The sequence below is a fragment of the Umezawaea tangerina genome, assembly GCF_003002815.1.
Classification (GTDB): domain Bacteria; phylum Actinomycetota; class Actinomycetes; order Mycobacteriales; family Pseudonocardiaceae; genus Umezawaea; species Umezawaea tangerina.
Genome location: NZ_PVTF01000010.1, coordinates 1 through 57,671, shown reverse-complemented (window position 1 = coordinate 57,671; position 57,671 = coordinate 1). Strand labels below are relative to the sequence as shown.

Below are 57,671 nucleotides of genomic sequence, written 5' to 3'. Positions count from 1 at the left end.
TCTCCTGAAAGCTCCGACCTCCTGCGCACCGGCGCCCCGAACCTGCCGTCGGGGGTGCCGTTCGGGCCTCGGCCGCGCACCCCGTGCGACTACGCTGCGTGGCGTGACGTTCAGCGGGTTCGACCCGGAGCTGCTGGGACAACTCCGCGCCAGCGGAGCGCTGCGGGAGCAGACCTACCTGCTGCAACGGGTCATCCGCTCGATCGAGCCCGCCACCCTGCTCAGCCAGCACTCCGCCACGCTGGCGGGCCTGGCCGCCGAGCTGCCCCGCACCCACTCCGCGCTGTTGAGCTACAGCGTGCTCGGCCAGCCGAAGGGCAGGCTGCTGCGGTCGCTGTGCCTCAACGCCGCCGCGGCGGTCAACCGGGCGGCGGCGGCCACCGCGCACCAGCCGTTGGTGCACCTCACGCACACGCTCGCGGAGATCGTGGACGCGTCGGGCTCCATGTACGACGACCAGGAGAGCCGGGTCGCCGCGGCCGCGTTCGCCGCCCGCCTCGACACCCTCATCGCCGAGCTGCCCAAGCTGCTGTGGGCGCTGTTCCTCGACTCCTGGCACGCCACCGCGAGCTCACCGGGCAGGTGGGCGCGGCTGGACCAGATCAGCGACGAGGTCGCCTGCCTGGTCGCCGCCACCGACCGCGACCCGGACACGTTGCAGCAGGAGCTGACCCACACCCTGGCCAAGCACGGCACCGACCCCGCCGCGATCTGGCAGACCCTGCACCCGGACCGGGTGCGCCACCACGTGGCGTGCGTCGTGCACGGCGCCGGTGAGCTGTCCGGGCTGAGCGCGCTCGACCCGACCGCGCGGCAGTGGTCGGAGGGGCAGCCGGAGAGGCTCGGCTGGGGTGCCGCGCGCGACCGGCTGCGCCAGTTCCTGGCCACCGTGCCGCGCACGTCGACCAGCTGCGTGGTGGCGGTCGACGTGGACGCGGTCGACAAGCCGAGCGCCGCCCGGCTGGCGCGGCGGCGGGTGACCGAACTGCTGGACCAGTACGTCGCGGGCCACCGGCTGCTCACCATCTCGCTGGACCCGCGGATGCTGGTGACCCGCGCGGGCACCGTGCGCAGCGACGAGCTGACCCCGCGCCGGTCCACCGTCAACCGCGCGTACCCGTTGGTGCAGCGGTGGCCGCACGGGCTGCGCGAAGGGCTGCGGATGGCGCACCTGGCCAGGACGACGGAGTCGCCGCTGACCGCGGCCGCGCTGTCGTGGGCGGCGCTGGAGGCGTTGGGGGTGAACGAGAAGGCGTCGCAGCTGGCGGGAGTGCTGGCGTTGCAGGCGATGCGGCAGCAGGTGGTGGAGGCGCACCAGCTGCTGCACCAGTCGGCCACGGCGTCGACCAAGCACGCCCGCAGCCGGGTCGGGACCACGCGGCGGCGGGTGGTGAGCCTGCGCCGGGCCATCGAGCGGTGCGCTCCCGACCACCCCGAGGTGGCGCGGCTCCGGACGGCGTTGGCCGGTGCCGTCGGCAGGCACGAGGACGCGGTCCGGCGCTCCGACGGGCTGACCTCCTCGTTGCACGAACCCCTTGCCGTGGTGGCGGAGTACGCGACCCTGGACGACCACAAGTACCTGCTCGACGTGAACCGGTGGGTCGACGTCCTGCTCCCCGAGCGCGCCGGTGACGACCCCGCGCTGCTCGACGCGCGGGTGGCCGTGCACGACCTGCTCCCCCACGCCGCCCCGCTGGCCGCCCGGCAGGTCGCCGACTGGCGGGGGCGGCTCGCGTCGGCGGGGAGCTGCGCGCGCTGGTTGGTCGCGACGCAGGAGCGGATGCGGTCGCTGCTCGACGCGCTGTACAGCGCGCGCAACCTGGCCCTGCACTCCGGGGTCTTCCAGGCCACCGGCGACGTCGTGCTCGGCCTCGGCGGGCTGATGGTCGTCGACTTCACGCTGGAGGTGCTGGGCAACTGGTACCGCAACGCCACGGGCCCGGACGCGCACGCCTCGCCGTTCGAGGTCGTGCGGGAGCTCGCCGCGCGGCAGGAGGACCTGTGCGGCAGGCTCCGCGACGCCCGCGGCGCGGCCCATCCGCTGAACGTGGAGTGGCTGACCAGTCCCAGCACCGACGGGGCCTGGGACCGCGCCTAGTCGGGCCCCGTCAGGTGTGACAGGTCCGCGAGCCTTGCGCGCCTGCCTCGCGACCTACGCGGTCAACCGGCGGACCGCGTCGACCACGGCGGCGCGGCGCCGCTCGACGTCGGGCGGGGCGACGAGGTCGTACTCGGGGTTCATCGACGACCAGGCGGTGCTGATCGACTGGACGAGGGCGAGCAGGGCGGCCGGGGTGTAGTGGGCCGGGAGCAGGCCGTCGGACTGGGCGCGGGCGAGCTCGTCCAGGCGGACCCGGTTGACCTCGACGACGGCGTCCAGGCGTGAGCTGGTGGGGCGTTCCAGCCGGTACCAGACCGCGAGGCGCTGGGCCGCGGGGTTGGCCTCGAAGTAGTCGAAGAGCCTGCCCGCGTAGCCGGGGAGGTCCGCCGCGTCGAACCGGACCCGGTCGAGGAAGTCGCCTACGTGGGTGGTGAAGACGGCGTCGAACAGCTGGTCCTTGCTGCCGTAGTAGGCGTACAGCATGGCCTTGTTGCAGCCCGCGACCTCGGCGATGCGGTTGACGCGGGCGCCCGCGATGCCCAGCTCGGCGAACTCCGCGGTGGCGGCTTCGAGCAGGCGTCGCCTGGTGCGCTCGGCGTCTCGGATCACGCTGTGAGCTTAGCAACCAAACAGTCGGTTGACAGACGCACGCAAGCGGCGTTCCCTGGAAATAACCAACCAGTCGGTTAGAAGGTGGACATGACCAGGACCTGGCTCATCACCGGCAGCTCGCGCGGGCTCGGCCGGGCGCTCGCGGTGGCGGCGCTCGAGAACGGCGACCACGTGGTCGCCACGGCTCGACGGCCGGAGCAGCTGGACGGGCTCGTGGCGCAGTACGGCGACCGCGTGCGCGCCGTCGGGCTCGACGTCACCGACGCGCGGGCGGCCGAGGCGGCGGTCGCCGTGGCCGTCGACGCGTTCGGGACGGTGGACGTGGTGGCGAACAACGCGGGGTACGCGAACTCGGCGCCGATCGAGGAGATGGCGGAGGACGACTTCCGGGCGCAGGTCGAGACGAACCTGTTCGGGGTGGTGAACGTGACGAGGGCCGCGCTCCCGGTGCTGCGCCGCAGGCGGTCGGGGCACTTCCTGCAGTTCTCCTCGATCGGCGGCCGGGTCGGCGGCACGCCGGGGATGGGCGCCTACCAGGCGGCCAAGTACGCCGTGGAGGGGTTCTCGGAGGTGCTGCACAACGAGGTGGCGCCGCTGGGGATCAAGGTCACGATCGTCGAGCCCGGCACGTTCCGGACGGACTGGGGCGGGTCGTCGATGGCGGTCTCCCCCGTCGGCGAGGACTACGAGCGGACCGTGGGGGCGTTGCACCGGTTCCGCCGGGAGGCCGACGGGAAGCAGGCGGGCGACCCGGTCCGGGCCGCGCGGGTGCTCATCGGGCTCGTCGAGCTGGACGAGCCCCCGCTGCGGCTGCTGCTGGGGTCGGACGCGCTGCGGATCGCCGAGGAGTCGTCCGTCCTGCGGGCCGCCGAAGCCACCCGGTGGGCCGCGACCAGCAGGTCGACGGACTACGCCTGAGGCGTCGGATGTGACCTGGGACATATACGTTGCCGGGTTTCCGATCTCGGCATAGTTTGGCGGTACACGAGGAAGGAGGTGGTCCGAAGTTGTGTAGCTATAGGACTTTTCGTGAGGTGTCCGTCCGCTAGGACCGCCCGTTAGGGACCCTTTCCGGCGCGGCCTGGCGAGTTCCAGGCAGGCACCCGACCCCCGGTACCCCGAGCCCCAGTCCAGCTCGGCCCGCACCTCGTGCGGGACACAGGTCCGGGGGTCGTCCCATGTCCGGGGTCGGTTCGGTCGACGAGCGCCCCCCACGACGCGCACGGCGAAGAGCCGCCGGTCCCCTGCGGACCGGCGGCTCTCGGCGTTCTGGCGGGGTCAGCTCTTGAAAGCGTCCTTGACCTTCTCGCCCGCCTGCTTGAGGGAGCCCTTGGCGCGCTCGGCCCTGCCCTCGGCCTGCCACTGCTCGTTGTCAGTGGCGTCGCCGACAGCTTCCTTGGCCCGGCCCTTGAGCTCCTCGGCCTTGTTGCTGATCTTGTCGTCGGCACCCATGACGGTCCTCTCGGTAGGCGGTAGGTCCGTGCGGTGAGTACCCGTGGCGACCGGGGCGAAACATCGGGGCGCCGGTGTACTACGGTGATCGTTAGCGGTTGAAAAGCCAGCCGCAAGCCATCGGGTGTCCTCTCCGGAGGGCACCCGTGTCAGCGACGGGCGACGGCACAGTGCCGACGTCGCGCGGTGGGCTTGCTGGCTTGCCGCTGCCCGTCTCCCGCGTCTGGCACGCATGGCTCCGTGTCCCGACGTGCGAGAGGAGCCCGACCGTGGTCGGGGAGAACGGCCAAGGTGATCCGGTGAGCGTGCGGATCGCAGGCCTCGAGGCCGAGGTCGCAGGCCTGCGCAAGGCGCTGCAGACCCGCACGGTGATCGGGCAGGCCACCGGCCTGATCGCGGCCGTCCAGGGCCTCACCCCGCAGCAGGGCTTCCAGCTGCTCGTCCGGATGTCGCAGCACCACAACGTCAAGCTGCACTCGATCGCGGTGAAGCTCGTCGACCTGGCGGGCGAGCTGGGACCGCGCCAGGCCGTCCGGTCCGTGCACCTGCCCGTCGAACCGCACGAGCGGGCCGAGGAGGTGCAGTGGCCCGGTGTCGACGTGGTCGAGGCGGCGCGGCAGCTCGTGGCCGCGCACGAGGCGGCGCACCGGGTGGACGGTGCGCCGGCCGACGTGCGAAGACAGCTGGCCGACGAGCTGACGCTGGCCGGTCAGCTGTTGGCGGAGAGGCTCGCGGACGTGGGTTGGCTCGACGACGAGCCCGCGGTCTGAACGATCGCGAACGACTCCGCGGACAGCCGGACGGTCTGCCCGGCCAGGGCGACGTCCCCGGAGGCCAGCAGCACCGAGCCACCCGCCGAGTCCAGTGACTGGGTGACCGCCGTGGCCCCCAGGTTGCACACCAGCCGCAGGTCGCCGCGCCGCATCACCAGCACGGTGCCGAGCTGCTCGACGGCGAGGTCGGCCAGTCGGGGGTCGGCCAGCTCGGGGTGGTCGCGGCGCAGGGCGATCAGCGACCGGTACAGGTCGAGCACCTCCCGGTGGGCCGGTTCGTCGCTCTCCGCCCAGTCCAGCTTCGAGCGCCGCGCGGTGGCCGGGTCCATCGGGTCCGGCACCTCCGCCTCGCCCCAGCCGTGCGCGCCGAACTCCCGGCGCCGCCCGGTGCGGACGGCGTCGGCCAGCTCCTGGTCGGGGAACGACGCGAAGAACTGCCACGGCGTGCTCGCCGCCCACTCCTCCCCCATGAAGATCATCGGGGTGTAGGGGGAGCAGAACACGATCGCCGCCCCGCAGGCGAGCAGGCCGGGCGACACCGTCGCCGACATCCGGTCGCCGGTGGCGCGGTTGCCGATCTGGTCGTGGTTCTGCAGGTAGGCCAGGAACCGGTAGCCGGGCAGCACGCGGGTGTCGACCGGACGGCCGTGCGTGCGGCCGCGGAACGACGACCACGTGCCCGCGTGGAAGAACACGTCGGTCAGCGTCCGCGCGAGCGCACCGGGTTCGGCGAAGTCCGCGTAGTAGCCGTGCGTCTCCCCGGTCAGGGCCACGTGCAGGCAGTGGTGCAGGTCGTCGGACCACTGCGCCTGCAGGCCGTACCCGCCGCCCTCGCGCGCCGTGACGAGCCGCGCGTCGTTGAGGTCGGACTCGGCGATGAGCGTGAGCGGCCGTCCGAGACCCGCCGACAGGGCGTCGACCTCCACGGCCAGCTGCTCCAGCAGGTGCGTCGCCCGCCGGTCGAGCAGGGCGTGCACGGCGTCCAGGCGCAGGCCGTCGACGTGGAAGTCGCGCAGCCAGCCCAGGGCGTTGTCGACGACGTACCGGCGCACCTCGTCGGACTCGGGCCCGTCGAGGTTGAGGCCGGGACCCCAGTCGTTGCGGCCCGCGAAGTACGGCGCGAACCGGTCGAGGTACGCGCCGGAGGGCCCGAGGTGGTTGTAGACCACGTCGAGCAGCACGCCGAGACCCCTGGCGTGGCAGGCGTCGACGAACCGCTTGAAGGCGTCCGGCCCGCCGTAGGGCTCGTGCACCGCGCCCCACAGGACGCCGTCGTAGCCCCAGCCGTCGGTGCCGTCGAAGGAGTTCACCGGCAGCACCTCGACCAGCGTGATGCCGAGGTCCACCAGGTGGTCGAGCTTGGCGATGGCCGAGTCCAGCGTGCCCTCGGGGGTGAACGTGCCGATGTGCAGCTCGTAGACCACCCCGCCCGCCAACTGCCGTCCGGTCCAGTCGCCGTCGGTCCACCGGAACGCGCCGTGGTCGTACCGGCGCGACGGGCCGTGCACCCCTTCGGGCTGCCACAGCGAGCGCGGGTCGGGCAGCGCGTCGTCGGAGTCGTCCAGCAGGAACGCGTAGTCGGTGCCGTCGACGTCGGCGGACCACCAACCACCCGTGCCCGCCGTCATGGCCTGGTCGGTGCCGTCCACGCGCACGCGGACGGCCTGCGCCTTGGGCGCCCACACGGTGAAGCTCACGAGCCCTCCCGCACGAGCAGCGCGACCGGGTACCGGCCGAGCACGTCGGCCAGCCGCGGCGTGGCGAGCTGCCCGGTGATCACGTCGGTCCACTCGCCGGGAGGCAGCGGCAGCACCGTGTCGCGCCACCCGCCCGCCGCCGCGAGGCCCACCGGGAGCCGGGTCGCCACGACCGCGAGGTCGGGGGAACGGTTGTAGGCCACCACGTGCTCGGCCGCGACGCCCTCCGCGGGCAGCGGGCGGTAGCCGTGGAACAGCTCGGGCTGGGCCTTGCGCAACCGCAGGGCCCGTTGCACCACGAGGAGCTTGGCCGCGCCGGAGTCGTCGACCTCGGGCAGCCACCAGTTCTCGATCCGGTCGAGCAGCTCGCGGCGGACCGCGTAGTCGACCGGCCGCCGGTTGTCCGGGTCCACCAGCGACAGGTCCCACAGCTCGGTGCCCTGGTACACGTCGGGCACGCCGGGAGCGGTGAGCTGCAAGAGCTTCTGCCCCAGCGCGTTCGACCAGCCCGCCAGGCGGATCCGCTCCACGAAGGACTCGATCTCGCCGCGCGTCACCGGGTCGCCGAGCACCTGCTCGGGCCAGGCCGCGACGGCCTTCTCGAACTCCTCGTCGTGGTCGACCCACGTGGTGCGGACCTTGGACTCCTTGGCCGCCTTGTCCAGGTAGTCGCGCAGCCGGTCGGGCCCGATCGGCCAGGCGCCCACGATCGTCTGCCACGCCAGCATGTTCAGCGACGGCTCGTCGATGCCGTGCCGCGCGGTCCACCCGCGCGCCAGGTCGGCGAACTCGTCGGGCAGCTCGGACAGCACGGCCAGCCTGGCCCGCACGTCCTCGGAGCGCTTGGTGTCGTGCGTGGACAACGTCGTCATGGACTCCGGCAGCGCCGAGTCCCGTTGTGCCGCGAGGGTGTGGAACTCCTCGACGGGCACGCCGAAGCGGTCCGGGGCGCCGCCGACCTCGTTGAGCGCCACGAACCTGGTGTACCGGTAGAACGCGGTGTCCTCGGTGCCCTTGGCCACGACCATGCCGGAGGTCTGCTGGATCCTCGTCGCCAGCTCGCCGTGCGGCTCGGCGCGGACCTGCTCGTCCAGCACCTCCGCGCCCTTCACGCGCGACACCGCGGTCGCCCACGACGCCTCGCCCTCGGGCAGGTAGGAGCGGTAGACGGGGAAGTTCACCATCACCCCGGCCACGGCGGCCTCGGCGGCGGCGGGCTCCGCGTCGCGCACGAGCGCCCCGATCCGGCGCACCTCGGCGCGCAGGATCGAGTCGGTCACCAGCGTGCGGCAGGTGTGCTCGACGGCCTCGAAGTCCGTGTCCTGGCCCAGTTCCGCGGCCAGCGCGGTGAACCGCTCCTCGGCCCGCGGGTCGACGAACACCCCGCAGACCTCGCGCAGCGCGTCGTACCCGGTGGTGCCCTCGACGGGCCAGCTGGTCGGCAGCGGCTCGCCGACGCCGAGGATCTTCTCGGCGACGATCCACACGCCGGAGCGCTCCTTGAGCCTGCGGAAGTAGCCGCCGGGGTCGGCCAGGCCGTCCGGGTGGTCGACCCGCAGGCCGGTCACCTGGCCGGCCGCGACCCAGCGCAGCACCTCGTCGTGCGTCGCGTCGAAGACCTCGGGGTCCTCGACGCGGACCGCCGCGAGCGTGGTGATGTCGAAGAACCGCCGGTAGTTCAGCTCCTCGTTCGCCACCCGCCAGTGCACCAGGCGGTAGTGGTCGGACACCGGGAGCCGGTGGTCGTAGTAGGTCACGACGTCGCCGTCGACGACCGGTTCGCCCTCGTCGCCCAGGATCGGTACCAGCACCGGGCCCGCGGCCCAGTCGATGTCGAAGTACTTGGCGTAGCGGGACTCCTGGCCGTTCTTCAGCACATCCCACCACCACGGGTCGGTCTCCGGGACGGCGACCGACATGTGGTTGGGCACGATGTCGAGCACGAAGCCGAGCCCGGCGGCGGAGACCTTCTCCGACAGCGCGAGCCTGCCCTCCTCACCACCCAGCTCGGGGCGGGCGCGGGTCGGGTCCACGACGTCGTAGCCGTGCGTGGAACCCGGTGCGGCGTCCAGGATCGGCGACGCGTAGAGGGCGCCGACGCCGAGCCGCGCGAGGTAGTCCACCACCTCGGCGGCGTCGGCGAAGGTGAAGCCCGGCCTCAGCTGGAGCCGGTAGGTCGACGACGGGGCGAGCGGCTCGGTCATTCGCCACCCGTCCGCTGCAGCACCACCAGCGACCGCGCGACGAGCGTCAGCTTGCCGCCCGCCGGGATGGGCTCGCCCAGTTCGGGGATCTGGACCGCGCCGGTCGCCGTGTCCACGACGACCGTCCACTGCGGACCGTAGCTCTCCTCCGGCAGGGTCGCCTCGATGTCCTCGTGGTGGGCGTTGAACGCCAGCAGGAACGAGTCGTCCACGACGCGCATGCCGCGCTGGTCGAGGTCCGGGATCCCCTCGCCGTTGAGGAACGCGATGACGCAGCGGCCGAAGTCGTCGCCCCAGTTGTGCTCGGTCATCTCCTCGCCGCCGGGCGTGAACCACGCGATGTCGCGGAGGTCGTCGCCGCTGCGGATCGGCTTGCCGGCGAAGAAGCGGCGCCTGCGCAGCACCGGGTGCTGCTTGCGGAACGCCGTGAGGGCGGAGGTGAACTCGATGAGGTCGGCGTTCTCCTCGGCGAGCGCCCAGTCGACCCAGGCGATGTCGCTGTCCTGGCAGTACACGTTGTTGTTGCCCTGCTGGGTGCGGCCGAACTCGTCGCCGTGCAGCAGCATCGGCACGCCCTGGGACAGCAGCATCGTGGCGAGCAGGTTGCGCCGCTGGCGGCCGCGCAGCGCGAGCACCTCGGGGTCGTCCGTCGGACCCTCGACGCCGCAGTTCCACGAGCGGTTGTCGTCGGCGCCGTCGCGGCCGTCCTCGCCGTTGGCCTCGTTGTGCTTGTCGTTGTAGGACACGAGGTCGTTCAGCGTGAAGCCGTCGTGCGCGGTCACGAAGTTGATCGACGCGTACGGCCTGCGACCGTCCTGCTGGTACAGGTCGGACGAGCCGGTGACGCGGGAGGCGAACTCGCCCAGCGTCGCGGGCTCGCCGCGCCAGAAGTCGCGGACGGTGTCGCGGTACTTGCCGTTCCACTCCGTCCACAGGGGCGGGAAGTTGCCGACCTGGTAGCCACCGGGGCCGACGTCCCACGGCTCCGCGATCAGCTTCACCTGGCTGACCACCGGGTCCTGCTGGACGAGGTCGAAGAACGTGGACAGCCGGTCCACGTCGTAGAACTCGCGGGCGAGGGTGGCGGCGAGGTCGAAGCGGAAGCCGTCCACGTGCATCTCGGTGACCCAGTAGCGCAGCGAGTCCATGATCAGCTGGAGCGTGTGCGGGCTGCGCACGTTCAGCGAGTTCCCGGTGCCCGTGTAGTCCATGTAGTGCTGCTTGTCGTCCTCGACCAGGCGGTAGTACGCCTCGTTGTCGATGCCGCGCATGGACAGCGTCGGGCCCAGGTGGTTGCCCTCGGCGGTGTGGTTGTAGACCACGTCGAGGATGACCTCGATGTTCGCCTCGTGCAGGGCGCGGACCATGCCCTTGAACTCCTGGACCTGGTTGGCCTGGTCCGGCATCGCCGCGTACAGGTCGTGCGGGGCGAAGAACCCGATGGTGTTGTAGCCCCAGTAGTTGCGCAGGCCCTTCTCGGCCAGTCCGTGGTCGGTGATGAACTGGTGCACGGGCATCAGCTCGATCGCCGTCACGCCGAGCTTGGTGAGGTGGTCGATGACCACCGGGTGCGCGATGCCCGCGTAGGTGCCGCGCAGGCGGTGCGGGATCTCCGGGTGGTTCATCGTCAGGCCGCGCACGTGGGCCTCGTAGATGACCGACTCGTTGTACGGAGTCTTGGGCGCTCGGTCGTTGGACCAGTCGAAGAAGGGGTTCACGACGACCGACTTCGGCACGTACGGCGCCGAGTCCTGGTCGTTGCGCTGGTCCGGCTCGCCGAACTTGTACCCGAACAGCGACTCGTCCCACTCGACGCCGTTGGAGATGGCCTTGGCGTAGGGGTCGATCAGCAGCTTGTTCGGGTTGCAGCGCGGGCCGTGCTCCGGCTCGAACGGGCCGTGCACCCGATAGCCGTAGTGCTGGCCGGGGCCGATGCCGATCAGGTAGCCGTGGTGGACGAAGCCGTCCACCTCCGGCAGCCGGACGCGGGTCTCCTTGCCCTCGTCGTCGTAGAGGCACAGCTCGACCTCGTCGGCGACCTCGGAGAAGAGGGCGAAGTTCGTGCCGACGCCGTCGTAGGTGGCGCCGAGCGGGTAGGGGGTTCCTGGCCAGGGCCGCAACTAGATCTCCTCAGCAGGCAACCCGGTCCGCCCCGGTCGAGTGGCTCGACGTGGGGAGGGCCGGGAGCGTGGCGGTCTTGGTGGGGTTCGATCTACCCGAGTCGGCTCAGGACCGCTGGGCGTGCGCGCGGACCAGTTGGCCTCGCGCGGCTACCAGGAGGAGTCGGGCCTCCTGGAGTTCGCAGTACCGCAGGTGTTCGCAGGCGGCTTCCGCGCAGGCCATCGCCTGCCCCAACGCCCCGCCGGTGCCGTGGTCGGCACCGCTCAGCGCCGTGCGCAGCGACTCCTCGGCGCGCAGCGCCCCGGACAGGGGATCGGTCAGCACGGCCGGGCGAACGGCGGCGAGCACCTGCTCGACGGCGATCTCCAGCGCCTCCGTGGTGTGCACGGCGGTGACCAGATCTCCGGGCAAAGTACCCGTCCGGGTTACAACCTCGGTGTTCACTGGGGAATGCCACCTCCAACCATTGGGCGGAACGCTCCTCGGGTGACGTCTCGACGATACTCCGCGGGCGCCTGACCCGCGGTAACGCGCGTGTTTCGGCCGGTCACCGGCCCTGTCCCCCGGTGAGCGCGGCGACGACGGCGCGCACGTGCGGATCGGCGAACAGCTGCTCCAGGGTGACCGGAAGCGGTATCCGCCAGTTGGGGTACTGGTCGACGGTACCCGGCAGGTTCGGCTGCCGTACCTCGCCCAGCGCGTCCTGGGGTGAGGTCAGGCGCAACACCGACGGCGCCTTCGCCAGGAGGGTGTGGAACGCGGCCACGAGGTCATCGGTCGGGACCCCTTCCTGGGTCATCAGCTCGATGAGCTGGTGGCGTTCCAGCTCGGCAGCGCTGTATTCCCCGTCGACGGAGCCCTCAAACAACCCCAGTTCGGCCCGGATCCGGACGTGCTCCCCCGCGAGGAAGCCCGCCACGGTCGGCAGGTCGTGGGTGGAGATGCTGGCCATGGCCGACTCGGTCCACTTCTCCGGCGGCACGAGCGGGTGGCCCGGCAGGTCGTAGTCGCGCTGGAACCACAGCACCGCGGAGCTGAGCATGCCGCGGTCGTGCAGCGTCTCGGTGACCTCGTCCTCGACCGTGCCCAGGTCCTCGCCCACGACGACCGCTCCCGCGCGGTGCGCCTCCAGCGCCAGCACGCCGAGCATCGCCTCGGGGTCGTAGCGCACGTAGGTGCCGCGGTCGGCGGACTCGCCCGGTGGGATCCACCACAGCCGCCACAGCCCGGCGACGTGGTCGACCCGGATGCCGTCGGCGTGCCGCAGCACGCTGCGCAGCATCTCCCGGAACGGCGCGTAGCCGAGCGCGGCCAGCCGGTCGGGCCGCCACGGGGGCAGGTTCCAGTTCTGGCCCTGCTGGTTGAACGCGTCCGGCGGGGCGCCCACGGTCACGTTCGGCGCGAACGTGTCGCGCAGCGCCCAGGTGTCCGCGCCGCCGGGGTGCACGCCGACCGGCAGGTCGTGGATGACGCCGACGGCCATGCCCGCCTCGTGCGCGGCCAGCCGCGCCCGGTCGAGCTGGTCGCGGCAGAGCTGCTGGAGCCAGGCGTGGAAGGCGATCCGCTCGGGGTCGGCCCGCGCGGTCGTGGGGTCGCGCAGCTCCTCGGGCCAGCTCCGCCAGTCCGGGCCGTTGCGCTCGGCGAGGGCGCAGAACGTGGCGAAGTCGCGCAGCGCGGGGTCGGCGTCCAGGTCGACCGGGTCGGGGTGGTGCGGCCAGAGCAGTTCGAGCGCGGCGGCCTTGGCGGTCCACACCGCGTCGTAGTCGATCAGCTCGGTGGCGTTGTCCGGGCGCAGCGCCGCGACCTCGGCGCGGGTGCTCCCGTCGGCGGCGGCGTACGCCGCGGTGTCGGTGACCCGCAGGTAGATGGGGTTGCAGTAGCGGCGGCTCGACGGCGAGTACGGCGAGCGCTCCACCGGGTGCGTCGGGCTGATCGCCTGGACCGGGTTGACCAGCAGCACCCCGGCGCCGAGCTCCGCGCCCGACCGGCGGGCGACGGTGGCCAGGTCGGCGTAGTCGCCCAGCCCCCACGAGTCCTCGGAGCGCATCGCGTAGAGCTGCACCATCCAGCCCCACGCCCGCGGCACGGCGGGCAGCCGGTCCGGGGCGACGACCACGGTCGTGGCGCCGACCCGGTGGTAGCCCAGCGGCAGCTCGGCGGGCAGGTCGACCTCGGTGCCGTCCTCCAGCACCGCCGTCGCCGGGTGGCCGAGGTCGAGGGTGCGGCCCTCGCGGACCACGATCGTGGGCGGCAGGGTGTCCGGGGCGTCGGCCACCGCGGCCAGCGCGGCGCGCACCGCCTCGGGGGTGGAGGCGTCCACGTCCAGCTGGGCGAGCACGGCCACCACGACGGCCGGGTCGACGTCCACCATGCGCTGGCCGGAGTCCTCGTACCGGGTCGCCACGCCGTGCGCCTCGGCCAGTGCGGCCAACTCGTCGTCCACGCGGTCAGCTTTCTCTCATCGGCGCCGCGGATGCCAGGGCGGCACGGCCTGGTCACCCGAAGGTTGCAGGGAATTCAGTGCGTCGTGTCAGGCCGGACGGGTGATCCACTGCGCGGTCACCGTCCGTCATGCCGGGCCGGTGGAGTCCCGCACGACCAGCCGCGCGGAGAGCCCGTGCACCGATGATCCGCCATCCCCGCGGATGCTGCCGAGCAACGCGGCCACCGCCCGTTCGCCCTCCTCGCGCTGCGCGCCCTCGATGGCCGTGATGCCGACGGCGCGGGTGAGGTCCCGGTCGTCCAGGCTGACCAGGCTGATGTCGGCGGGGATGGCCCGGCCGTCGCGCCGCAGCCGCATGAACACGCCGAGCGCGACCTCGCCGTTGGAGCTGACCACGGCGGTGGGCAGCCGGTCGCCGTCCAGCAGCGCGTCCGCGACCTGCTCGCCGCCGACCACCGTCGGGGACGACCACAGGGTCCACTCCGGACGGATCTCGAGGCCCTCGGCCACCAGCACCTCGTCGTAGGACTCGTCGACGCCGTCGGCCAGCACCAGCGCGATGTCGCGGTGACCGAGCCCGATCAGGTGCCCGACCGCGATCCGCAACGCGCTGCGCAGGTCGCCGTCGTCGACCCGCACCACCGGCACGTCCAGCGTCGCCAGCGCGGCCGACTCGGCCTCGGCGAGCACGATCGACAGGGCCAGCACGCCGTCCACCCGGCGGCCCAGCGGCATCTCCTCGAAGAACCCGGTCCGCGACCCTGCGTCGCCGAGCACGTAGAGCAGCACGTCGAACCCCGCCTGCCGCAGCGCGCCCTCGGCGCCCGCCAGCAGGTCGCCCCGCCCGACGTCGCCGGTCAGCACCGCGATGGCGAACCGGCGGCCGCCCGCCAGGCTGGAGGCGTCGCGGGCGATCGCGTACTTCATCCTCTTGGCGACCTCGGTGACGTACCGCCTGGTCGCCTCGGACACCCCCGGCTCGCCGCGCAGGGCACGGGACACGGTCGCGGCGGACACGCCGGCGGCGCGTGCCACGTCGGACATGCTGGTCACGTCCACCTCCCTGATCACCAAGCCTACTGAGAACCGTACGGTGGGCCTCTCCCGAACACCCTGCAGACACCCGTCGTCCCGGAAGGACCCCTGCATGAAGACCGGCGATCTCGTCCCCGACTTCACCCTCCCCGACCAGGACGGAGCCCCCCGCGCGCTGTCCGCGCTGCTGGAGGGCGGTCCGGTCGTGCTGTTCTTCTACCCGGCCGCGATGACCGGCGGGTGCACGGCGGAAAGCTGCCACTTCCGCGACCTGGCCGCGGAGTTCGCCGAGGTCGGGGCGCGGCGGGTGGGCATCAGCACCGACTCGGTCGCCCGGCAGAAGCAGTTCTCCGACCTCAACGGGTTCGACTACCCGCTGCTGTCCGACGTGGAGGGCGAGGTCGCCGAGGTGTTCGGCGTGAAGCGCCGGTTCGGCCCGCTGCCGGTCAAGCGGCACACGTTCGTCATCGGGACGGACAGCCGGGTGATCGAGGTCGTGAAGAGCGAGTTCGGCATGAACACGCACGCCGACAAGGCGCTGTCCGCGCTGCGGGAGCATGCCAAGGCGTGATCCGGGTACCCCGGCCGCATGATCGGACATGTGAGGGCCGTCGTGCTCGACTCCCGCGACCCGCGCGCGCTGGCGGAGTTCTACGTCGAACTGGTCGGCGGGAAGGTCACCGGTGAGCACGACGACTGGGTGGTGCTGACCGACGACGACGGCAGGCGGTTCGCGTTCCAGCTCTCGCCGGAGCACGAACCGCCGACCTTCCCGGACCCGAAGGCGTCGCAGCAGTTCCACCTGGACGTGGAGATCGCGCACGCCGACCTCGACGCGGCCACCCGCCGGATCGTCGAGCTCGGCGGTCGCAGGCTCGACGCCGACGGGGACGACTTCCAGGTCTTCACCGACCCGGCCGGGCACACGTTCTGCCTGGTGTGGGACTGATCAGCCGCCCTTCAGCGCGGTCGCCAGTTCCCTGGGGAAGTCCTCCTCCAGCTTGCCGCCGTTGTTGAGCGCGCGGGCGATGCCGTCGTGGAAGACGCGGCTGACCTTGGGGTAGTAGGGCGTGACGGGGCGCAGGCGCGCGTCCTCCAGGGCCTTGCGCAGCTCCTGCTTGTCCAGCCGCTTGGAACTGTCGAAGGCGGAGTTCCTGGTGGGGACGAACCCGCCGACCTCCGACAGGATCAGCTCGCTCGACGAGCTGGTCATGAACTCGATCAGCGCCTGGGTGGCCCTGGGCCTCGTCGTCCACTTCGACACGGCGAGGGTCTGGCCGCCCAGGATGCTCGGGGTCGGTGGGGCACTGGGGGTGAACTCGACCTTGCCCTCCAGGTCGTCCGCCGACACCGGCCAGTTGCGCATGTACGCCGTCTTGCCGGACTTGAAGGCGGTGATGGCGGAGGCCTCGGTCATGCTGTCGGCGCCCGCGAGCACGATGTCGGCGTCCTTGACCGCGCGGGCCAGGTCCTCGATGCCCTTGCGGTCCTCGGGCTCGAACGCGACCTCGCTCTCGTCCGCGGTCAGCACGACCCGGCCGGTCCGGCTCACCACCTCGCCGCCCGCGGCCCACATCGCCTCCACCGCGGTGGCGTTCAGCATCTCGTCGGCCAGCTGGGCCGCGTTGGCGGCCTCGACACCAGGACCGCTCGTCTTCAACGCGACCGCCAGCTGCTTCGCGGCGGCGCCGAAGTAGTCGTCCCAGGTCTTCGGCTTGGCCACACCGGGGAGGTCGGTGCGGCAGTAGATCATCCCGACGTCGCTGTTGAGCGGCAGCCCCCACAGCTTGTCGTCGAACTTCCCGGTGGCGAGCACCTTCGGGATGAAGTCGCCCAACGCCGAGTCCGGGAGGTCGGTCCGGTCCAGCGGGCGGATGTGACCGGCCATCGCGAACTGGGGCAGCCACGGGATGTCGAGCGCGTAGGCGTCCGCGTGGTGCTCGCCGTCCTGCTTGGCGTCGTTGCCCATCCGCTCGTTCTGCTTGGACGGCTCACCGGACACGTAGTCGAACTCGGCCTGGTTGGCGGGGTGCGACTGGTTCCACAGGTCCAGCAGTATGGACCTCGGGTCGTTCTTGCTCTCGCCGAACGCGGTCATGACGACCAGCGGTCCGGGTTCCAGCTCGGTGGCCGGTGGCCGCACGAACACGCCCGCGGCCACGATGGCCGCCACCACGAGCACGATCCCGGCCTGCTTCAGCGGTCTGCGCAGCGCCCGGCCGAGCTTCGCCACGAGGTCGACGAAGTCGCCGAGCTGCTCGGGCTTCGTCCAGACCATCCTGATGGCCCACGGCAGCACGTTGACGCAGATGCCGGAGATCACCGCCAGGAGCCCGCAGACCACCGCGCTGAGCACCGAGGCGGCGCTCCACCTCGGGGTCAGCTCGGCGATCAGGAGCGTCGACGCCGACGTGATCGCGACGACCACGCCGACCATCACCAGGATCACCAGGACCCGGAATCGGGGACTCCACTGTCCCCTGTTCACGTTCATCTCCCCCACCTTCCGCGACCAGGGCGGCGACCGGGGTGTCGACCCGCTGGAATGCGGAGAAGACCACGGGATCCCCCTGATCCCGGCCTCGCGGTCGCCGACCAACGTATCGGCAGTGGGACGTGCGCGGTTGACCTCGGGAGCCGGCGAACCGGCCGAATCACCCGTAAAGACCAGCGATCACCGGTCCGCGGGGCGCAGTGCCGCCAGCACGAAGTCCGCGATCTCCCCACCCAGCGCGGGCGCCGACTTCGGACCGTCCGGCCGGTACCAGGTGGGCAGCTGGTTGATCACGCCCAGCGCGATCAGCACGGTCGTCTCGGCCGGGACCCCGGAGCTGAACCGACCGCTCGCCTGCGCCTGCTCCACGACCGCGCGGAACGTCTCGTGGTAGCGCCTGCGCTCCGCGCGGAAGGTCGCCATCAGGTCCGCGTCGAGCCGGTGCATCTCGCGCATGAACACCGCCGTCTCGTCGACGCTGGACGCGGTGGTCTCGACGAGGCTGACGATGATCGCGCGGACGGTCGCCGCCGGGTCGGCGTCCAGCGCCACGATCCGGTCCAGGTCGGCCATCTGCCTGCCGATCAGCGTCCGGTAGATCTCGTAGAGCAGGTCGTCCTTGGAGTCGAAGTAGTGGTAGAGCGCCCCCTTGGTGACCTCGGCGGCCTCCACCACCTCCTGCACCGTCGTCGCGTCGAACCCCTTCGCGGCGAACAGCCGCACCGCGGCCGCCATGATCCGGTTCTCGGTCCGGCTCAGCTCGCCGACGCCACCGCGTCGCGCCACCCCGTCACGCCCCCGGTGCCAGCGCGCGGACCAGCTCGAACTGGTCGGCCCCGGTCGGGAGCAGCGCGATGATCGGCGTGTCCACACCGTTCGCCCGGTACTGCGCCACCCGCTCGCGGCACTGCGCCACGCTGCCGTGCACGACCAGGTCGTCCACCACCTCGTCCGGCACCAGCTTGTTCGCCGCCTTGCGGTCGCCCGCCGCCCACGCCTCGTGCATCGGCGCCAACGCCTCACCACGCCCGAGCCAGTCGTGGAACGCGGCGTACGCCGGAACGGTCAGGTAGGTGCTGATCAGCAGCCTGCCCAGCGCCCGCGCGGAGTCCACGTCCTCGGTCGGGCACACGAAGATGCGCGCCGCCAGCTCGGCCGTCCCCAGCTCCGCGCGCACCTTCGGCACATCGTTTACACCGAGCCAGTTGGTGATCGCGCCGTCGGCCTCCTTGGCGGCCAGGCGGAGCATGTTCGGACGCAGCGCCGCCAGCATGATCGGCACCCGCTGCTCCGGCGCCCGTTCCAACCGGAAGCCCTTCACCGCGAACGTGTCGTACTCCTCGGTCACCTTCTCCCCCGCGAGGGCCGCCTTGAGGAAGCGGAGGGTGTCGCGGGTGCGCTTGAACGGCTCGGTGAAGTCGGCGGCGTTCCACCGGTTGACGATCGCCGGTGACGACGACCCGATCCCCAACACGAACCGCCCACCCGAGACCTCCGCGGCGGTGGCCGCACTCATGGCGAGCAGAGCCGGACCGCGGGTGTAGACCGGGACGATGGCCGTCCCCAGCCGGACCTTGTCCGACCACTGCGCAGCCAGCGCCAGGGGTGTGAAGGCGTCGGAGCCAGCGGTCTCGGCGGACCAGATGTCGGTGTAGCCGAGGTCGGAGAGCTCGGCCACGAGGTCCTTGTGGTGGAGGACCGGGACACCGGTCAACGGCAGCGTGATTCCCCAACGACCCACTTGCGCCTCCTGGTGTACGCGGCCTGATGGTGCGTTGGGGGGAGCTTACCTTGGGTACCGACTGGTCGGTATGTTGAGTGTGGCCGCTCGATCCGCAGCGGCGGTCGAGTCCAGGGCTGGCTTGGGCGCCTCCGAAGCACCGGCGACGCAGCACGCGCATCGGTGATCCGCCTATCCAGGCTCTACGCCAAGTCGGGCAACCGCGGTGTTCTGCACCAATGACGAAATGGCGCTCGGCGCGGCGGACGCCTTGCGGGCGATCGACTCCCCCGCCACCAGGAACACCGCGATCATCGGCGTGGACGGCATTCCCGAAGCCCTGGGCGTTGATCGACAGCGGCACCAGCCCGCTCCGTGCCACCGTGGTCCAGGACTCGAACCGACTCGCCGAAAGCACGATCCACATGCTGACCCGCATGCGACACGGACGAGTCGCCTCCAAACGCACGGTCCTCCGGCCCGAAGTGCACTAGGCGCCCAACGGGGTGGCGACGAACTCGAAAAAGCGCAACAAAGTGACCGCTCGCACCGAGATCACGCAGACGGAGTAGTCATCCAGCGAGCAAATCGGTTCCCAGTTGGAGCGCCGGTGCAACAAGAAGGCTGGCCAAGGCCCGCTGCGCGGCATAGGCACTCGTTCCCGGACGACGACCTGCCACCTCCCACAATGTTTGTGTCGCAAAGACGTGATCATCGAGCCTGCAGCTCCTCGCTGAAACAGGCTCACGATGTGCGCGTCAGGAGGACCACCTCGTGCCTCCGCTGTATCGGTTGGTGGAACACCAACATTCGCTGGTGCTGCGGTCGAGCGTCGTCCGTGTCCTGTGTTCTGCACCGGCAAGGTGTCCCGCTCCGGCTTGGTGTTGTCCAGGTCAAGAACTGGGGAACATGTGGAGCCACAGCTGTGTCACGTGGGCGACGGCCGAGGAGTAAGGCGGGAAGTCCATGTCGTGGCTGGCCGCAAGTCGCCGGTAGCGGTCCGGCCACGACTCCGGCAGCGGCGGGAGTTCGTCCGGTGGTTCGGTGCTGTCGCGTTCGAGCCATACGGTTCGGACTGCCGTTGCTGTTCGCTCGGGTACGACCAGCCCGTGTTCGAGGAGGATGACCAGGTCGACGAGGTCGCGGACCCGCGAGTTCTCCCGTTCCCCGAAGTCGCGGAGCATGCCGTGGAACTTCTCCGCCGCATGCCGGTGGATGTCGACCGCTTCGACCTCAACGGCCGGGACGCCGGCGAAGGCCAAGGAGTTGGGTATGGCGAGCCTGTCGGTGGCGTGAAGTTCATGAGCCCTGGGCGACACGTCGAGTTGGACGCGGCCGAAGGGCTTGTCGGCCAGTCGCGCGCCGACCTTGGCGCGCCAGGTGGGGTATCCGCCGCTGTCATCGCGTAGTCGTTCCGGTGCGCCAACGGTGAGGACGAAGTAGTCGTGGTCGAGGTCGATGGTGAGGATCTCGACGAGCCGCTCGTGGAGGTCGGACGCGCTGTCGACGGCATCGCGAAGGCCGAGGTCGACGTCCTTGGTCAGCCGAGCGTTGTCGTGCAGGCGAACCTCGAGTGCCATGCCACCTTTGAGTACCCATTGCCCTGGCTCCGCGGTCTGGAAGCGAGCGATGACGCGTTCGAACATCACCCGTCGACGTAGCCGGTCCAAGCTGACTCCGGTCTCAGCGGATCGTGCCAGCAATCGGGTTTCCAATGCGGTGCGTAGTGCCTGCGCCGATTGGTAGGTCATGGTGTCTCCGCTTGTTGGATCGCGCGTTCGATGTAGAGCGCGGCGCGGGGGTCAAGGGTTTCGGCACGGGATCGGAGTCGGCGATTGGTGACCAGGCCGCCGCGCCGCGCCTCGTCGATGGCGCGGGCGAGTTGGTCTTCATCGTGCGCGTTCGCGGCGATGTCGATGATCGTTCGCACTGGAGTGGTCACCCGGTACCCCGAGCGTTCGGAAACGTCATCGGCGGGAAGTTCGGCGTAGTGGAGTTCCACCGCGTTGTTGCGCATGGTGAATCCTGGTGGAACCGTCAAATGGACATGCTGTGATTCGAACTCGCCGACGCCATGCACGCTCAGAGCTGACTCGTGCGACACGACCCCTCGTCCTCGTGACCACAAAGTCCAACGAGCGAGTTCATCGTGTGCGCCCGCAGCCCACTCTGCCAGGCGGAACAGACCACGATCAACGCGCCACCAGTTGCCCGCCTCCACGTGGTATGCCTGCGCCTGGTGGGAGTAGCCGAGCGACTTCGCCTGAGCTGCGGTGAAGTGACCGCCTTGCCCGGCGGCGAGATCGAAGAGTCTCCGGCGGAGGTCGCGTCGATCAGCAGGCACCTGGCGATCCTACAGTAAAACTGTAGTTCTAGCTTGGAATGGTCGACGGAAGTCAAGTTATGATGGAGTTTCAGTATGCTGAGTTGCTGATCTACCGACGAGCTACCAGAACGTCGAGGACCGAGCCCGTCGGCGACACCTACGAGCCCGCCACGCGCATCGCCGAAGAACCGGGCCTCAAGAATTGGACCCGCCGAACGCCTTGCCCCGCTCCTCCCCGTCCACGCCCTCCCCGAACACCCGCGCGTCCGCGTCGTGCCCACCCCGGTTCGACATCCCGCCGTACTCCGCCGCCTGCGCCAACGCCCGCACCCGCACGAACGAGTTCACCGCGTCCGTCACCTGCAATACGCACACCCGCCCGTCCCACAACTCCACCGCTTCCAAGGCCCGCCGCAACTCTTGCCGCATGTCCTCCACCGGCACGCCCCAGTCCACGTCCAACTCCACCGTGCCGAGCAGCTCGGACTGAGTCTTCGTCCAGTTCTCCAAGGGTGTCTTCACCAGCAAGTACGAGACGAGAGCCGCTTCGCCCCGGAGCCCGGATTCGTCAGCATGTGGCCCCACCACAGCATCCGAGCTCGACAGACAACACCACCGAACGCTCGAGGCACCCGAGTCGTGAACGGACTCGGGTGCCGGAGTGGGGTGGGGTTACAGGGTGATGCCGCGTTCGGCGAGCCAGCCTTGGGGGTCGATTTTTTGGGAGCCGTTCAGCCAGACCTCGAAGTGGAGGTGGGGGCCGGTGCTTTGGCCGCGGTTGCCGATGGTGGCGATGAGGTCGCCCGCCTTCACCTGAGTGCCGGCGTTGGCGATGATCTCGTTGACGTGGCCGTAGACGGTGACGGTGCCGTCGGCGTGTTGGACGCGGACCCAGAGGCCGAAGCCGCTGGCGGGGCCGGCTTCGATGACGGTGCCGTCCATGGCGGAGACGATGGGGGTGCCGATGGAGTTGGCGATGTCGACGCCGTAGTGGGTGGTGCCCCAGCGGCCGCCGAAGCCGGAGGTGAAGGAGCCCTCGGCGGGCTTGACGACCTTGGGGCGTTTGGCGGCTTCCTCGGCGGCGATGCGAGCCTTCTCGGCGGCGTCCGCGTCGGCCTTGCGCTGGATCTCGGCCTGCCGGGCGCTGTAGCCGTCCTGGGCGAAGCGGATGGCCTGGTCGACGTGCTGGCCCGCGTCGAGCTGCTGGGCGCGCACGAGCTTCGCGGCTTCGAGGCCCGGCTTGATGACGTGGACGGTCTGCTGCCTGGGCTGGGCGGCGGCGGTGCTGCCCGCGATCTTCGCGGCGAGGTCCATGTTGGTGGCCATGGAGTTGAGGGGCTGGTCGACCGCGCCCCAGCCGTTGACGACACCGGCGGTCGTGGCGAGCGCGCCCGCTGCCACGGCGGCGGCGACCACGCGGCCGCCGAGGGTGGGGGTGTTGATCTCCACGCGGTGCGCTCCACGGCGGCCTTCGGCCTTCGGGGGTGCCGTGAACACGTTTCGGCCGCGCGCAGTGCTGTGCCTGGCCAAGAGTGTGCCTTTCTACCTCGGGGAGTCCGGTCAGGACGGCCGGCGGGGGATCCGGACGGGGTCGTTTCGGGGACGACGCCGTGTCCTGCTAGTTACCGAACCGTGACAAGCGCCAGGGAACGTAACCCGAGGTGACGAACTGCGGCAAGCCTTGAGTAGCCAAGTGGGCGTATTGGTGACATACCCCACGGTTTATCACTCAGAGTGACAATAGACCGCCAAGTCTCGATTTTCGCCGTTACCCGGCGCAGGAATTGACCGTTGCCCGATTACCAGACCAATAGCCCGGCAGAACCATCACCGCTGGTCATCAGCTTGATCGTGAAAGTCCCACGAACGAGAACCGCCCCGCTAGCACAAGGCCAGCGGGGCGGTCGACGAGCGGTTGCTACTTGTACTTCGGGGCCGCGGGTGGCAGGGGCACGACGGGCTTGCCCTCGTGGATCACCTTCATGGCGTTGAACCAGGTCGGAGCGGCCACCTCACCACCGGTGAGGCCGATCGTGCCGCCGTTGCCGCACAGCCGGGGCGCCGCGGCGTTGCAGATGATCTGCGGGGCGACGCCGTCGGTGAACGTCATGACCGCGCCGGCGTACTGCGGGGTCGCGCCGATGAAGGCGACCGACCAGTAGTTCTCGGTGGTGCCGGTCTTGCCGATCATGGGACGGCCGAAGCCCTTGGCCGCACCGGCCGCGGTACCGGACACGGCGTCCTGGCTCATGCCCACGGCCAGCGAGTCCGCGAGCTCCGGCGCGACGGCCTGGTCGCACGCGGGCTCCTTGAGCGGGACGGGCTTGCCGTCGCGGTCGATGACCTCCTCGACCGGCGTCGGCGGGCACCAGGTGCCGTGGCTGACGATGGTCGCGGCCACGTTGGACAGCTCCAGCACGCTGGTCGCGCCCGGCCCGAGGGTGAACGAGCCGCTGTTGTCCTGCTTGAACTGGTCGCCCTGCGACGGGCCGTTCGAGCCGTCCGCCTTCAGCGGGTCACCGGCGTTGTTCACGTCGTGCATCGTCTCGCGCAGGCCCAGCTTGTAGGCCATGTCCACGACGTTGTCGAGGCCCGCCTTCTCCTCCAGGATGATGAACCCGGTGTTGGGCGAGGTCGCCAGCGCCTTGGTCAGCGTCATCTTCTGGTCGGTGCCGTTGGAGTAGTTCCGCACCGTGTACGGCTTGCTGCCGTCCTTGAAGACCTTCGACGTGTAGACGTTCGGGACGTCGATCTCCTTGTCGATCCCGGTGACGCCCTTGTCCAGCGCCGCCGCGGCCGTGAAGACCTTGTAGATGGAACCGGCGCCGAAGCGGGTCACCTCGGCCGGGAGCGAGTAGGCGCTCTGCCCGGCCTCGGCGTTGTTGCCGAAGTCGCGGTTGGCGGCCAGCGCGCGCACGCGGTGCTTGTCCGCGCCGGGCTCGACGACGGCCATGGCGTTGGCGACGCCCTCGGTGTCCTTCGGGACCTGGCCCTCCGCGGCCTCCTTGGCCGCACGGGTCGCGACCGGGTCCATCGTGGTCTTGATCGTGTAGCCGCCGCGCAGCAGCTGGTCCTCGGTGAACCCGTACTTGGTCAGGTAGTCGACCAGGTAGCGGCAGAAGAAGCCGTACACCGGGCCGTCACCGGCGCCGACGCAGCCGTTGGGCAGCAGCTTGAGGTCCGGCACGACACCGGCCTCGGCGGCCTTGAACTCGGTGGCCTTCGCCTCGGCGGCGGCCTTGTCCTGGCCGAACGCGTTGTTGTCGCGCATCCGGTCGATCACCGTGTTGCGACGCTTGATCGCGGCTTCCACGCCGTTGCCGGGGTTGAGCACGCTGGGCTGGTTGACCAGGCCCGCGAGCATCGCCGCCTGCGGCACGGTCAGCTTGTCCGGGGTGGTGTCGAAGTACGCCTTGGCCGCCGCGCCGACGCCGTAGGTGCCGTTGCCGAACGGGACGATGTTCAGGTACGCGGTGAGGATCTCGTTCTTCGTCATCACCTGCTCGAGCTGCAGGGCGACGCGGGCCTCGCGCAGCTTGCGGGCCGCGGTCGCCTCGGTGGCCTTCTCGTAGGCCTCGTCCGAGCCGCCGCCGATCACGAACGCCAGGTAGTTCTTCACGTACTGCTGGGTCAGGGTCGACGCGCCCTGGGACACCTCGCCGTCGGCACCCGCCTTGGCGGCCGCGCGGGCGATGCCCTGCCAGTCCACGCCGCCGTGCTCGAAGAACCGCTTGTCCTCGATCGCGATGATCGCGGCCTTCATGGTGTCCGAGATCTGGTCGAACGACACCGGGATCCGGTACTGGTCGTACAGGTACGCGATGGGGGCGCCGTTCATGTCCAGGACGGTGGTCACGAGGGGCAGCTCCCCCTTGGCCAGCTCACCCGAGGTCTGGTCGACCGTGTCCGCCGCGCGGTTGGACGCGAGGCCCAGCCCCCCGACGACGGGGAACATGACCGCCGCGAGCAGCACGCCCGCCGCGAGGCACAACCCCACCAACTTGACCAGTCCCGTCGCACGCGCGAACACGAAACCCGCAACCCCTTCCGGCGGAGAATTCCCCTTGTCCTTATAAGTCGCACGGGACCGTGGTCAGGTTGCTCGACGAAGGGCAGTTTCTGCGCGATCACACCGGCGACGACTGTGAAACTACTCCTGCGCTGTTGTGGCGCCGGTAAGGGCGTGCTCGATGATCCACGTGGTCCAGGGTGGTACTACCCGTTCGGGTAGCGGTTCACACCTCCGGGCGACGGTCGGATCCCGGTCGCCGTGCTACCGCGGGTCGATCGGGGTGAGCACCCCGCAGGCCGCCTCGACGACCTCGCCCGCGTCGAGGACGAGGTCTTCGCGGAACCGCCCCGCGACGAGCTGGACGCCGGTCGGCAGCCCGTCGGCGACGCCGGTCGGCACGGCCAGCGCGGGCAGGCCCAGCAGCGGCACGGCGTAGGACGGCATCATCGACTGGAACATCCGCGGGTAGGCCTCGGCGGGCAGGCTGTCGACGTCCTGCGGGAACGGCGGGTCGAACGCGGTCGGGCACAGCAGGACCGGCCACCGGTCCAGGAAGAGGGTCCACGCGCGGATCCACGTGATCCGGCCCGCCAACGCCTCCATGTACGGCACGAGCGCGGGCTGGGCACCGGCGCTCCGCACCCGCCGGTAGGTCCGCCGGAGCCGGTCGTCGCCGTAGCGCTCGTAGTCCTCGCCGGAGAAGTGCGGCGTCTCGTGGCGGGTGATCTCCCCGAGCGCGGCCGCCACCGCGGCGAAGTCCGGCGGGTCCTGCTCCTCGACCGCGTAGCCCGCGGCCTCCAGCGCCTCCGCCGCCCGCAGGACCGCGGCCCGCACGGTCGGGTGGACGCCGACGCCCGCCGGGTCGACGGACACCGCGACGCGCGTCGGCCCGTGGACCGGGGGACCCGTCAGCGGCGCGGGCACCCACCAGGGGTCGCGGGGGTCGCGCCGGGCCAGGACCCCGAGCGCGAGCCGGGCGTCGCGGACGGTGCGGGTGAGCGGTCCGGGGACGGCCATCAGCTGGGACGCCATCGGCGGTTCGGTCCGCGCCGTCGACCGGAACGACGGGACGCGGCCGAAGCTCGGGCGCAGACCCACCACGCCCGTGCAGTAGGCGGGGTAGCGGATCGACCCGATCATGTCGCTGCCCAGCGCGATGGGCGAGATCCCCGCGGCGGTGCCCGCCGACGCCCCTCCGCTCGACCCGCCCGGCGTGTGCGCCCGCGACCACGGGTTGTCGGTGCGCCCGTGCAGGTCGTTGTCGGTCCACCAGCTGTAGCCGAACGCGGGCGAGTTGGTCCGCCCGACCACCACGGCGCCCGCCGCCCTGAGGTTGGCGACCGCGGGCCCGTCCTGCGCGGCGACGTTGTCGCGGAACGCGACCACGCCCCAGGTCGTCGGGTGGCCCGCCTGGTCCTCGGTGACCTTGGTCGTGACGGGCACGCCGTGCAGCGGTCCGAGCGGCTCGCCGCGAGCGACCGACGCGTCCGCCTCGGCGGCGGCCTCCAGTGCCTCGCCCCGCAGGTCCGACACGACCGCGTTGAGCCGCGGGTTGACCACGTCCAGGCGGTCCAGGCACGCCGTCACGGCCTCCGTGCTCGACACGACCCGCTCCCGGATCGCCTCCGCCAGGTCGACGGCGTCCCACCGCCAGAGCTCACCGGGTCGTTCCCGCTCGTTCTCGTCCATGGTCGTTCCGATCCCTTCTTGTCTCTTGTGGTCGTTCACCGCTGAGCGCGCGCCGCCGCCGCGGGGAAAAGGACGCGGGCACGGGCGCGGACGGCGGCGCGGGTCGGGGCGGACAGCACGCGGCTGCGGTCGAGGGCGTCGATGCCGCGGACGGCCGACTCCCGGTCGGTGCACGGCACGCCCCAGTCCGAGCCGTGGACGACGTGGTCCGCGCCGACGGTGTGCACGGCCGCCGCGAGCTGCTGGTCGCTGGCCGAGGCGGCGGTGTCCACCCACAGGCGGCGCAGTGCCGCGGCGATGTCGTCCCGGCCGAGCCGACCGGGGTTCGGCACCCACGGCTCGGCGCCGAGCAGGCTCAGCCGCCCGGCCAGCACGGGCAGCGCGCCGCCCGCGTGGGCGAGCACGAACGTGATGCCGGGGAAGCGGTCGAACACCCCCGCGTAGAGCATCCCCACCACCGTCCGGCCGGTGTCGAACGCGACCTCCACCAGCGGCCTCGGCAGGTCCGCGACCGCGGGGGCGTAGGCGTTGGGGTGCACGAACACGACCGCGCGCCGCTCGTCGAGCCGCCGCCACAGGGGGTCGAGCGCCGCGTCGGCCAGTGACCGTCCGTTGTGGACGGTCGTCACCGCCCAGCCGTCGGCGTCCCGGACCCGGTCGAGCTCCGCCACGGCCGCGTCGGGGTCGCCGGTGGGCAGCGCCGCGAGGAGCCCGAACCGGGACGGGTGCTCCGCGACGACCTCGGCGCCGAAGTCGTTGGAGGCGCGCAGCGCGTCGAGGTCGGCCGGGACGTTGCTGAGCATCTGCACCGCGGTCCCGGTCTCGTCCATGAACGCGAGGGTGTCCGCGAGCCGCCACTCGAACGGCTCGGGCGCGAGGAACCGCTCGCGGCGCGCCCGCTCCCACACCGCCCGCCGGTGCGCCGGCGACGTCGGCGGGGAGAAGTGCGCGTGGACGTCGAACAGCGGCACCTCGTGATCGACCGGACCCGGCATGGCCCCTCCTCGACGATGAACGATGTCAGCGGCTGACATCGCTCACGCTAACCGATGTCAGCCACTGACGTCACTGGGACGTGCGCCACACCGCGGTGGCACACGAGGGGCTCGTTCTCGCGATCCCCGGCTACAGCGGGCCAGGGGACAGGCCCTAGGGCGTGTGTCGAAGTCTCGTTCGATGGGAGTCGCGCCTGAGGTGGTTCCTGGCGGTGCGGCCGAGGGGCCGCCTCAGGCCCGGCTACCGCGAACACGGACTTCGACACACGCCCTAGTGCGGGCCGTGCAGGCGGATCGTGGCGCTGGCCCGGCGGACCTCGGAGTTGGTGTGGCCGGGCAGCAGGTCGTCGAGGAAGGCGTAGCAGCGCAGGTCGCCCTCGTCGCGCTTGCCGACGGTGCGCCACCACGCCGCGATGTCGCCCCAGCCGGGTGCCGAGAGCGAGCCGCCGAAGTGCTGCACGGACAGCGCGGCGCACAGGTTGGCGAACCGCACCCGGTGCTCCAGCGGCCACCCGGCCAGCGTGCCGAGCACGAACCCGGCGCCGAACACGTCCCCCGCGCCGGTCGAGTCGAGCGGTGCCACGTTGAGGCCCTGGACGTCGGCCTTCTCCCCGGTGGCGGAGTCGTAGGCGAACGCTCCCCCGCCGCCGCGGGTCACCACGACCACGGGCACGAACTCGGCGAGCGCCACGGCCGCCTCCTCGGCGGTGTCCTTGCGGGTGTAGTGCATCGCCTCGGCGTCGTTGGGGAGGAAGAAGTCGTAGCCGTCGAGCCGGTTGAGCAGCGAGGGCGCCCACACCTCGGTCCGGTCCCAGCCGATGTCGGCGAACAGCAGGGCGCCCTGGGCCTTGGCCAGGCCCACCCACTTCTCCTCCTCCGGCTGGATGTGCACGAAGGCGGCCCTGGCCGAGGGCGGGGGCGAGAGCAGCGAGTCGGCCGACACCGGTGGGCGGTGGCCGTGGGTGACCATGCTGCGGTCGTTCTCCATGGCCATCGACACGGTCACCGGGGAGTGCCAGCCGTAGAAGCGGCGGCAGTAGCTGAGGTCCACGCCCTCCTGCTCGGAGAGCGTCTCCCAGCAGAAGTCGCCGTAGACGTCCTCGCCGAACGCGGCGGCCAGCGCGGTGCGCAGCTGGAGCCTGCTCAGCGCCACCGCGAGGTTGGCGATGCCGCCGGGGCACGAGCCCAGGCCCTCGGCCCACACCTCCGTGCCCGCGGCGGGCGGGCGGGGCAGGCCGGTGAAGATGATGTCCAGGAACACCGTGCCCGACAACAGCACGTCGAAGGCGGGCGGTTCGGCGGTCGTCATCCCCCTACGATGCCGGCCGGCGGTGGACTAGCCGTCGACCGACGCCAACATCTCGCGCAGTCGGGCAAGTGCGCGGTGCTGCGCCACCCGGACGGCCCCCGGCGTGGAGCCGACGGCGGCCGCCGTCTCCTCGGCGGTGAGGCCCACGGCGACCCGCAGCACGAGGATCTCGCGCTGCCGGTCCGGCAGGCGGTGCAGCATCTGCACGACGTGCTCGAACGCCTCCCCGTTCAGGGCGCGCTGCTCCGGGCCCGCCTCCAGCGTGGGGCAGTCCGGGAGCTCCGGCACGACCTCCGAGCGGCTGCGCACGGCCCGCCTGCGGGCGTCGGCGACCTTGTGGGCCGCGATGCCGTACACGAACGCGAGGAACGAGCCGGGCTCGTAGCGGTACTTGGACAGCGCGGACACCACCGCCAGGCAGACCTCCTGGGCGATGTCGTCGGCGGAGACCAGCGTGCGCTCGCGGCTGCCCACGCGGGCGCGGCAGTAGCGCAGCACCAGCGGCTGGATCCTCGCCAGCAGCTGCTCCACGGCTCTTCGGTTGCCCGCGAGGGCCTGGTCGACGATGTCGACCAGCTCGGCCTCGACGAGCCACTGGGTGCTCACGGCGGGGGCGGCGGACCCCGTGATCAACCGGACGTGGGGCCGACCGACCGGGGTGTCGTCGCCGTCCGTGCCGGAGCCGAAGTCGACACCGCCGCGCACGAACGATGGGTGGACCATCCGGCGACCTCCTCACTGCAAGCGTCCCGGCATTGCCCGGCTCACAGGAGAGGAGTCCCCAGACGTGCCGCTGATACCGCTTCCCGTAAAGCTGACCACGAAGATGGTTCGGAGGGGTCGATCGGCACCCGGACGGGCGCACCTGTCGACCGATCGGCCTAACGCGTCACGATTTCACGTATGCGAACTGCCGGACGTCGAGGTATCCGACCCGGAACCCCGCCTCGGAGTAGGCGAGGTAGAACTCCCACATCCGCCGGAACGTGTCGTCGAAGCCGAACCCGTTGATGGCGTCCCACCTGCTCAGGAACGTCTCGCGCCACTGCCGCAGGGTCTCGGCGTAGTCCAGGCCGAAGGCGCGGGAGGACACCTCGCGCAGCGCGGTGTGCTCGCGGACGGTCTTGTCGATCGCCTGCACGGACGGGATCAGGCCGCCGGGGAACACGTACTTGTGGATCCACGTGTAGCTGCGCGCGCTGGCCAGCATCCGGTCGTGCGGCATCGTGATGGCCTGCAGCCCGACCCGCCCGCCGGGCACCAGGACCCGGTCCAGCACGCCGAAGTAGGTCGGCCAGTACTCGGCGCCGACGGCCTCGATCATCTCCACGCTGACCACGGCGTCGTACTCCCCGCGCTCCTCGCGGTAGTCGCGCAGGTGGATGTCCACCCGGTCGGACAGCCCGGCCGCGGCGACCCGCTCCTGGGCCAGCTTGCGCTGCTCGGCGGAGATCGTCAGCGACGTCACGGTGGCGCCGCGCTGCGCGGCCCGCACGGCCAGCGCGCCCCAGCCGGTGCCGATCTCCAGCACCCGGCTGCCCTCGCGGACCCCGGCGTAGTCGAGCACGCCGTCGATCTTGCGGAGCTGGCCGGGCACCAGGTCGCGGTCGTCGGTGCCCTCGAACAGCGCCGACGAGTAGCTCATCGTCTCGTCGAGGAACGTGGCGAACAGGTCGTTGGACAGGTCGTAGTGGCGGTGGATGTTCTCCCGCGCGCCCTCGACGGAGTTCGCCTCGGAGTCCGGGTGGCGCAGCTCGACCCAGCGGCGCATGAGCTGCAGCTTCGGCGGGATCAGCGTGCTCAGCTTCGCGGCGAACGCGCTGAGCAGGTCGGCGAGCGCCGTCGTGCTCCAGTCCCCCACCATGTACGCCTCGCCGAAGCCGATCTTCGCGTCCGCGCCGAGGCGGTGGAAGAACGCGGCGGGCCGGTGGATCCGCATGACCGGGGCGTCGTCGCCGCCCGCGCCCAGGCGCGCGCCGTCGGGGAGCACGACGCGGACGGGCAGCGAGGCCACGGCGCGGCGGAACAGCGCCTCGGCGATGCGCGCCTTGAACGGGGACCTGGGCGGTGTGTTGAGACCCGGCCACACACCCTGGTTCGGGCGGGGCACCGAGACGTCGATCGTGCTCATCGGTCACTCCTGGGGATGATCGGCAGTCGGCGCAGCCACAACGCGATGCCGTGGGCGCGGATGAGGGCGGAGACGCGGAGCGTCATCAGCGGTCGGCGGACCAGCAGGCGCGCCAGGTTCGCGGGCGTGGCCTCGGTCCTGGTGCCGTGCAGGCCCGCGGTGAACGGGGTCTTCCCGTCCTGCCGCAGGGCGATGGTCACCGACAGCCGGTCGTCGGGCTCGGGCAGCCGCATGAGGTAGCGGCCGCCCATCTCCAGGAACGGCGACACGTAGAACGCCTTGTCGACCTGGGTGCGACCCGCGGGGTCGGTGTGGAGCAGGTAGGGGTGCCGCTGGCCGTAGGTGTTGTGCACCTCGGCGACGACGCACGCCAGCGACCCGTCGGGCCGGTGGCACCAGTAGACGGACAGCGGGTTGAACACGTGGCCGAGCAGCCGGGCGTTGGCGAGCATGAGCACCCGCCCGCCCGCGAGGTCGACTCCCCGTTCGGCCAGCCACCGATCAAGGTTCCCCCGGATCGTGGCGGTCCGCTCGACGACCGCGTCGCCGTGCGGTCCGAAGTGGTCGCGGGCCTCGAAGCGGGCGAAGGGCCGCAGCCACCACGGGAGCCGGGGCAGCCGGTCGAGGTCGACCAGCCAGAGGTAGACCTTGTGGCTGAACGCGCGGTCGATCCGCTCGCGCCGGGTGTGGCTGACCTCGGCCTCGTAGAGGGCTGTCACCAGCGCACCCCGAGGCTCTCGGCGGCCCGCACGCCCGACGCGCAGCCGTCCTCGTGGAAGCCCCACCCGTGGTAGGCGCCCGCGAACGCGGTCACGCCGGTGTTGAGGCCGGGCAGACGTCGTTGCGCCGCAACGGACTCCGGCGTGTAGACGGGGTGCTCGTAGACCATCTTGGCGACGGCCTTGCGCTCGTCGACCCGGTCGGCCGCGTTGAGCGTGACGACGTAGTCGAGCGGTTCGACCAGCCGCATCAGCCGGTTCATGTGGTAGCTCACGACGACCGGGCCGGAGTCCTCGCGGCACGAGGTCTTGAGCAGGTTCCACGAGGCCTTGGCGCCGCTGCTGACCGGCAGCACGCTCGCGTCGTTGTGCAGCCAGGTCTCGTTGCGGGAGTAGGTGAACGCGCCGAGGACGTCGCGCTCGGCGGGCGTCGCGTCGCCGAGCAGCCGCAGCGCCTGGTCGGGGTGCGTGGCCACGACGACCTTGTCCACGACGTGGCGCTGGTCGGCGTCGTCGCGCAGCTCGACGCCGTCGGCGGTGCGGACCAGCGAGCGGACCGGCGTGGACACGTGCACGGCGGTGAGGCCCTTGGCCGCGCGCTCCACGTAGGAGCGCGAGCCGCCGACGACGGTGCGCCACTGGGGGGTGCCGCCGATGGCGAGCATGCCGTGGTTGGCGAGGAACTCGAACAGGTAGCGCGCCGGGTAGCGGGTGCTCAGGCCGGGGCCCGACGACCACACCGCGGACACGACCGGCACCACGAAGTGGTCGACGAAGTAGCGCGAGTAGCCGCCGATGGCCAGGAACGTGCCGAGCGTGACGTCCTCGGTGTCCGGCGCGGCGAGCAGCCTGCGGGCGTGCCGGTGGAAGCGGGTGACCTCGGCCAGCATCCGCAGGTAGGCGGGCTTGGCCAGGTTGCGCGGCTGGGCGAACAGGCCGGGCAGCTTGCGGGCGCCTGCGTACTCCAGGCCGCAGCCGTCGCAGCGCACGCTCATCGACATCTCGGAGTCCTGCGTGGACACCCCCAGCTCGCGGAACAACCGCAGCAGGTTCGGGTAGGTCCGCTCGTTGTGGACGATGAACCCGCTGTCCACCATCGTCGTGCGGCCGTCCGGGGTCGTCAGCTCGTGGGTGTGCGCGTGGCCGCCGAGCCGGTCGTCCGCCTCGAACAGCAGCACGTCGTGCTGCCGCTGGAGGAGGTAGGCCGCGGTCAGACCGGACACGCCGCTGCCGATCACGGCGACGCGCCGACGTCCGGGTTCCTGTGCCACGGGGGTGTCCTCTCGTCAGTGGGCGGTCTTGAGCGGGACGTCCAGGCCGTCGGCCGCTCGCATGGCATTCGCGATGTCCGGTGCCTGCGGTTCGAACCCGAGCTCGCCCAGCACGAAGTCCACGACCAGCCGGGTCCAGTCGCCCGCCCGCTTGAGCATCGCGTGGCCGTCGCCCAGCACCGAGAACCTGGCCACCCGCTTCGCGACCCGCTTGGCCACCACCGCGTACCGGTAGGACTGGGCGGGGTCGGTCATCCGCTCGCGGTCGCCGTGCGCGATCAGCAGCGAGCGGCCCGCGAGCTGCTCGTAGGGCTCGCCGGGCTCGATCCACGGCGCCAGCGCGCAGACGGCCACGACCGACGGGTGCCCCGCGACGCGCAGCGCGGTGCGGCCGCCCATCGAGTGGCCGACCAGCACCACCGGCACGCCGGGGTGCGCCCTGTCGATCTCGGCGAGCGCCCACTCGACGTCGCGGACCGGGTCCAGGTCGGGGGCGTTCCAGCCGCGCACGCGGTAGCGCAGCATCCGCACCTCCAGCCCGTGCTCACGGCCCGCGGCGTGCAGCGCGCGCCCGAACGGCACCATCCGCAGCACGGCCAGCTGGTAGCGGTTGACCCGGCCGTGGCCGCGTGACCGTCCGCCGTGCAGCACGAGCACGACGGCGCGCACGTCGGCCGACGGCGCCAGCACGTCGACTTGGGGCTCCATGCCGACATATTCGTGTCCCGCCCGCCCGTGGTTGAGCATTGCGATCCAGATCACACGGACTTCACGCACTACTGTTCGTCCGGTGGTCGAACACCTGAACATCCCCACTCCGGCCGGCATCTTCGACGCGATCGCGGCGGGTCCCGAGACCGGTCGCCCGGTGCTGCTGCTGCACGGTTTCCCGCAGTCCTCGTCGACCTGGGACCACCAGGTCGACGTGCTCGGCGCCCAGGGCTACCGCGCCGTCGCGCCCGACCAGCGCGGCTACTCCCCCGGTGTCCGGCCGGACGGCGCGGCCAACTACGGCATGGGCGAGCTCGTGGGCGACGTGCTGGCCATGGCCGACGAGCTGGGCTGGCCGGTGTTCGACCTGGTCGGCCACGACTGGGGCGCCGCGGTCGGCTGGTGGACCGCCGCCGACCACCCCGACCGCCTCCGCTCCCTCACCGCCGTCTCGACCCCGCACCCGGCCGCGCTGTCGGCCGCGATCCGCACCGACGAGGACCAGCACGCGCGCTCGGCGTACATGTCCGAGTGGCGCAACTCGAACACCGAGCAGCGGATGCTCGACAACGAAGGCGAGGCGCTGCGCCGCATCTTCGACTGGAAGGTGCTCCCCAGCAAGGTCGACGAGTACGTCCGCCGCCTGTCGGAGCCGGGCGCCATGACCGCGGCCCTGAACTGGTACCGGGCGGGCCGCGCGGGTGGCCGCATCGACAAGGTGTCCGTGCCGACGATGTACGTGTGGAGCACCGAGGACGCCGCGTTCGGCTCCGCGGCGGCGTTCGACACCGAGAACTGGGTCACCGGCCCGTACCACTTCCAGATGGTCGAGGACGTCTCGCACTGGATCCCGGACGAGGCCTCCGAGCTCATGACGAGCCTGCTGCTCGCGCACCTCTCCGTCCGCTGAGACGGCTAGTGCGGTGGCCACGAACCCTTGCCGGGGAGTTCCGTCGTCCAGGCGGTCCCTCGGTTCTCCGCCCCCGCGCCCCCGTACTGGCAGTACGGGGGCGCGGGGGCGGAGAACCGAGCGAGCGGCTGGGCCCGGAAATGCCCGCCGAGGATCGTGGTCACCGCACTGGTCATGTGGCAGATGTAGGCCAACGGCTGAACCGATCCGACCCCTACCGCGTGATCAGTGCATGACGGAGTTGACCTACTCGGAGTGGCGGGTCGCGACCCTCGCCGCCGGTGGCCACACCAACCGGGCGATCGCGAAACGGCTTCACATCACCGTGAGCACGGTCGAGCAGCACCTGACCAGGGTGTACCGCAAGCTCGGCGTCGGCCGCCGCGCCGACCTGATCGGGCACGAGGCCCTAGTCTGACCCCATGTCGACAACCGGGGTGCTGCTCGCCGCGGGCGCGGGCAGGCGCTTCGGCTCGCCCAAGGCCCTGGTGCGGCACGACGGCGCGCTGTTCGTCGAGACCGCGACCGCGACCCTGACCCGAGCAGGCTGCTCCCCGGTGGTCGTCGTGCTCGGCGCGTCCGCCACCGAGGTCCGCGAACGCGCCTCGCTGCCCCACGCCCTCGTGCTGGACAACCCCGACTGGCCCACCGGCATGGGCTCCTCGCTCCGCGTCGCCCTCACCGCCGTCATGACCGGCGACAACACCACCGACGCCATCCTGGTCCTGCCGGTCGACACCCCCGGCATCACCGTCGAGGCCGTCCGACGGCTGTCGGCCCTCGCCACCCCCGACGCCCTGGCCCGCGCGAGCTTCCACGGCGAACCGGGCCACCCCGTGCTGATCGGCCGGGACCACTGGGCGGGTGTCCTGGAGACCTCCACCGGCGACGCGGGCGCCCGCGACTACCTGCGCGCCCACCCCATCCGACTGGTGCCCTGCGAGGACGTAGCCGACGGAGCGGACGTGGACCGACCCGAAGACCTAGGGCATTTTTCCCGAATCCGTGTCCGCGATAGTCGGGCCTGACGCGGCCGCTGGCGGTGCGGGCGGAGTGCCCACATACAACAGCGGTATGCGGGCACTCCGCCCGCACCGCCAGGAACCACCTCAGGCGCGACTCTCATCGGACGAGATCCGGGAAAAACACCCTAGCCCGCTGGACGCAGTGACCGGGCCGCCACCGCGATCCCGAGACAGCACACCGGCAGCACCCCCAGTGCCAGCGGCAACGACGTCGCGTGCGACACCAGTCCGATCAGCGGCGGCCCCAGCAGGAACCCCGCCCACCCGGCCGTCGCGACCCCGGCGATCGCCTGCCCGGCGTGCGCGTCGGACTGCGCCGCCGCCGAGCTGAACACCACCGGCACCACGCAGGCGATCCCGAGCCCGAACACGCCGAACCCCACCAGCGCCAACCAGAACTGCCCCGCGACCAGCGCGACGCCGAACGCGATCCCGCCCGCGGCGGCCAGTCCGCCGACCACGCGGGCGGGCCCGAACCGGGCCACCCAGCCGTCACCGCCGACGCGGCCGAGGAACATCATCACCGCGAACACGGCGTACCCGAGCCCCACCTGCCCCACCGGCACCTCGATGGTGTCGCGCAGGTACACCGCGGCCCAGTCGCCGATCGCTCCCTCGCACAGCAGCCCGCCGAACATCACCGCCCCCAGCAGCAGCACCCGCCGGTCGCGCCACGGCAGGCCCAGCTTGTGCTCGTCGACCGCCCGGTCGTCCCCGAACATGCCCCGCGTCAACGGCCACGCCACCAGCAGCAGCACCACCGTGAACACGATCATCTGCGTGCGCAGGTCCACCCCCAGCGCGACCGCCAGCGCCCCGATCCCCACCCCGACGAACGCCCCCGCGCTCCACCAGGCGTGGAAGCTCGACAGGATCGGCCGTCCGTAGGCCGTCTCCACCGCGATCCCCTGCGAGTTCATCGCCACGTCGAGCGCCCCCTGGAAACCGCCCCAGAACGCGAGCGCCACGAACAGCCACACCGGCGCGGGCACGAACCCGAGCGCGGGCGAGACCAGCGCGTACGCGACGAAGGTCAGCAGCACCACCCGCCTGCTGCCCCACCTCGCGATGGCGCCGCCCGCCGCGAGCATCGCGACCACCGACCCGACCGGGGCGCCGAGCAGCGCGAGCCCGAGCGTGCCGTCGTTGAGGCCGAGCCGGTCCTTCACCTCCGGGATGTGCGGGGTCCACGCCGCGAACACCGCCGCGTGGACCGCGAACACCAACGCCGTCGACACCCTGGCCACCTTGGGCCGCGGAGTCAGGACCACATCAGACAAGGCGAACCTCCACACCGGCGTCGCGGACGGCGGCGATCTCGTCGGCGGGCGCGTCCTCGTCGGTGACCAGGACGTCGATGGACTCGATGCCGCAGACCCGCCCGAAGGCGGTGCGGCCGAACTTGGAGCCGTCCACGGCGGCGATCACCCGCGCGGACGCGGTGACGGCGGCCTTCTTCACCGCGCCCTCCTGGAGGTCGTGCGACGACACCCCGTTGCGCACGCTGAGCCCGCAGCTCCCCAGCACCATGGTGTCGAACCGCATGACCTCGAACGCGTACTCGGTGAGCGGCCCCACGAACGACAGCTCACCGGGCCGCAGGTCGCCGCCGGGCAGCACCAACCGGACCCGCTCGGCGCCGCGCAGGGCGTTCGCGACGTGCAGCGACAGCGGCAGGACGGTCAGCCGCCGCTCGGTCAGCAGCTTCGCCGCCTCCAGCGTCGTGCTGCCGCCGTCGACCACGATGCTCTCGCCGTCGTCGATCAGCTCCGCGACGGCGAGCGCGATCCGGCGCTTGGCCTCGACCCGCTGCTTGCCGCGCGCGGCGTACGGCACCTCCTCGCCGGTCAGCATCCCGACCGCCGCGCCGCGCACCCGGCGCAGCAGGCCCTCGCGCTCCAGCGTGTCCAGGTCGCGGCGGATCGTCATCTCCGAGCAGCCGGTCAGCTCGGCGAGGGCCCCCACCGCGACGCGTTCCCCCTGGCGCAGGCTCTGGAGGATCAGCTCGTGCCGTTTCGCACCATCCATGTGTTCATACGAACATGCCCTGTGTTCGTTTTGCAAGACTTTCGCGAAGAGCGCCCATCGGGTAGGACTAGGCCCCATCCAGTGGTGTGGACCACTGGGAGCAGCTGACGACGGAGGACCACCGCATGACGAGCGAGACCGTGACCGGATCCGACTACGGCAACGTCGTGCGCGACCACCTGGTGAGGGTGGAGCACCACAACGCGTCGGCGCTCGACGACGTCGCCGAACTGGTCCTGGCCAGCGTGCTCGCGGACGGCATGATCCTCACCGCGGGCGCGGGCCACTCGCTGGCCGCGGTCGCCGAGACGTTCTACCGGGCGGGCGGCCTGGCCTGCGTGCGCCCCGTCTACCACCCCGAGCTGCTGCCGATGCACGGCGCGATCAGCAGCACCGCCGCCGAACGCCGCACCGGGCTGGCCGCCGAGGTGCTGCGCGACACCGGCCTGGCCGCGCACGACGTGCTGTTCGTGTTCTCCACCTCCGGCGTGAACCCCTACCCCGTCGAGCTGGCGATCCAGGCCGTCGACGCGGGCTGCCCGGTCGTCGCGGTCACCTCGGTCGCCGCCAGCGCGCTCGCCCCGCGCCGCGCGGGCACGACGCTCGCCGAGGTCGCGACCGTCGTGCTGGACAACGTGGTGCCTCCCGGCGACGCCACCTACCCGACCGACGAGCCGGTCACCGCGGCCATCTCGACCATCGCCACCGCGTTCCTGTGGAACCTGCTGATGGTGCGGCTGTTCGACAAGGCCGCCGAGCAGAACGTGCACCTGCCGCTGTGGCGCAGCGCGAACGTCGAGGGCGGCGACGCGGCGAACGCGGACCTGCTGCGCCACTACCAGACGCGAATCCCCCAGTTGGGCTGACTTTCGACCGCGCATCACCGCCGGATCGTCACGGAACCTCCACACCACCCCACTACGTTCACCCCACGGGGTGGCACCCTTCCGGGGTGCCGACGAGTGGGGGTTCACAGTCCATGCAGGGAAGAACGCGCCGGTTGGTGCTGGTGGGCGGCGGTCTGGCGGCCGCGGTGGTCATCGGGATCGGCGCCTCGGTGGTGTGGGGGTCCGACGACCCGTCCGCGGGGTCGGCCGCCTTCGAGGCCGAGGAGCCGGCGTCGACGACACCCGGCACGGCCGCGCAGGACTTCGTCGCGGCCTTCTCCGCCGGTGACGTCGCCAAGGCCGCGGCGACCACCGACGCGGAGCAGCCCGCGACCGCCGCGCTCGGCCGGTCCAGGACGGGCATGTCCACCTCCGCGTTCACCGCGCGGGTCGGCGCGGTCCCGGCGGTCGGCGCCGAGGCCGCGTCGGCGACGGTCCCGGCCGACGTGACCTGGACGCTGCCCGGCGGCACACCGTGGCAGTACCAGACCTCGTTCGAGGTGCGGCGCGACGGCGGGAAGTGGCGGGTGCACTGGACACCCGCCGTGCTGCACCCGGCGCTCGTCGAGGGCCAGGCGCTCAAGTTCGTGCCGGTCTCCGGCCAGGGCGCCCTGCTCGACCGCGACGGCAAGCCGCTGCCCGAGGACACCGGCGCCTACGCCAAGGCCGTGCTGCCCGGCGTGCGGAGCGAGATCGGCACCGTCGACGGCAAGCCCGGCTGGAAGGTGCTGGTCGTGGACGCGGCGGACGCACCCGTGTCCACGGTGCAGGAGAAGAAGGCGGTCGTCACGCAGTCGGCCACCGTCACGCTCGACAAGGCCGTGCAGGACGCCGCCCAGGCGGCCGTCGACGGGGTCCCGCAGGAGGCCGCGATCGTCGCGATCGACACGGGCAGCGGCGAGATCCTGGCGGTGGCGCAGAACGCGGCCGCCACCGCCACCGGCCCGGTCGCGCTCGGCTACCTGCACGAACCCGGCTCGACGTTCAAGATGGTCACCGCCGCGGCGGCGCTGGAGGACGGCGCGGTCACCGCCGACACCCCGGTCGAGTGCCCCGGCGAGGCCGTCGTCGGCACCCGCAAGATCCCCAACGAGGGCAGGTTCGCCCTCGGCACCGTGCCGCTGCGGCAGGCGTTCGCGCAGTCGTGCAACACCACGTTCGGCAAGCTCGCGGGCGAGATGTCCGGCACCGAGCTGACCGCGACCGCCAAGCAGTTCGGGATCGGCGCGGACTACGACGTCGCCGGGATCTCCACCAACACCGGCAAGGTGCCCGCCGCGGCGGACGTCGCCGAGCGGGTCGAGAACGGCATCGGGCAGGGCAGGGTGCAGACCACGCCGTTCGGCATGGCGCTGGCCGCCGCCACCGTCGCGACCGGGAGGACGCCCGTGCCCAAGCTGATCCGCGAGATCCCGACGAAGGTCAACACCGCGCCCACGCCGCTGCCCGCCGCCGCCGCGGAGGCGCTGCGCCCGATGATGCGCGAGGTCGTCACCGGCGGCACCGCCACCGCGCTGGGCGGCTTCGGCCCGGTGTCCGGCAAGACCGGGACCGCCCAGTTCGGCGACGGCACCCACGCGCACGGCTGGTTCGTCGGCTACCGGGACACCATGGCGTTCGCGGTGCTCGTGGTGGACGGCGGCTCGTCGAAAGCCGCCGTCGGCGTCACCGCGACTTTTCTCGGTCCGCTGTGACCAGCGACAGCTTCGGCGTCTCCACCACGCTGACCTGCGGCTTCTCGTCGAACTGGGTGTGGTAGAGCTCGGCGTAGCGGCCGTCGGCCTCCAGCAGCTCGTGGTGACCGCCGCGTTCCACGACCTCGCCGTCCTCCACGACCAGGATCTGGTCGGCGGCGCGGATCGTGGACAGCCGGTGCGCGATGACCAGGGCCGTGCGGCCGCGCAGGGCCTCGGTCAGCGCGGCCTGCACGGCCGTCTCGGACTCCGAGTCCAGGTGCGCGGTCGCCTCGTCGAGGATGACCACGCGCGGGCGGGCCAGCAGCAGGCGGGCGATCGTCAGCCGCTGCCGCTCACCGCCGGAGAGCCGGTAGCCCCGCTCGCCCACCACGGTCTCCAGGCCGTCGGGGAGCGACTCGATCAGCGTGCCGAGCCGGGCGCGGGTGATCGCGTCCCACAGCTCCTCGTCGCTCGCCTCGGGTCGGGCGTAGACCAGGTTGGCGCGGATGGTGTCGTGGAAGAGGTGCCCGTCCTGGGTGACCACGCCGACCGCGTCGCGCACGTCGTCGAAGCCGAGCTCGCGGACGTCCACATCGGACAGCCGCACCGAGCCGGACTCCACGTCGTAGAGGCGCGGGACCAGTGACGCGATGGTCGACTTGCCCGCGCCGGAGGAGCCGACGAGGGCGACGAGCTGGCCGGGTTCGGCGCGGAAGCTGATGCCGTGCAGGACCTCCTGGCCGCCGCGGGTGTCGAGGGTGCTGACCGACTCCAGGGAGGCGAGGGAGACCTTGTCCGCGGACGGGTAGCCGAAGCGGACGTCCTGGAACTCGACCGAGACGGGGCCGTCGGGAACCTTCCTGGGCTCCTCCGCCTCGGCGATCATGGGCTTGAGGTCGAGGACCTCGAAGACGCGCTCGAAGCTGACCAGGGCGGTCATCACGTCGACTCGCGCGTTGGCCAGCGCCGTCAGCGGGGAGTAGAGGCGGGAGAGCAGCAGCGCCAACGAGACGACCGTGCCCGCGGCCAGGTGGCCGGTCAGCGCCAGGTAGCCGCCCAGGCCGTAGACGAGTGCCTGCGCCAACGCCGAGACCAGCGTCAGGCCGGTCATGAACCAGCGGGTGGCCATGGCGGTGCGGATGCCGATGTCGCGGACCCGCAGGGCGCGGTCGCCGAACTCGGCGGCCTCCTCCCTCGGCCTGCCGAAGAGCTTCACGAGGGTGGCGCCGGGAGCGGAGAAGCGCTCGGTCATCTGGGTGGTCATGCCCGCGTTCAGGTTGGCGGCCTCGCGCTGCAGGTCGGCCATCCGGTTGCCCATCCGGCGGGCCGGGAGCACGAAGATCGGCAGCAGAACCAGCGCCAGGAGCGTGACCTGCCACGACAGCGTCAGCATGACGACGAGGGTGAGGGACAGCTGGATGACGTTGGTGACCACACCGGAGAGGGTCGAGGTGAAAGCCCGCTGGGCGCCGATCACGTCGTTGTTGAGGCGGCTGACCAGGGCACCGGTGCGGGTCCGGGTGAAGAAGGCGACCGGCATCCGCTGGACGTGCTCGAAGACGGCCCGGCGCAGGTCGTAGATCAGACCCTCGCCGATCCGGGTGGACTGCCAGCGCTCCAGGAGGCCAAGGCCCGCGTCGACGACCGCGATGAGGGCGATGACGACGGCCAACCAGACGACCACCGAGGTCGCGCTGCCGTTGACGATCGCGTCGACGACCCGACCGGCCAGGACGGGCGTGCTGACGGCCAAGACCGAGGAGACGACCGTCAGGAGGAGGAAGGTGATGAGCTTGGCCCGATGGGGACGGGCGAACTTCAGCACTCTGCGGAGAGTGCCGGCGCGGACCCCCTTGGGGGTCTCACCGGCCCGCATCGCGCTCATCATCAGGCCCCAGGCACCGTATCCGCTGTCCACGTGAGGGGGAACGTCTGGGGAGGCGTGGTGCTTCCCTGTTCGCTTGGGGGCGAACTGGTGGGGGTCCTGGTGTTCTAGCCGCCGTGGGTGTCGCCCGGTGTCGCTATCCGCGGTCTCCGGGGGTGTCGGTTCGGCGGTCTTCGGGGGTGTCGCTGCAGCGGACTACGGGGGTATCGCTGCAGCGGACCTAGGTGCGGTCGGCTTGACTTGGGGCCCCTTTTTTGGGCTTCGTCGGGCGAAAAAGGGCAGGTGGTAGAGCCTGCCCGCCGCCGCAAGTCTAAGCCCAAAAACCCCAAGTCAAGCCGACCGCACGAGCGGACGAGCCCCGCTCGCTTCCAGCGTCGCCGGGCAACTGACCGACTGTTTCCAGCCTTCGTTGGGCCGTTGGCTTTTGTTCCAGCGTCGTTGGCCTTGGCCTGCCGTGGGTCAGGTGGGTTGGCCTGCTAGTGCGGCGAGTTCGCCGAGGCGGCGGAGTTGGGCGGCGCGTTCCAGGGCGAGTTGTTGTTCGGTGGTGGTGCCGTCGGCGGCCGCGGAGATCAGGGCCAGGGTTTCGCGGACTGCGCCGGGTAGGGGGCGTAGGACCTGGGTGACGAGGTTGTCGACGGCGGTGTCGAGGTCGGGGAGGGGGACGACGGTGTTGGCGAGGCCGATGCGGAGGGATTCCTCGGCGTTGATGCGGCGGCCGGTTACGCAGAGTTCGGCGGCGCGGGAGTAGCCGACGAGGCGGACGAGGGGTTGGGTGCCGCCGAGGTCGGGGACGAGGCCGAGGGTGGTTTCGGCCATGGAGAACTGGGTGTCGTCGGCGATGACGCGGAAGTCGCAGGCGAGGGCCAGCTGGAAGCCGGCGCCGATGGCGTGGCCGGACACGGCGGCGATGGTCACCCGTTTGGGGTCGCGCAGCCAGGTGAAGCCGCGTTGGAACTCCGCGATCTGGGCATCACCCTGCTCCGGGCCCTGGCGGAGGATGTCCGCCAAGCCCGGTTCGCCCGGTACCCCACCGGTGAACATGCGGCGGTCGAGACCCGCGGAGAACGCTCGACCAGAACCCCGGACGACCACCACGAGGACGTCCGGGTCCAGGCCTTCGCCGATCGCCCGCAACGCCTGCCAGGTGGAGGGCGTCTGCGCGTTGAGCACATCGGGGCGGTCGAGGGTGACGGTCGCGCGCGGCCCGTCCACGACGAGCCGCACACCGCCACGTTCCAACAGGTCGGCGTCGATGGGCGTAGCCGACATGCTGGAACCTCCGAGGCCGGTCGGCGCCGCCGCTGTTCGGCGCCTGTTGTTACCGGAGGGTAGCTTACTTCCCTACTTCTTCTTCGTGCGGGTGGCGCCACCGCGACCGCGCAGCGTCACACCGGACTCGGACAGAACCCGGTGGACGAAGCCATAGGAGCGTCCGGTGGACTCGGCCAACGCCCGGATGCTCGCGCCCTTTTCGTACTTCTTCTTCAGGTCAGCGGCCAGCTTGTCCCGTGTGGCGCCGGTGATCCGGGCGCCCTTCTTCAGGTCAGCCACCATGTCCCGCCTTCCGTCCGAGCAGGTCGGGCCGCTTTCGGGCCCCTGTCGTCGCAATGATCGAACACGAATGACCAGAACGCCAGGCGATCATGCAAAATGATCTGTCCGTGATCGCATGATCACGGACAGTCGGCCTTCGTCCGGGGCTGCCGAAACGGGCTGTTTCCGTTGGCTCAGGCCAACTGCACGAGTTCCAGGTAGTCAGCGGACCAGTGGTCCTCGGTTCCGTCGGGGAGAAGGATCACCCGCTCGGGCTCAAGCGCCTCGACCGCGCCGGGGTCGTGGGTGACCAGGACGACGGCGCCCTGGTAGCGGCGCAGCGCGTCGAGCACCTGCTCGCGGCTGGCCGGGTCGAGGTTGTTCGTGGGCTCGTCGAGCAGCAGCACGTTCGCCGCGCTCGACACGAGGCCCGCGAGGGCCAACCGGGTCTTCTCGCCACCCGAAAGGGTGCCCGCGGGCTGGTCGAGCTGCTCGCCGCTGAACAGGAACGTGCCCAGCAGCTGCCTGAGCTGCTGCTCCTGGGTGTCCGGGGCGGCGTGCCGGATGTTCTCCCACACGCTGGCGCCGTGGTCGAGGGTCTCGTGCTCCTGCGCGAAGTAGCCGACCTTCAGGCCGTGGCCGGGGATCAGCGAGCCCGCGTCGGGCCGTTCCATCTGGCCGAGCAGGCGCAGCAGGGTCGTCTTGCCCGCGCCGTTCAGGCCGAGGATCACGACGCGCGAGCCCTTGTCGATGGCGAGGTCGACGCCGGTGAAGATCTCCAGCGACCCGTAGGACTTGCTCAGCCCCTCCGCCATCAGCGGGGTCTTGCCGCAGGTCGCGGGCTCCGGGAAGCGGATCTTCGCGACCTTGTCCGCCACGCGGGTCTCGTCCAGGCCGGCGAGCATCTTCTCGGCGCGCTTGGCCATGTTCTGCGCGGCGACGGCCTTCGTGGCCTTGGCGCGCATCTTGTCGGCCTGCGCCATGAGGACGCCTGCCTTCTTCTCGGCGTTCGCGCGTTCGCGGCGGCGGCGCTTCTCGTCCGCGGCACGGGCTTCGAGGTACTTCTTCCAGCCCATGTTGTACAGGTCGACCTCGCCGCGGGTGGCGTCGAGGAACCAGACCTTGTTCACCACGTCGTCGAGCAGGTCCACGTCGTGGCTGATCACGACCAGGCCGCCCTCGTGCGACTTGAGGAAGCCGCGCAGCCAGGAGATCGAGTCGGCGTCGAGGTGGTTCGTGGGCTCGTCGATCAGCAGGATCGTGCTGGACTTCGCGCCCACACCCGCCTCGGAGGCGGCGAACAGGATGCGCGCCAGCTCGACGCGGCGGCGCTGGCCACCGGACAGCGTGCTCAGCGGCTGCGCCAGGATCCGGTCCGCCAGACCGAGGTTCGCGCAGATCCGGGCCGCCTCGCTCTCGGCGGCGTACCCGCCCAGCGCGGAGAACCGGTCCTCCAGCTTGCCGTAGCGGTCGACCGCCTTGTCCAGCTGCTTGGGGTCGACCAGCTCCGCCATCGCGGACTGCGTCTTCTCCATGTCCCGCAGGATCTGGTCCAGGCCGCGCGCCGACAGCACGCGGTCCTTCGCGATCACCGAGAGGTCGCCTTCGCGCGGGTCCTGCGGCAGGTAGCCGAGCTCACCGGTGCGCCGCACGTCGCCGCCGTAGGGCAGACCCTCGCCCGCGAGCACCCGCAACGAGGTCGTCTTGCCCGCGCCGTTGCGGCCGACCAGACCGATGCGGTCGCCCGGCTGCACGCGGAGGTTGGCCTCCGACAACAGGATGCGCGAACCCGCGCGCAGCTCGATGTTGGTAGCTGTGATCACAGCGGAACTCCAGGTGGATGTGGCCATGCGGAAATGAGGGGTCGGCGGAGGAACACGCGCTGGACCTACTCGATCAGGATGACCACGCCACCAGTCTACGGGCTGAGCGCGACCGCATTCGCCACATGTGGGCACCGGCATAGATTCAGGCGCATGACGGAGACGTTCGCAGGGAAGACCGCGCTGGTCACGGGCGCGAGCAGGGGAATCGGACTCGGGATCGCGCGGGAGCTGCTGACGCGCGGGGCGTCGGTGGTGATCACCGGGCGCAAGGCCGACGCGGTGCGGGAAGCCGGACTGGGGCTCGTGGAGGAGCTGTCCGTGCCCGCCGACCGGGTGCTCGCGGTGGCGAGCAACGCCGGGAGGGACGAGGACCGGGCGGCGGCGGTGGAGGCGGTGCTGGAGAGGTTCGGGCGGTTGGACGTCCTGGTCAACAACGCCGGCATCAACCCGGTCTACGGGTCGCTGGTGGACGCCGACCTGGGAGCCGTGCGGAAGATCTTCGACGTGAACGTGGTGGCGGCGCTGGGATTCGTGCAGCTGGCGCGGAAGGGGTGGATGGCGGAGAACGGCGGGGCGGTGGTGAACATCGCGTCGGCGGGCGGGATCCGGTCCACGGGGGGTGATCGCGGCGTACGGGGCGAGCAAGGCGGCGTTGATCCGGCTGACGGAGGAGCTGGCCTGGCAGCTGGGGCCGAAGGTGAGGGTGAACGCGGTGGCGCCCGCGGTGGTGAAGACGCGGTTCGCGGAGGCGTTGTACATGGGGAGGGAGGAAGAGGCCGCTGGGCAGTACCCGATGAAGAGGTTGGGGGTGCCGGGGGATGTGGCGAAGGTGGTGGCGTTCCTGGCTTCGGAGGAGGCGGGGTGGGTTACCGGGGAGACGGTGAGGGTGGATGGGGGGTTGTTGGCGACGGGGACGTTGGGGTGAGTGGGGTTTAGGGAAGGGAGGACTCGGCTCTCGGCCCTCTCAACGCGCGAAGCCCGGCCCCCGGCGCGCGATTGTCTCAATGCCCCATCTTCGTTGTCAAGACGATGAAGCTGTCTTGACAACGAAGATGGGGCAGGAGGGCGCTGTGGATCGGGGGCAGAGGGGAAGTCCGGCTTCGCCAGCATCAGGCTGCGCCTGACCAAGCATCGGGCTCCGCCCGACAAGGCATCCTCGGCTGCGCCATTAGACAGGGCATCCGCGCTTCGCAGCGGTCCAGGCATCGGCTGGCGCCGACAAGGCCCCAGGCGCTCCGCGCCGGATGCGCGCTGGCGGGCTGCGCCCAAGTGCGTGTTGGCGTGCTCGCTTCGCGTCGGATGCGGGGTGGTGGCTGTGTTGGTTTGTCTGGCGTTAAAGGGTTACGCGTAGGGAGGTCAGGCGCCAGTTGCCGGGGTCGGGGGCGCGGTCTTCGGTTGGGGTGGCTAGGGCGAGGTTGGGGTAGTGGTGCCATAGGGACGACAGGGCGGTTTCGGTTTGGATTTTTGCGAGGGAGGCGCCTAGGCAGAAGTGGGGGCCGTGGCCGAAGCCGAGGTGGGTTTGGCTGGTGGGGCGGGTGATGTCGAAGGTGTTCGGGTCGTCGTGGGTGCGGGGGTCGCGGTTGGTGGAGGCGACGATGGCGGAGATGGCGTCGCCCTTGGGGATGCGGGTGCCGTGGAGGTCGACGTCTTCTGTGGCGTAGCGGGGGATGGAGAGGAGGGCGGGGCCGCAGAAGCGGATGACCTCGTCGACCGCGCGGGGGAGCAGGGAGGGGTCGGCCTGGAGTGCGGTTAGTTGGTCGGGGTGGGTGTGGAGGACCTGAACGGCGTTGGGGATGAGGTTGGCGGGGGTTTGGCCGGCCAGGACCAGGTGCCAGACGAGGGTGATGAGTTCGGTTTCGGTGAGGCGGTCGTCGTCCTCGTCGCGGAGGCGGATGAGGTCCGACAGCAGGTCGTCGGTGGGGGTGGTGCGACGGGTTTCGACGGCGGACTTGGCGCCGGCCATGATGGCGGGGATGGCGTCGGCGAAGCCCTGGCCGTGGCCGGCGGCGATGTTGGCGGCGTGGGTGCGCCAGGCGGGGCGGTCCTCGGTCGGGATGCCGACCAGTTCGCAGATGACGTCGACGGGGACGAGCCAGGCGAAGTGGCGGAGGAGGTCGACGGAGCCGTTCTCGACGTGCGCGGGCAGGTCGTCCAACAGGGCGTCGACGATGGGCTCGACGCGTGAGCGGAACCGGGCCGCGCGGCGGGCGGTGAAGGCCGGGGAGACGAGCCTGCGCAGGCGGGCGTGCTCGGGGCCGTCCATCTCGGACATGGTGCGCATGTACCGCAGGCAGTGCTCGGGGATGCCCTGCGGGCGGGAGAAGCTGTTCGCGTTGATCACGAACCTGGGGTCGCCGAGCATCGCCTTGGCGTCCTCGTACCTGGTCAGCGCCCACAGCGGGGCCATGCCGGGGATGGCGATCCTGGCCAGGGGCGCGACCTCCCTGACCTTCCCGTAGGTGGTGAACGGGTCGCGGACGACCTCGGGGTCGGTGAGGTCGATCTCGGGGACGGTGGTCATGGGTTCTCCCGGTGGACGACGTGGCTCATTTCAGATGATGCGAACATCTGGATGATGAGAGTATCCGTAACCGGGGCGTGCGGCGAACACCGGGGTGGCCCGGTGGGGTTACCTGGTCGTGGTGGGGCTGGTGCCGGCTGCCGGGGAGGTCTCGACGGGGGCGACGGGGACGTCCGAGGTCGCGGGGGGCTCCGCGCCGGGCGGGGTCGTGTTCACCGGGTGTTCCTGCTCGACGGGCGTGGTCGTGGAGGGTGTGGTCTCCGACGTCCGGCCGGGCACGGCGGGTGGTGACACCTCCGGGGTCGTGGGCACCGTCAGCGGTGCCGACGTCCCGATCGACGGCCCCGCGGGGTCCACCGGGCCGACCGGCGGCGAGCCCGGCCTGATCACGAGCACCACCAGGGCGGCCGCCACGACCGCGGTCGTGCCGACGCCGCTGGCGACGACGGCGACCGTCCGGCGGCGCCTGCGGACGGCCTCGCCGCTGCGGATGACGTCGTCCGCGGTGAGCGCGCGCACCGGCATGGGTGCCGCGTGCAGCTTCTCGAAGGTGCGCTTCAGGTCGTCATCACCCACGGCGAGACACCTCCTGCCACAAGTCGGCGTACTGGGGTCCGAGGCGCTGGCGGAGCGTCGCCAGGCCACGGGCGCTCTGGCTCTTGACCGTCCCGGTGCTGCACCCGAGCGCCGAGGCGGTCTCCTCGACACCCAGGTCGTGCCAGAAGCGCAGCACGAGCACAGCACGTTGCCGCGCGCCCAGCACCGACATCGCCTGCCACACGACGAGCCGGTCCTCGACCTGCTCACCACCACCCGGCATCTCGGGGGGCGCGTCCGTCAGCTTCTCCCGCCGCCACCGCAGGCGCCTGCGCTCGGCGAGGAACGTGCGCACGACGATCTTGCGGGTGTAGGCGGCCAGGCCCTCCCGGTCGGCCAGCTTGGGGCCCGCCAGGTAGAGCTTGAGGAACGCCGCTTGCACCACGTCCTCGGCCTCGTGCCAGTTGCCGCACAGCAGGTAGGCCGTGAAGCGCATGGAGTCGGCGCTGCGGTCGAAGTGCCGGGTGAACTCGGCGTTCCAGGTCGAATCGATCACGCGTGGGGTGCTCTCCGCTCAGAGCCGGGTGGTCGGAGGCGTCGTCACCGCCTGCTCGGGCGGCGGTGACGACGCGGCCGCCGTGGACGACGGTAACCGAACCGGTGGCTAGTTCGAGGCGGGCGTCGTCTCGACCGGGGGCGCGGGGGTGGTGGCCGCCGGACTGGTCTCGACCGGGGCCGCCGGGGTCGTCCGGATCGGGGCGGCGGGGCTCGTCTGGACCGGAGCGGCCGCCGGACTGGTCTCGACGGGGGCGCCGGGACTGGTCTCGACCGGGGCCGCGGGGGTGGTCGTCGCCGGGCTCGTCTCCACGGGTGCGGCGGGCGACGTGGTCACCGGGCTGGTCGCGACCGGGGAGGTGGCGATCGGCGTGGTCGGCACCGGTGACGTGACCTGCGGCGCGGTGCTGCCGCTGTTGGCGGCCAGGGCGATGGTCGGGACGGCGATGCCGAGCCCACCGAGCACCACGGCACCGGCCACCACAACGAGTCGTTTGCGCACTTGCTGCTCCTAGGTGTGTCGGGACGGCCGTTCGCCGCCCTCACCCCTATCCATGCGATGGGCCGGAGTCCCGGTTGCACCGACTTCCACCGACTTCTCCGGTCGCCGTCAGACCGGTCGCCGGACGACGACCTCGACGGCGCGGGCACGTCGCGCGGCCTCGTCGAGGACGGCCCGGCGCGGCTCGGCGACGTCGAGCACCCGCTCCCCCGCCTTGGCGAACACCCCGGCCAGCGCCCGGTCGGCCCGCAGCACGTCCAGCGCCTGCCGGTCACCGCCCAGCACGACGGCGGCCAGCTCGTCCACCCTCGGCGCCAGCACCCGGACGGCGTCGGCGGCGGCCGCGCGCAGCGCCACCCGCGCCTGGCCGTCGCGGCGGCGCGCGAACCGCTGCTGCGACCACCCGCCCGCCTTGTTGCGCCCGTGCACCTGGCGGCTGTCGGTGGTGGACACCTCCACCACGCCGTCCACGGCGATCCCGACGCTGTGGCCGCCCAGCCGCACCAGGAGCAGTCCGACGCGCCGGGGCACGAGCGCGTGCGCGACCAGTCCGTCCAGCGCCGCTCCCGACCACTCCCCCACGTCGGCCAGCGGCCCGAACGGCACGTCCACCTCGGCCCGCGTCCCGTCGGCCGCCTCGACCCGCACGTGCTCGGCCGCGGCCACCGTGCGCGTGATGCCGCCGTGGCGTCCGGCGAACCGGTCGAACCAGCCCGCCAGCCGTTCGGGCTCGACCTCGACGGCCAGCCCGCCGCCGGGCACCGCCCTGGTCCGGCTCACGGACCGCAGCACATCAGGCGCATGGGCCCGATCATGTCCCCTACGCGGGGGCGACGGCCACCCACACCGGCAGCGGATGTCCGCTCTCCCCCGGCGAGAGGCGCTGCACGGCGCCGAAGCCCGCGATCGCGAACTGCTCGGCCATCTGCTCGGGGGTGAGCACGCGGTGCCGGGTCGCGACCGAGGACGCGATCTGCCAGGCGCCCAGCGCGCGCTCCAGCTGGACGACCTCCAGCTCGTAGGACTCGCCGTCGTTGGACCAGTCCCACAGCTGCACGGTCACCTGGCGGCTCTCGCCGCGGCCGAGCACCTTCGGGGGCGCGGTGATCGGGCGGAGCCTGCTCAGCCGGTCGAGCTCGGGCACCGCGGCCACCAGGAGGCCGCCGGGCCGAAGGCACTTCCGGGCCAGCAGGAAGGCCTGGCCCAGCGCGTTCTCGTGGGCCAGGCGGGGAACCAGGTCGTCGCTCGCGCGCACCACGTCCACCACCCGCCCGTAGGGCTGGCGCGAGATGTCGATGAGGTCGATGACGCGGTGCTCACCAGGGCCGAGCACCGCCCGCGCGACCTCGACGAGCACGTCGTCCGGTTCGCCTTGTCCGGGGACGTAATCCTGGCCAGCGGTCACCGGGGACACAGTAGAGCCACCCGATCGGGGGTCGCCAGCACGGTGGCCGATCGGTGGTGGCCCGGAGCGGGTGGGCGCCGGACCACCACGACGGCACAACCGGCACCGAAGGGGCTTGTACCGCGCATCCGGTGCCTCATGCACAATGTTACCGGCGGGTTCACACTGGGCGAAGGACCGGCGATCACCACTTGACAGATAGGTGTCATCGGTTCGAACGTGTAACCCGTACGGACCAACCATTGACTCCATCCGGTCGCCACCAACACTCAACGTTGGCGGGTAGGGTCACTTGGGCGTGATCTAATGACAGCGGGGAGTCACCATGACCAACGCTGCCGGTCGACCTACTCTGTCTGTCGAAGACATCGATTCGACGGGCCACGGCAGTCTGGCGCAGCTCCTGACCACGGGACCGTTTCCCGAGGCCCTGAGAGCCGCGATCAAAGCGAGTCGGCTCAGCCTGGACCGCATCCAGCACCGGCTGGGTCTGCGCGGTGTCACGATCAGCGTCGCGACGCTCAGCTACTGGCAGTCGGGCCGACGCCGCCCCGAACGACCCGAGTCGCTGGAGGCGCTCCGGCACCTCGAGTCCGTCCTGGGTGTTCCGCAGGCGGGCCTGTCGGCCCTGCTCGGGCCACCCCGTCCACGCGGGCGGCGATGCCGTCCCACCACGATGATGCCCATCGACGCCCTCTGGGCGCGCCGTGACCGGGTCGCCGACCTGCTCACCAAGGTGGACACGACGTCCGACGTCAAGCTCGGGCGGATCAGCCAGCACGACCGCATCGAGATCGCCGCCGACGGCGGTCAGCGCTCCATCTGGGTCCGGCAGATCCTGCGCGCCGAGCAGGACGGCCCGGACCGCTGGGCGCTGGTGTTCGAGACCGAGGAGTCCGACGTGCTGCCGGAGGTCGCGAACCTCCGCAACTGCCACCTGGGCCGGGTCGCCGAGGACACCGACGCCAACATCATGGTCGCCGAGATGATGTTCGACCGCCCGCTGGCCAGGGGCGAGACCATCATCATGGAGTACGAACTGGTCTTCCCCGACGGGCACTACCCCGCGGGCAACAACTCCTTCGCGCGCAAGTTCCGGCTTCCCGTGCGCGAGTACGTGATCGAGGTCCGGTTCGACCAGTCGAACCTGCCCGCGCGCTGCCAGCAGTACAGCCTGCCCGCCGGTGACGAGACGCCGTCGCGTCGCCGCAACCTCACCCTGGACAACGCGGGCGGTGTGCACGCCGTGGCGCTGGGCTTCGGTCCCGGCGTGTTCGGCGTCCGCTGGGAATGGCCCAAGTAGACGAACAGCCGAGAAGGGCCCCCGCCACCGTGGCGGGGGCCCTTCTCGTTGGTGCGGGACCTGGTGCGGGGTGCCCCGCGGCACCGGGCCGCGGGGCACCTCCGACCAGTGGTTACACGTAACCCGCGAGGTGCAGCGACACGGCCCGCACGGAGCCGACGTCGGTGCCCGCGGTGTCGGTCACCTTGAACGTCCAGGTGCCGTCCGCCGAACCGGCGATCAGCGAGCCCAGCGTCGACGAAGCGGGCTTCCAGGAACCGGTGAACGGCGCGAGCGCCGAGGTCACCGTGCTGAAGGAAGCGGCCGCGGCGTCGTCGAAGACGACCTTGCACAGGTTGTTGCCCGCCGCGCCGGAACGCGAGAACAGCGTGGCGGTGGCGCCCGACGGGGAGGTCAGGGTGCCGACCAGGTCGCCGACGAAGGTGTGGTCGATGCCGACCGTGGTGGCCGCGTCGGCGGTCGTGCACGTGTCGCCGTCGATCGAGAACGTCACCTTCGACGCCCGGCCGATGCCGGTCACCGGGATCTGGATGGACGCGCCGACGGTGCTGTTGTCCGGGATCGCGACCGGGGCACCGGTGTAGGCGAAGTTCTTGACGTCGCGGGACGGTTCGCCGACGCCCAGCTGGAACGAGCCGGTCGTGGGCGAGGTGGAGCCCGCGAACGTGACCTTCGCGTCCAGCTTGACCTGGTCACCGGGCACGAACGTGCCGGGGATGGTCACCTTGAACGTGTTGGTGACGGTCTGGCCGACCTCGATGTTGCCGTAGGACTTGGACCTCGGCGCGATCGTCACGCCCGCGGTGGGCGTGGTCAGGACGACGCTGGTGGACGCCGCCGTGCCGTCACCGGTGTTGGTCACCGGCAGCGTCACCGTGGACGTCGTACCCGGCTTCAGGTACTGGCTGCCGTCGGAGTCGTTGACGATGGTCGGCTTCTGCGCGGTGGCGAGGGCCTGCGGGCTCGCACCGGTGTAGGACAGCGCGCTGTCGGCCAGCACGACGCCGACGCCGGAGCGGTTGTCGGTGCCGGGCTCGGCGATGTCGATCGCCGTCGCCGTGAGGGCTTCCTTGACCTCGTCCGGGGTGAGCGTCGGGTTGCCCGACAGGATCAGACCCGCGATCGCGGCGGCGTTCGGCGCGGCGGCCGACGTGCCGAAGAACGGGTTGAAGCCGGACACGCTCGTGGTCACGCCGTCGGCCGCGGTGATGTCCGGCTTCTGCCGGGTCTCGGTCAACGGGGTGCCGTCGGCCTTGAAGAACACCTTGCGCGGGCCGTCGGAGGTGAAGCGCTCGAGCTTGGACGCGGAGGTGAAGGTGCCGGGGTACGGACCCTTCGGGTTCGCCGGGTCACCGGGCTCGAGGTCGAAGGGCAGCGCACCGGCGGCCGGGGCCGCGGCGACGCTGATGGCGCCGTTCGCGGCGGAGTGGCCGCGGGTCACGCCGGGGGTGACGAACTTCTTCAGGCCGTCGGCGGAGTCCTTGAAGCGGCCGCCCAGCGCGGAGAGCGCGATGTAGCGGTCCTCGCCGCGGAACTTGACGACGGACAGGCGCAGACCACCGGTGGTGGTGTTGACCCGCTCGTACGGGTCCTGCGTGCCTTCCTGCGGGTTCTGGCTGAACGCCACGACCGCGCCCTGCGCGTTGGTCAGGTAGAGGTCGTAGTCGTTGGAGGACTGGCCCAGCGGGTCGTTCCAGAAGAGCGTGACCGGCACGCCGCCCGAGTTCGCCGACAGCGGGTTGAAGACCTGCTTGGCGTTGGGGTTCGGGTCGAAGTCGTGCGCGGTGCCGGCGAAGCGGCCGATGCCGACGCCGGAGTCGACGAAGTTGCCCTCCCAGTGACCGGAGGTGCCTTCCGCGACGTTGCCCTCGTTGCCCGCGGAGGAGAAGTACAGCGCGCCGTCGGCGTGCACCGCGTCGACAGCGCGCGCGATGATGCCGTCCTGGAACGGGGACTCGTTGAAGTAGAGGACGTCGTCGACGATGACGTCGCAGCCCAGCTGGAAGCGCAGGGCCTTGATGTTGTCGGCGAAGCTGGCGTCGCCGTTGAACGCGGTGGCGAAGCCGAGCGCCGCGTTCGGGGCGAGGTCGTGGAGGATCTCCAGCATCGCCGTGCCCTCGTCACCCGAGCCCGCCTGGCCGGTGAGCACGTCGACAGCGGGCAGCTCGCCCGCGGCCTGCGAGGTCGCCAGCGAGCTCACGCCGTCGGACAGGGCGCAGAGCTTCACGCCGGTGCCGGTGACGTGGAACTGGCCGCGCGCGGTGTCGGCCGCGTGGGCGCGGTCGCTCTCGGCGGTCTTCGTCGCCTGGACCGTGATGAGCGCCTCGCGGGTCTTGGCCTCGATCTGCTTGGCCTTGGCCTCCTTGGACAGCTCCGCGCGGGGCTTCTTCGTCTTGGTGACGTCGGACGGCTCGATGTGCGCGGTGATCGCGCCCACGGCCGCTTCGACCTTCTTGACGTCGTCGCGACCGGCGATGGCGCCGATCGAGGCGAGCGGGACCTGCGCCCGCACCGTGCCGCCGTCGACGGAGAACGAGCGGATGCCACCCCCGCCGCCGCGGATGGCGTTCAGCAGCTCGTCGCCGACCTTCTCGGCCCGGATGTCGACCAGGACGGTGTCACCGCTCTGGACCTCGACACCGGTCTTCAGGTCCGGGAGCTTGGACGCGGTGCTGACCGACGAGCGCTTGCGCTGCTCGACGACCAGTGCGCTGTCCACTTTGGACTCGGCTTTGGTGAGGGACTTCTTGATGTCCTGCAAAGCGGAGATCTGCTTCGCAGTCGTGTCCGAGACGTCCTTGCCCGGCTTGGCCGGAGCGGCCGTCACCGGGGTGATGGAACCCAGTGTCGCCAGCAACATCGCCGTTCCGGCGGCGACCAGTGATTTTCTTCGTGAACGGTGCAGCGGTGAGCGCACGGGCGTCTCCCCCGGGTTTGAGCGTGCCCCGACGCACGCGACCTTGGAGCCGGATCGAACCGGCCGCGCCAACGTATTGTGCTCGGCTGAACACCGTCAGCGTCCGTTTGGAGGACGTCTCATCAGGCGGGGCACCAAGAGTTGACCGTTCACAAAGCATTTGTTCTCGATGGACAGCTGTCCACACGCCCGAATGGGGGCACGTCCGCGCGCGAGTGGCCTCAAAGGACGAAGGCGTCCGTCCACAACTGACCCGTGCGTCCGGACAAAGCGTCCAAAAGGGCTGCGGCCTGGTTGTCCGTCAGGGATGCGACGAAGTCCACCACCGCGCGGCCGCGGGCGAGTCCGCGCACGGCGTCGGCGCCGGTCGGTGCCTCACCGGTCGCTCCGATCAGCGCCGTGGGGTCGGTGCGGGCCAGCACGGCGTACTCGGTCTCGGCCAGTTCCACCAGGTCGTGCAGCCTGCGGGGCAGCCGGTCGGACTCGTGCCGGTCGGTGACCCACTGCTCCAGCGCCTCGACCAGTGCGGTGATGAGCCGGGCCTGACCGCGCTGGTGCAGGGCGAGATCGGGGCGCAGCAAGACGAATCGCCGGTGCACGAACTTGAGCACCTGCACCTCGTGCCACTGCGCGACGGCCAGCACCACGTGACCCGACCGCGTGGTCGGCTCCTCCAGCACCCCGACCGCGTCGACCAGCCTGCGGGTCCAGCGGGCGGAGAACCCGGCGACGGCCTGTTCGGCCTCGACCGACCCGTCGAAGGGCACGGCCAGCAGCCCGTCCACCAGTTCCGCCCTGACCTTGAGCACGGCCGCGGTGAACGCGTCGTCGTCGACCGCCCACGAGTCCTTCGCGTGCAGGCGGCGGCGGAGCAGCTCCAGCGACCGACCGGGTCGCCGCTGCTGTGCGATGAGGTCCGCCCTCGACAGGCCCGCCAGTTCCAGGCCGTCGATGAGCCACGTTCCCAGTTCCGCGGCGACGGTCGCGTGCTGGAGCACGCCGACGCGGTGGAAGTCCTCCAGGTCGTGGATCGCGTAGGCGATGTCGTCCGCCGTGTCCATGACCGACGCCTCGACCGTCTGCTGCCAGCTCTCGACCCGCCCTTCGTAGGGGGCGCGGGCCTGCACCAGGTCTTCGAGCTCGGTCACGTACGCCGAGAACTTCACCGCACCCGTGCCCGGCGCGTCCGACGGTTCGGCCGCACCCCTCGGCGGTGCCACCTGGTCCTTGGGGTGCGGCTTCGGGTGCGACAGCCGGGTCCACGGGTACTTCAGCATCGCCGCCCGCACCGCCACCGTCAGGTCCAGCCCCAGCCCGCCGGGTCCGCGCACGTCCGTCGTCGTGATGATCCGGAACGACTGCGCGTTCCCCTCGAACCCGTCCGCCAGCCCCAGCCGGTGCCGCGCGATCCGGTCCAGCACCTGTTCACCGAGGTGCCCGAACGGCGGGTGCCCCAGGTCGTGGGCGAGCGACGCGGCCTCCACCACGTCCGGGTCGCAACCACCGAGCTTGTCCAGCACCCCCACCAGCTCCGGCCGCGCGCAGAGCCGTTCGGCGATCGCCCGCGCCGCCTGCGCCACCTTCAGGCTGTGGGTCAACCGGTTGTGCACCAACAACCCGGACCCGGTCGAACTGACGACCTGCGTCACCCCGCCCAACCGCGCGAAGAACGGCGAGCTCGCCACCCGATCCCGATCGACCCGGTACGGACTAGACGCCAGATCCGCCGCCGCACTACCCGTCCCTCCCGATCGCCGGGCCGTCCGCGGGTCGAGGTGTTCACGCTCCATGCCGAAACGGTAGACGACCCCACCCCCACCCCTCCCCCGACACCCAGCCCCAGAAAACTGTCGTACCCCTTGAGTACCTTGGGTTTCGGGGGGCCTTCACGACCAGGGGACCTCTGATCCACTCCGCCCGACCCACCAAAACTGTCGGACCCCCTGAGTAAGTTGTGAATCGGGGGGTCCTCACCACCAGGCGACCCCCGCCCCAGCCTGCCAACACCCCCCGAAACGCAAAAAATCCTCAGGGGGAGCACCAGTTCTGGTGCTCCCCCTGAGGGAATAATTGTCCCGCGGTGACCTACTCTCCCACACCGTCACCAGTGCAGTACCATCGGCGCAGGAGGGCTTAACTACCGGGTTCGGAATGGGACCGGGTGTTTCCCCTCCGCCATGACCGCGGAAACACTATGAAATTACCAACCCGTAGACACCCGAGTCTCCACCCCATACAAGGTGGACCCAGGTGGTCCGGTTCGGTTCTTTCAGAACCGCACAGTGGATGCGTAGCGTCTTCGTAAACAAGTCCTCGGCCTATTAGTACCGGTCAACTCCACCCATT

At 71.2% G+C, this 57,671-nt stretch carries 50 protein-coding genes, 1 rRNA gene and 1 pseudogene (1 of these 52 running past the window's edge); 13 read left to right on the top strand and 39 right to left on the bottom strand.

The window, feature by feature from the left end; translation table 11 throughout:
- Positions 1-8 carry the 3' portion of a LacI family DNA-binding transcriptional regulator gene (locus CLV43_RS30885; RefSeq protein ID WP_106191530.1) on the top strand. 994 nt of this gene lie to the left of the window's left edge, so only the last 8 of its 1,002 coding nucleotides appear in the window; the start codon falls outside the window, past its left edge; its stop codon occupies positions 6-8.
- A 95-nt stretch (positions 9-103) separates the two neighbouring features.
- On the top strand, positions 104-2,098 hold the full coding sequence (locus CLV43_RS30880; protein ID WP_106191528.1) for a hypothetical protein: 1,995 nt from the start codon (positions 104-106) through the stop codon (positions 2,096-2,098).
- A 54-nt stretch (positions 2,099-2,152) separates the two neighbouring features.
- Here the strand turns inward: CLV43_RS30880 and CLV43_RS30875 are convergent, their stop codons facing one another.
- The gene (locus CLV43_RS30875) at positions 2,153-2,710 is read right to left on the bottom strand and encodes a TetR family transcriptional regulator (RefSeq protein ID WP_106191526.1); all 558 of its coding nucleotides are present in this window, start codon (positions 2,708-2,710) and stop codon (positions 2,153-2,155) included.
- A gap of 90 nt (positions 2,711-2,800) precedes the next feature.
- On the opposite strand from CLV43_RS30875, the gene CLV43_RS30870 reads away from it, so the two are divergent.
- Positions 2,801-3,631 carry an oxidoreductase gene (locus tag CLV43_RS30870; protein ID WP_106191525.1) on the top strand — a complete coding sequence of 277 codons (831 nt, stop codon included), beginning with the start codon at positions 2,801-2,803 and terminating at the stop codon, positions 3,629-3,631.
- Between the two features lie 360 nt (positions 3,632-3,991).
- On the opposite strand, the gene CLV43_RS30865 is transcribed toward CLV43_RS30870, so the two are convergent.
- Positions 3,992-4,165: a CsbD family protein gene (locus CLV43_RS30865; protein ID WP_106191523.1), complete on the bottom strand. Its 174-nt coding sequence runs from the start codon at positions 4,163-4,165 to the stop codon at positions 3,992-3,994.
- Positions 4,166-4,464: 299 nt separating this feature from the next.
- Here CLV43_RS30865 and CLV43_RS30860 point away from each other — a divergent pair, with 299 nt between their 5' ends.
- Positions 4,465-4,935, top strand: a complete 471-nt coding sequence (locus CLV43_RS30860) for an ANTAR domain-containing protein (protein ID WP_245887114.1) — start codon at positions 4,465-4,467, stop codon at positions 4,933-4,935.
- Here the strand turns inward: CLV43_RS30860 and treZ are convergent.
- The 6 genes from treZ to CLV43_RS30830 all read right to left on the bottom strand — a co-directional run bounded on the left by treZ (position 4,875) and on the right by CLV43_RS30830 (position 14,447).
- Positions 4,875-6,635, bottom strand: coding sequence for a malto-oligosyltrehalose trehalohydrolase (gene treZ, locus CLV43_RS30855; protein ID WP_106191520.1), 1,761 nt, complete (start codon positions 6,633-6,635; stop codon positions 4,875-4,877). The two genes, CLV43_RS30860 and treZ, sit on opposite strands and share 61 nt — an antisense overlap.
- Positions 6,632-8,839, bottom strand: a complete 2,208-nt coding sequence (gene treY, locus CLV43_RS30850; RefSeq protein ID WP_106191518.1) for a malto-oligosyltrehalose synthase — start codon at positions 8,837-8,839, stop codon at positions 6,632-6,634. The genes treZ and treY overlap by 4 nt, the downstream gene beginning before the upstream one ends.
- Positions 8,836-10,959, bottom strand: a complete 2,124-nt coding sequence (gene glgX / locus CLV43_RS30845) for a glycogen debranching protein GlgX (protein ID WP_106191517.1) — start codon at positions 10,957-10,959, stop codon at positions 8,836-8,838. The genes treY and glgX overlap by 4 nt, the downstream gene beginning before the upstream one ends.
- Before the next feature lie 106 nt (positions 10,960-11,065).
- Complete coding sequence (locus tag CLV43_RS30840; RefSeq protein WP_245887113.1) at positions 11,066-11,347, bottom strand: hypothetical protein; 282 nt, start codon at positions 11,345-11,347, stop codon at positions 11,066-11,068.
- A gap of 160 nt (positions 11,348-11,507) precedes the next feature.
- The gene (gene malQ, locus CLV43_RS30835) at positions 11,508-13,403 is read right to left on the bottom strand and encodes a 4-alpha-glucanotransferase (protein ID WP_170156087.1); all 1,896 of its coding nucleotides are present in this window, start codon (positions 13,401-13,403) and stop codon (positions 11,508-11,510) included.
- 126 nt (positions 13,404-13,529) lie between these two features.
- Positions 13,530-14,447: a LacI family DNA-binding transcriptional regulator gene (locus tag CLV43_RS30830; RefSeq protein WP_106191918.1), complete on the bottom strand. Its 918-nt coding sequence runs from the start codon at positions 14,445-14,447 to the stop codon at positions 13,530-13,532.
- A 103-nt stretch (positions 14,448-14,550) separates the two neighbouring features.
- Here CLV43_RS30830 and CLV43_RS30825 point away from each other — a divergent pair, with 103 nt between their 5' ends.
- Together CLV43_RS30825 and CLV43_RS30820 are read left to right on the top strand one after the other, a co-directional pair.
- Positions 14,551-15,009: a peroxiredoxin gene (locus CLV43_RS30825; RefSeq protein ID WP_106191513.1), complete on the top strand. Its 459-nt coding sequence runs from the start codon at positions 14,551-14,553 to the stop codon at positions 15,007-15,009.
- 18 nt (positions 15,010-15,027) lie between these two features.
- A complete protein-coding gene (locus tag CLV43_RS30820; protein WP_106191512.1) occupies positions 15,028-15,387 on the top strand; it encodes a VOC family protein in 360 nt (119 codons plus the stop codon).
- Here the strand turns inward: CLV43_RS30820 and CLV43_RS30815 are convergent, their stop codons facing one another.
- The 16 genes from CLV43_RS30815 to CLV43_RS30740 form a co-directional block, all read right to left on the bottom strand.
- A complete protein-coding gene (locus tag CLV43_RS30815) occupies positions 15,388-16,932 on the bottom strand; it encodes an extracellular solute-binding protein (protein WP_146174969.1) in 1,545 nt (514 codons plus the stop codon).
- Positions 16,933-17,112: 180 nt separating this feature from the next.
- The gene (locus tag CLV43_RS30810) at positions 17,113-17,718 is read right to left on the bottom strand and encodes a TetR/AcrR family transcriptional regulator (protein ID WP_245887112.1); all 606 of its coding nucleotides are present in this window, start codon (positions 17,716-17,718) and stop codon (positions 17,113-17,115) included.
- Positions 17,719-17,722: 4 nt separating this feature from the next.
- Positions 17,723-18,673, bottom strand: a complete 951-nt coding sequence (locus CLV43_RS30805) for an LLM class F420-dependent oxidoreductase (protein ID WP_106191508.1) — start codon at positions 18,671-18,673, stop codon at positions 17,723-17,725.
- Between the two features lie 872 nt (positions 18,674-19,545).
- Positions 19,546-20,298 (bottom strand): nucleotidyl transferase AbiEii/AbiGii toxin family protein, encoded by a 753-nt coding sequence (locus CLV43_RS30800; RefSeq protein ID WP_211304650.1) that lies wholly within the window; start codon positions 20,296-20,298, stop codon positions 19,546-19,548.
- A 101-nt stretch (positions 20,299-20,399) separates the two neighbouring features.
- Entirely contained in the window at positions 20,400-20,996 is a 597-nt protein-coding gene (locus CLV43_RS30795) for a type IV toxin-antitoxin system AbiEi family antitoxin domain-containing protein (RefSeq protein ID WP_106191505.1), read from the bottom strand.
- 177 nt (positions 20,997-21,173) lie between these two features.
- Positions 21,174-21,500, bottom strand: coding sequence for a hypothetical protein (locus CLV43_RS30790; RefSeq protein ID WP_146174968.1), 327 nt, complete (start codon positions 21,498-21,500; stop codon positions 21,174-21,176).
- Positions 21,501-21,650: 150 nt separating this feature from the next.
- Complete coding sequence (locus CLV43_RS30785; RefSeq protein ID WP_245887110.1) at positions 21,651-22,427, bottom strand: M23 family metallopeptidase; 777 nt, start codon at positions 22,425-22,427, stop codon at positions 21,651-21,653.
- 469 nt (positions 22,428-22,896) lie between these two features.
- A complete protein-coding gene (locus tag CLV43_RS30780; RefSeq protein ID WP_245887109.1) occupies positions 22,897-25,008 on the bottom strand; it encodes a transglycosylase domain-containing protein in 2,112 nt (703 codons plus the stop codon).
- Positions 25,009-25,251: 243 nt separating this feature from the next.
- A complete protein-coding gene (locus tag CLV43_RS30775; protein ID WP_106191501.1) occupies positions 25,252-26,679 on the bottom strand; it encodes an amidase in 1,428 nt (475 codons plus the stop codon).
- 35 nt (positions 26,680-26,714) lie between these two features.
- Positions 26,715-27,674 (bottom strand): amidohydrolase family protein, encoded by a 960-nt coding sequence (locus tag CLV43_RS30770; RefSeq protein WP_106191500.1) that lies wholly within the window; start codon positions 27,672-27,674, stop codon positions 26,715-26,717.
- 271 nt (positions 27,675-27,945) lie between these two features.
- On the bottom strand, positions 27,946-28,983 hold the full coding sequence (locus CLV43_RS30765) for a carbohydrate kinase family protein (RefSeq protein WP_106191498.1): 1,038 nt from the start codon (positions 28,981-28,983) through the stop codon (positions 27,946-27,948).
- A 27-nt stretch (positions 28,984-29,010) separates the two neighbouring features.
- Positions 29,011-29,706 (bottom strand): RNA polymerase sigma factor ShbA, encoded by a 696-nt coding sequence (shbA, locus tag CLV43_RS30760; RefSeq protein WP_106191497.1) that lies wholly within the window; start codon positions 29,704-29,706, stop codon positions 29,011-29,013.
- Between the two features lie 166 nt (positions 29,707-29,872).
- A complete protein-coding gene (locus CLV43_RS30755; RefSeq protein ID WP_106191495.1) occupies positions 29,873-31,114 on the bottom strand; it encodes an SAM-dependent methyltransferase in 1,242 nt (413 codons plus the stop codon).
- Positions 31,111-31,836 (bottom strand): DUF1365 domain-containing protein, encoded by a 726-nt coding sequence (locus CLV43_RS30750; RefSeq protein ID WP_170156110.1) that lies wholly within the window; start codon positions 31,834-31,836, stop codon positions 31,111-31,113. Before CLV43_RS30750 ends, CLV43_RS30755 begins: the two co-directional genes overlap by 4 nt.
- Complete coding sequence (locus CLV43_RS30745; protein WP_106191492.1) at positions 31,830-33,104, bottom strand: NAD(P)/FAD-dependent oxidoreductase; 1,275 nt, start codon at positions 33,102-33,104, stop codon at positions 31,830-31,832. Before CLV43_RS30745 ends, CLV43_RS30750 begins: the two co-directional genes overlap by 7 nt.
- Before the next feature lie 15 nt (positions 33,105-33,119).
- The gene (locus CLV43_RS30740; RefSeq protein WP_106191491.1) at positions 33,120-33,812 is read right to left on the bottom strand and encodes an alpha/beta hydrolase; all 693 of its coding nucleotides are present in this window, start codon (positions 33,810-33,812) and stop codon (positions 33,120-33,122) included.
- Between the two features lie 82 nt (positions 33,813-33,894).
- On the opposite strand from CLV43_RS30740, the gene CLV43_RS30735 reads away from it, so the two are divergent.
- The 3 genes from CLV43_RS30735 (at position 33,895) to CLV43_RS30725 (ending at position 35,753) form a co-directional block, all read left to right on the top strand.
- The gene (locus tag CLV43_RS30735; RefSeq protein WP_106191489.1) at positions 33,895-34,725 is read left to right on the top strand and encodes an alpha/beta fold hydrolase; all 831 of its coding nucleotides are present in this window, start codon (positions 33,895-33,897) and stop codon (positions 34,723-34,725) included.
- A gap of 232 nt (positions 34,726-34,957) precedes the next feature.
- Positions 34,958-35,143 (top strand): helix-turn-helix domain-containing protein, encoded by a 186-nt coding sequence (locus tag CLV43_RS30730; RefSeq protein WP_106191488.1) that lies wholly within the window; start codon positions 34,958-34,960, stop codon positions 35,141-35,143.
- Positions 35,144-35,147: 4 nt separating this feature from the next.
- Positions 35,148-35,753 carry a nucleotidyltransferase family protein gene (locus CLV43_RS30725; RefSeq protein WP_106191486.1) on the top strand — a complete coding sequence of 202 codons (606 nt, stop codon included), beginning with the start codon at positions 35,148-35,150 and terminating at the stop codon, positions 35,751-35,753.
- Between the two features lie 122 nt (positions 35,754-35,875).
- Here CLV43_RS30725 and CLV43_RS30720 read toward each other — a convergent pair whose 3' ends face one another.
- Both CLV43_RS30720 and CLV43_RS30715 read right to left on the bottom strand, forming a co-directional pair.
- Positions 35,876-37,021: an MFS transporter gene (locus CLV43_RS30720; protein ID WP_106191484.1), complete on the bottom strand. Its 1,146-nt coding sequence runs from the start codon at positions 37,019-37,021 to the stop codon at positions 35,876-35,878.
- Position 37,022: 1 nt separating this feature from the next.
- The gene (locus CLV43_RS30715) at positions 37,023-37,778 is read right to left on the bottom strand and encodes a DeoR/GlpR family DNA-binding transcription regulator (RefSeq protein WP_106191482.1); all 756 of its coding nucleotides are present in this window, start codon (positions 37,776-37,778) and stop codon (positions 37,023-37,025) included.
- A gap of 125 nt (positions 37,779-37,903) precedes the next feature.
- On the opposite strand from CLV43_RS30715, the gene CLV43_RS30710 reads away from it, so the two are divergent.
- Together CLV43_RS30710 and CLV43_RS30705 are read left to right on the top strand one after the other, a co-directional pair.
- Positions 37,904-38,644 (top strand): SIS domain-containing protein, encoded by a 741-nt coding sequence (locus tag CLV43_RS30710; protein WP_106191912.1) that lies wholly within the window; start codon positions 37,904-37,906, stop codon positions 38,642-38,644.
- A 113-nt stretch (positions 38,645-38,757) separates the two neighbouring features.
- On the top strand, positions 38,758-40,359 hold the full coding sequence (locus CLV43_RS30705; RefSeq protein WP_106191481.1) for a penicillin-binding transpeptidase domain-containing protein: 1,602 nt from the start codon (positions 38,758-38,760) through the stop codon (positions 40,357-40,359).
- Here CLV43_RS30705 and CLV43_RS30700 read toward each other — a convergent pair.
- The 4 genes from CLV43_RS30700 to CLV43_RS30685 form a co-directional block, all read right to left on the bottom strand.
- Positions 40,331-42,217, bottom strand: coding sequence for an ABC transporter ATP-binding protein (locus tag CLV43_RS30700; protein WP_211304648.1), 1,887 nt, complete (start codon positions 42,215-42,217; stop codon positions 40,331-40,333). The two genes, CLV43_RS30705 and CLV43_RS30700, sit on opposite strands and share 29 nt — an antisense overlap.
- Positions 42,218-42,685: 468 nt before the next feature.
- Positions 42,686-43,495 carry an enoyl-CoA hydratase/isomerase family protein gene (locus CLV43_RS30695; RefSeq protein ID WP_106191477.1) on the bottom strand — a complete coding sequence of 270 codons (810 nt, stop codon included), beginning with the start codon at positions 43,493-43,495 and terminating at the stop codon, positions 42,686-42,688.
- A 72-nt stretch (positions 43,496-43,567) separates the two neighbouring features.
- The gene (locus CLV43_RS30690) at positions 43,568-43,777 is read right to left on the bottom strand and encodes a helix-turn-helix domain-containing protein (protein WP_030473247.1); all 210 of its coding nucleotides are present in this window, start codon (positions 43,775-43,777) and stop codon (positions 43,568-43,570) included.
- Positions 43,778-43,953: 176 nt separating this feature from the next.
- On the bottom strand, positions 43,954-45,582 hold the full coding sequence (locus CLV43_RS30685; RefSeq protein WP_106191475.1) for an ABC-F family ATP-binding cassette domain-containing protein: 1,629 nt from the start codon (positions 45,580-45,582) through the stop codon (positions 43,954-43,956).
- Positions 45,583-45,735: 153 nt separating this feature from the next.
- Between CLV43_RS30685 and CLV43_RS30680 the strand changes: the two are divergent.
- Positions 45,736-46,510: pseudogene (locus tag CLV43_RS30680) on the top strand (SDR family oxidoreductase).
- Between the two features lie 408 nt (positions 46,511-46,918).
- On the opposite strand, the gene CLV43_RS30675 reads toward CLV43_RS30680, so the two are convergent.
- The 6 genes from CLV43_RS30675 to CLV43_RS30650 form a co-directional block, all read right to left on the bottom strand.
- On the bottom strand, positions 46,919-48,106 hold the full coding sequence (locus CLV43_RS30675) for a cytochrome P450 (protein ID WP_106191474.1): 1,188 nt from the start codon (positions 48,104-48,106) through the stop codon (positions 46,919-46,921).
- Between the two features lie 108 nt (positions 48,107-48,214).
- Positions 48,215-48,682 (bottom strand): hypothetical protein, encoded by a 468-nt coding sequence (locus CLV43_RS30670; protein ID WP_106191472.1) that lies wholly within the window; start codon positions 48,680-48,682, stop codon positions 48,215-48,217.
- Positions 48,675-49,139 carry a SigE family RNA polymerase sigma factor gene (locus tag CLV43_RS30665; protein ID WP_106191911.1) on the bottom strand — a complete coding sequence of 155 codons (465 nt, stop codon included), beginning with the start codon at positions 49,137-49,139 and terminating at the stop codon, positions 48,675-48,677. Before CLV43_RS30665 ends, CLV43_RS30670 begins: the two co-directional genes overlap by 8 nt.
- A gap of 168 nt (positions 49,140-49,307) precedes the next feature.
- A complete protein-coding gene (locus CLV43_RS50150; RefSeq protein ID WP_211304633.1) occupies positions 49,308-49,700 on the bottom strand; it encodes a hypothetical protein in 393 nt (130 codons plus the stop codon).
- 108 nt (positions 49,701-49,808) lie between these two features.
- Positions 49,809-50,480, bottom strand: coding sequence for an acVLRF1 family peptidyl-tRNA hydrolase (locus CLV43_RS30655; protein ID WP_106191909.1), 672 nt, complete (start codon positions 50,478-50,480; stop codon positions 49,809-49,811).
- 40 nt (positions 50,481-50,520) lie between these two features.
- Complete coding sequence (locus tag CLV43_RS30650) at positions 50,521-51,105, bottom strand: hypothetical protein (RefSeq protein WP_106191471.1); 585 nt, start codon at positions 51,103-51,105, stop codon at positions 50,521-50,523.
- Positions 51,106-51,784: 679 nt separating this feature from the next.
- Here CLV43_RS30650 and CLV43_RS49555 point away from each other — a divergent pair.
- Positions 51,785-52,408, top strand: coding sequence for a hypothetical protein (locus CLV43_RS49555; RefSeq protein WP_245887108.1), 624 nt, complete (start codon positions 51,785-51,787; stop codon positions 52,406-52,408).
- A gap of 112 nt (positions 52,409-52,520) precedes the next feature.
- Here the strand turns inward: CLV43_RS49555 and CLV43_RS30640 are convergent, their stop codons facing one another.
- The 3 genes from CLV43_RS30640 to rrf all read right to left on the bottom strand — a co-directional run bounded on the left by CLV43_RS30640 (position 52,521) and on the right by rrf (position 57,514).
- Complete coding sequence (locus CLV43_RS30640) at positions 52,521-55,268, bottom strand: S8 family serine peptidase (protein WP_106191467.1); 2,748 nt, start codon at positions 55,266-55,268, stop codon at positions 52,521-52,523.
- Between the two features lie 278 nt (positions 55,269-55,546).
- Complete coding sequence (locus CLV43_RS30635) at positions 55,547-57,115, bottom strand: deoxyguanosinetriphosphate triphosphohydrolase family protein (RefSeq protein WP_106191466.1); 1,569 nt, start codon at positions 57,113-57,115, stop codon at positions 55,547-55,549.
- Between the two features lie 282 nt (positions 57,116-57,397).
- Positions 57,398-57,514, bottom strand: a 5S ribosomal RNA gene (gene rrf, locus CLV43_RS30630).
- Between the last annotated feature and the right edge of the window lie 157 nt (positions 57,515-57,671).

Excerpts from the sequence above, each read along its gene's own strand:
- CLV43_RS30770 (WP_106191500.1), bottom strand. The coding sequence starts at position 27,674 with ATGCCGGGTCCGGTCGATCACGAGGTGCCGCTGTTCGACGTCCACGCG.
- CLV43_RS30800 (WP_211304650.1), bottom strand. The coding sequence starts at position 20,298 with ATGTTCGAACGCGTCATCGCTCGCTTCCAGACCGCGGAGCCAGGGCAA.
- CLV43_RS30635 (WP_106191466.1), bottom strand. The coding sequence starts at position 57,115 with ATGGAGCGTGAACACCTCGACCCGCGGACGGCCCGGCGATCGGGAGGG.
- CLV43_RS49555 (WP_245887108.1), top strand. The coding sequence starts at position 51,785 with ATGCCCATCGACGCCCTCTGGGCGCGCCGTGACCGGGTCGCCGACCTG.
- CLV43_RS30715 (WP_106191482.1), bottom strand. The coding sequence starts at position 37,778 with ATGGATGGTGCGAAACGGCACGAGCTGATCCTCCAGAGCCTGCGCCAG.
- CLV43_RS30825 (WP_106191513.1), top strand. The coding sequence starts at position 14,551 with ATGAAGACCGGCGATCTCGTCCCCGACTTCACCCTCCCCGACCAGGAC.
- shbA (WP_106191497.1), bottom strand. The coding sequence starts at position 29,706 with ATGGTCCACCCATCGTTCGTGCGCGGCGGTGTCGACTTCGGCTCCGGC.
- CLV43_RS30725 (WP_106191486.1), top strand. The coding sequence starts at position 35,148 with ATGTCGACAACCGGGGTGCTGCTCGCCGCGGGCGCGGGCAGGCGCTTC.
- CLV43_RS30740 (WP_106191491.1), bottom strand. The coding sequence starts at position 33,812 with ATGGAGCCCCAAGTCGACGTGCTGGCGCCGTCGGCCGACGTGCGCGCC.
- CLV43_RS30820 (WP_106191512.1), top strand. The coding sequence starts at position 15,028 with ATGATCGGACATGTGAGGGCCGTCGTGCTCGACTCCCGCGACCCGCGC.
- CLV43_RS30730 (WP_106191488.1), top strand. The coding sequence starts at position 34,958 with ATGACGGAGTTGACCTACTCGGAGTGGCGGGTCGCGACCCTCGCCGCC.
- CLV43_RS30640 (WP_106191467.1), bottom strand. The coding sequence starts at position 55,268 with ATGTTGCTGGCGACACTGGGTTCCATCACCCCGGTGACGGCCGCTCCG.
- CLV43_RS30705 (WP_106191481.1), top strand. The coding sequence starts at position 38,758 with ATGCAGGGAAGAACGCGCCGGTTGGTGCTGGTGGGCGGCGGTCTGGCG.
- CLV43_RS30870 (WP_106191525.1), top strand. The coding sequence starts at position 2,801 with ATGACCAGGACCTGGCTCATCACCGGCAGCTCGCGCGGGCTCGGCCGG.
- treY (WP_106191518.1), bottom strand. The coding sequence starts at position 8,839 with ATGACCGAGCCGCTCGCCCCGTCGTCGACCTACCGGCTCCAGCTGAGG.
- CLV43_RS30755 (WP_106191495.1), bottom strand. The coding sequence starts at position 31,114 with ATGAGCACGATCGACGTCTCGGTGCCCCGCCCGAACCAGGGTGTGTGG.
- CLV43_RS30865 (WP_106191523.1), bottom strand. The coding sequence starts at position 4,165 with ATGGGTGCCGACGACAAGATCAGCAACAAGGCCGAGGAGCTCAAGGGC.
- CLV43_RS30775 (WP_106191501.1), bottom strand. The coding sequence starts at position 26,679 with ATGGACGAGAACGAGCGGGAACGACCCGGTGAGCTCTGGCGGTGGGAC.
- CLV43_RS30665 (WP_106191911.1), bottom strand. The coding sequence starts at position 49,139 with ATGCGCTTCACGGCCTACCTGCTGTGCGGCAACTGGCACGAGGCCGAG.
- CLV43_RS30815 (WP_146174969.1), bottom strand. The coding sequence starts at position 16,932 with ATGAACGTGAACAGGGGACAGTGGAGTCCCCGATTCCGGGTCCTGGTG.
- CLV43_RS30700 (WP_211304648.1), bottom strand. The coding sequence starts at position 42,217 with ATGCGGGCCGGTGAGACCCCCAAGGGGGTCCGCGCCGGCACTCTCCGC.
- CLV43_RS30765 (WP_106191498.1), bottom strand. The coding sequence starts at position 28,983 with ATGACGACCGCCGAACCGCCCGCCTTCGACGTGCTGTTGTCGGGCACG.
- CLV43_RS30675 (WP_106191474.1), bottom strand. The coding sequence starts at position 48,106 with ATGACCACCGTCCCCGAGATCGACCTCACCGACCCCGAGGTCGTCCGC.
- CLV43_RS30710 (WP_106191912.1), top strand. The coding sequence starts at position 37,904 with ATGACGAGCGAGACCGTGACCGGATCCGACTACGGCAACGTCGTGCGC.
- CLV43_RS30830 (WP_106191918.1), bottom strand. The coding sequence starts at position 14,447 with ATGTCCGACGTGGCACGCGCCGCCGGCGTGTCCGCCGCGACCGTGTCC.
- CLV43_RS30695 (WP_106191477.1), bottom strand. The coding sequence starts at position 43,495 with ATGTCGGCTACGCCCATCGACGCCGACCTGTTGGAACGTGGCGGTGTG.